The sequence below is a fragment of the Streptomyces sp. NPDC058195 genome (genome assembly GCF_042883525.1).
Classification (GTDB): domain Bacteria; phylum Actinomycetota; class Actinomycetes; order Streptomycetales; family Streptomycetaceae; genus Streptomyces.
In genome coordinates this window covers 225,877-283,304 of the sequence record NZ_JBHVVM010000003.1, presented here as the reverse complement: position 1 = coordinate 283,304, position 57,428 = coordinate 225,877, and the positions used below count along the sequence as shown (strand labels likewise).

Annotated in this window: 49 protein-coding genes and 1 pseudogene (2 of these 50 only partly in view); 30 read left to right on the top strand and 20 right to left on the bottom strand. The window is 72.5% G+C overall.

The features are described 5' to 3' along the window. The 4 genes and pseudogenes from ACFVWY_RS05380 to ACFVWY_RS05365 form a co-directional block, all read left to right on the top strand. Positions 1-1,205, top strand: the 3' portion of a protein-coding gene (locus tag ACFVWY_RS05380) for a beta-ketoacyl-[acyl-carrier-protein] synthase family protein (RefSeq protein WP_389867527.1). It extends 73 nt beyond the left edge of the window; 1,205 of the gene's 1,278 nt are visible here — the last part of the coding sequence; its start codon lies beyond the left edge, outside the window; its stop codon occupies positions 1,203-1,205. A gap of 13 nt (positions 1,206-1,218) precedes the next feature. Then, positions 1,219-3,269 (top strand): annotated as a pseudogene (locus tag ACFVWY_RS05375) (acyl-CoA dehydrogenase). 86 nt (positions 3,270-3,355) lie between these two features. After that, a complete protein-coding gene (locus ACFVWY_RS05370) occupies positions 3,356-3,631 on the top strand; it encodes an acyl carrier protein (protein ID WP_389867525.1) in 276 nt (91 codons plus the stop codon). Further along, entirely contained in the window at positions 3,628-4,851 is a 1,224-nt protein-coding gene (locus ACFVWY_RS05365; RefSeq protein ID WP_389867523.1) for a beta-ketoacyl-[acyl-carrier-protein] synthase family protein, read from the top strand. Before ACFVWY_RS05370 ends, ACFVWY_RS05365 begins: the two co-directional genes overlap by 4 nt. A gap of 87 nt (positions 4,852-4,938) precedes the next feature. Here ACFVWY_RS05365 and ACFVWY_RS05360 read toward each other — a convergent pair whose 3' ends face one another. Next, positions 4,939-5,922, bottom strand: coding sequence for a PRC and DUF2382 domain-containing protein (locus ACFVWY_RS05360; protein ID WP_389867521.1), 984 nt, complete (start codon positions 5,920-5,922; stop codon positions 4,939-4,941). A 348-nt stretch (positions 5,923-6,270) separates the two neighbouring features. Between ACFVWY_RS05360 and ACFVWY_RS05355 the strand changes: the two genes are divergently transcribed. Together ACFVWY_RS05355 and ACFVWY_RS05350 are read left to right on the top strand one after the other, a co-directional pair. Next, complete coding sequence (locus ACFVWY_RS05355; RefSeq protein ID WP_389867744.1) at positions 6,271-6,921, top strand: adenosylcobinamide amidohydrolase; 651 nt, start codon at positions 6,271-6,273, stop codon at positions 6,919-6,921. Positions 6,922-6,974: 53 nt separating this feature from the next. Further along, positions 6,975-7,883, top strand: coding sequence for an NAD(P)-dependent oxidoreductase (locus ACFVWY_RS05350; RefSeq protein WP_389867519.1), 909 nt, complete (start codon positions 6,975-6,977; stop codon positions 7,881-7,883). Between the two features lie 27 nt (positions 7,884-7,910). Here the strand turns inward: ACFVWY_RS05350 and ACFVWY_RS05345 are convergent, their stop codons facing one another. Next, positions 7,911-8,819 (bottom strand): SigB/SigF/SigG family RNA polymerase sigma factor, encoded by a 909-nt coding sequence (locus tag ACFVWY_RS05345; protein ID WP_389867517.1) that lies wholly within the window; start codon positions 8,817-8,819, stop codon positions 7,911-7,913. Between the two features lie 425 nt (positions 8,820-9,244). On the opposite strand from ACFVWY_RS05345, the gene ACFVWY_RS05340 reads away from it, so the two are divergent. From ACFVWY_RS05340 to ACFVWY_RS05315, 6 genes are all read left to right on the top strand, one after another. Further along, complete coding sequence (locus ACFVWY_RS05340; RefSeq protein ID WP_389867515.1) at positions 9,245-10,165, top strand: NADP-dependent oxidoreductase; 921 nt, start codon at positions 9,245-9,247, stop codon at positions 10,163-10,165. After that, entirely contained in the window at positions 10,162-10,950 is a 789-nt protein-coding gene (locus tag ACFVWY_RS05335; RefSeq protein WP_389867513.1) for a GNAT family N-acetyltransferase, read from the top strand. The genes ACFVWY_RS05340 and ACFVWY_RS05335 overlap by 4 nt, the downstream gene beginning before the upstream one ends. 209 nt (positions 10,951-11,159) lie before the next feature. After that, complete coding sequence (locus tag ACFVWY_RS05330; RefSeq protein ID WP_389867511.1) at positions 11,160-12,374, top strand: PP2C family protein-serine/threonine phosphatase; 1,215 nt, start codon at positions 11,160-11,162, stop codon at positions 12,372-12,374. 89 nt (positions 12,375-12,463) lie between these two features. Next, the gene (locus ACFVWY_RS05325; protein WP_389867510.1) at positions 12,464-13,135 is read left to right on the top strand and encodes a TetR family transcriptional regulator; all 672 of its coding nucleotides are present in this window, start codon (positions 12,464-12,466) and stop codon (positions 13,133-13,135) included. Beyond that, entirely contained in the window at positions 13,132-13,899 is a 768-nt protein-coding gene (locus tag ACFVWY_RS05320) for an SDR family NAD(P)-dependent oxidoreductase (protein ID WP_389867508.1), read from the top strand. Before ACFVWY_RS05325 ends, ACFVWY_RS05320 begins: the two co-directional genes overlap by 4 nt. Before the next feature lie 65 nt (positions 13,900-13,964). Continuing rightward, a complete protein-coding gene (locus tag ACFVWY_RS05315) occupies positions 13,965-15,005 on the top strand; it encodes an NAD(P)-dependent alcohol dehydrogenase (protein WP_389867506.1) in 1,041 nt (346 codons plus the stop codon). A gap of 38 nt (positions 15,006-15,043) precedes the next feature. Here the strand turns inward: ACFVWY_RS05315 and ACFVWY_RS05310 are convergent, their stop codons facing one another. Continuing rightward, entirely contained in the window at positions 15,044-15,646 is a 603-nt protein-coding gene (locus tag ACFVWY_RS05310) for a phosphatase PAP2 family protein (RefSeq protein ID WP_389867504.1), read from the bottom strand. Next, positions 15,646-16,320: a DedA family protein gene (locus tag ACFVWY_RS05305; protein WP_389867503.1), complete on the bottom strand. Its 675-nt coding sequence runs from the start codon at positions 16,318-16,320 to the stop codon at positions 15,646-15,648. Before ACFVWY_RS05305 ends, ACFVWY_RS05310 begins: the two co-directional genes overlap by 1 nt. 252 nt (positions 16,321-16,572) lie before the next feature. On the opposite strand from ACFVWY_RS05305, the gene ACFVWY_RS05300 reads away from it, so the two are divergent. Both ACFVWY_RS05300 and ACFVWY_RS05295 read left to right on the top strand, forming a co-directional pair. Then, the gene (locus ACFVWY_RS05300) at positions 16,573-16,905 is read left to right on the top strand and encodes a BlaI/MecI/CopY family transcriptional regulator (RefSeq protein ID WP_389867742.1); all 333 of its coding nucleotides are present in this window, start codon (positions 16,573-16,575) and stop codon (positions 16,903-16,905) included. Further along, entirely contained in the window at positions 16,902-17,840 is a 939-nt protein-coding gene (locus tag ACFVWY_RS05295) for a M48 family metalloprotease (RefSeq protein WP_389867501.1), read from the top strand. Before ACFVWY_RS05300 ends, ACFVWY_RS05295 begins: the two co-directional genes overlap by 4 nt. Before the next feature lie 23 nt (positions 17,841-17,863). On the opposite strand, the gene ACFVWY_RS05290 is transcribed toward ACFVWY_RS05295, so the two are convergent. After that, positions 17,864-18,361, bottom strand: coding sequence for an NUDIX domain-containing protein (locus ACFVWY_RS05290; RefSeq protein WP_389867499.1), 498 nt, complete (start codon positions 18,359-18,361; stop codon positions 17,864-17,866). Between the two features lie 256 nt (positions 18,362-18,617). Between ACFVWY_RS05290 and ACFVWY_RS05285 the strand changes: the two genes are divergently transcribed. Next, positions 18,618-22,106, top strand: coding sequence for a phosphodiester glycosidase family protein (locus tag ACFVWY_RS05285; RefSeq protein ID WP_389867497.1), 3,489 nt, complete (start codon positions 18,618-18,620; stop codon positions 22,104-22,106). 64 nt (positions 22,107-22,170) lie between these two features. Here ACFVWY_RS05285 and ACFVWY_RS05280 read toward each other — a convergent pair whose 3' ends face one another. From ACFVWY_RS05280 to ACFVWY_RS05265, 4 genes are all read right to left on the bottom strand, one after another. Continuing rightward, the gene (locus ACFVWY_RS05280; protein WP_389867495.1) at positions 22,171-22,581 is read right to left on the bottom strand and encodes a PTS-dependent dihydroxyacetone kinase phosphotransferase subunit DhaM; all 411 of its coding nucleotides are present in this window, start codon (positions 22,579-22,581) and stop codon (positions 22,171-22,173) included. Then, positions 22,578-23,183: a dihydroxyacetone kinase subunit DhaL gene (gene dhaL, locus ACFVWY_RS05275; RefSeq protein ID WP_389867494.1), complete on the bottom strand. Its 606-nt coding sequence runs from the start codon at positions 23,181-23,183 to the stop codon at positions 22,578-22,580. Before dhaL ends, ACFVWY_RS05280 begins: the two co-directional genes overlap by 4 nt. A 50-nt stretch (positions 23,184-23,233) precedes the next feature. Further along, on the bottom strand, positions 23,234-24,220 hold the full coding sequence (gene dhaK, locus ACFVWY_RS05270; RefSeq protein ID WP_389867740.1) for a dihydroxyacetone kinase subunit DhaK: 987 nt from the start codon (positions 24,218-24,220) through the stop codon (positions 23,234-23,236). Positions 24,221-24,296: 76 nt separating this feature from the next. Then, positions 24,297-25,226: an LLM class F420-dependent oxidoreductase gene (locus ACFVWY_RS05265; RefSeq protein WP_389867492.1), complete on the bottom strand. Its 930-nt coding sequence runs from the start codon at positions 25,224-25,226 to the stop codon at positions 24,297-24,299. 233 nt (positions 25,227-25,459) lie between these two features. Here ACFVWY_RS05265 and ACFVWY_RS05260 point away from each other — a divergent pair, with 233 nt between their 5' ends. From ACFVWY_RS05260 to ACFVWY_RS05250, 3 genes are all read left to right on the top strand, one after another. Then, entirely contained in the window at positions 25,460-27,682 is a 2,223-nt protein-coding gene (locus tag ACFVWY_RS05260) for an NADP-dependent isocitrate dehydrogenase (protein ID WP_389867490.1), read from the top strand. Positions 27,683-28,006: 324 nt separating this feature from the next. Further along, a complete protein-coding gene (gene ctaD, locus ACFVWY_RS05255) occupies positions 28,007-29,737 on the top strand; it encodes a cytochrome c oxidase subunit I (RefSeq protein WP_389867488.1) in 1,731 nt (576 codons plus the stop codon). Between the two features lie 150 nt (positions 29,738-29,887). After that, entirely contained in the window at positions 29,888-31,249 is a 1,362-nt protein-coding gene (locus tag ACFVWY_RS05250; RefSeq protein ID WP_389867487.1) for an NAD(P)/FAD-dependent oxidoreductase, read from the top strand. A 54-nt stretch (positions 31,250-31,303) separates the two neighbouring features. Here ACFVWY_RS05250 and ACFVWY_RS05245 read toward each other — a convergent pair whose 3' ends face one another. Together ACFVWY_RS05245 and rho are read right to left on the bottom strand one after the other, a co-directional pair. Then, entirely contained in the window at positions 31,304-32,290 is a 987-nt protein-coding gene (locus ACFVWY_RS05245) for an aldo/keto reductase family protein (protein WP_389867485.1), read from the bottom strand. A gap of 54 nt (positions 32,291-32,344) precedes the next feature. Then, the gene (gene rho, locus ACFVWY_RS05240) at positions 32,345-33,505 is read right to left on the bottom strand and encodes a transcription termination factor Rho (RefSeq protein WP_389867483.1); all 1,161 of its coding nucleotides are present in this window, start codon (positions 33,503-33,505) and stop codon (positions 32,345-32,347) included. 373 nt (positions 33,506-33,878) lie between these two features. Between rho and ACFVWY_RS05235 the strand changes: the two genes are divergently transcribed. Continuing rightward, the gene (locus tag ACFVWY_RS05235; protein ID WP_389867481.1) at positions 33,879-34,760 is read left to right on the top strand and encodes a GNAT family N-acetyltransferase; all 882 of its coding nucleotides are present in this window, start codon (positions 33,879-33,881) and stop codon (positions 34,758-34,760) included. Positions 34,761-35,046: 286 nt separating this feature from the next. On the opposite strand, the gene ACFVWY_RS05230 is transcribed toward ACFVWY_RS05235, so the two are convergent. Together ACFVWY_RS05230 and ACFVWY_RS05225 are read right to left on the bottom strand one after the other, a co-directional pair. Next, positions 35,047-35,946, bottom strand: coding sequence for an aminoglycoside phosphotransferase family protein (locus ACFVWY_RS05230; protein ID WP_389867479.1), 900 nt, complete (start codon positions 35,944-35,946; stop codon positions 35,047-35,049). Positions 35,947-36,324: 378 nt separating this feature from the next. Further along, positions 36,325-37,035: a tectonin domain-containing protein gene (locus ACFVWY_RS05225; protein WP_389867477.1), complete on the bottom strand. Its 711-nt coding sequence runs from the start codon at positions 37,033-37,035 to the stop codon at positions 36,325-36,327. Between the two features lie 896 nt (positions 37,036-37,931). On the opposite strand from ACFVWY_RS05225, the gene ACFVWY_RS05220 reads away from it, so the two are divergent. Further along, positions 37,932-38,321: a hypothetical protein gene (locus tag ACFVWY_RS05220; protein ID WP_389867475.1), complete on the top strand. Its 390-nt coding sequence runs from the start codon at positions 37,932-37,934 to the stop codon at positions 38,319-38,321. A 380-nt stretch (positions 38,322-38,701) separates the two neighbouring features. On the opposite strand, the gene ACFVWY_RS05215 is transcribed toward ACFVWY_RS05220, so the two are convergent. The 4 genes from ACFVWY_RS05215 to mutA all read right to left on the bottom strand — a co-directional run bounded on the left by ACFVWY_RS05215 (position 38,702) and on the right by mutA (position 45,046). Then, positions 38,702-39,481, bottom strand: a complete 780-nt coding sequence (locus ACFVWY_RS05215; RefSeq protein ID WP_389867473.1) for a hypothetical protein — start codon at positions 39,479-39,481, stop codon at positions 38,702-38,704. A gap of 502 nt (positions 39,482-39,983) precedes the next feature. Beyond that, positions 39,984-40,973 (bottom strand): methylmalonyl Co-A mutase-associated GTPase MeaB, encoded by a 990-nt coding sequence (meaB, locus tag ACFVWY_RS05210; protein WP_389867471.1) that lies wholly within the window; start codon positions 40,971-40,973, stop codon positions 39,984-39,986. A gap of 12 nt (positions 40,974-40,985) precedes the next feature. Beyond that, positions 40,986-43,187 carry a methylmalonyl-CoA mutase gene (gene scpA, locus ACFVWY_RS05205; protein ID WP_389867469.1) on the bottom strand — a complete coding sequence of 734 codons (2,202 nt, stop codon included), beginning with the start codon at positions 43,185-43,187 and terminating at the stop codon, positions 40,986-40,988. Beyond that, entirely contained in the window at positions 43,187-45,046 is a 1,860-nt protein-coding gene (mutA, locus tag ACFVWY_RS05200; protein WP_389867467.1) for a methylmalonyl-CoA mutase small subunit, read from the bottom strand. The genes scpA and mutA overlap by 1 nt, the downstream gene beginning before the upstream one ends. A gap of 486 nt (positions 45,047-45,532) precedes the next feature. On the opposite strand from mutA, the gene ACFVWY_RS05195 reads away from it, so the two are divergent. The 4 genes from ACFVWY_RS05195 (at position 45,533) to ACFVWY_RS05180 (ending at position 48,437) form a co-directional block, all read left to right on the top strand. After that, entirely contained in the window at positions 45,533-46,330 is a 798-nt protein-coding gene (locus tag ACFVWY_RS05195) for a tyrosine-protein phosphatase (RefSeq protein WP_389867465.1), read from the top strand. Positions 46,331-46,459: 129 nt separating this feature from the next. Next, entirely contained in the window at positions 46,460-47,419 is a 960-nt protein-coding gene (locus ACFVWY_RS05190) for a hypothetical protein (protein ID WP_389867463.1), read from the top strand. A 66-nt stretch (positions 47,420-47,485) separates the two neighbouring features. Further along, entirely contained in the window at positions 47,486-47,890 is a 405-nt protein-coding gene (locus ACFVWY_RS05185) for a DUF1992 domain-containing protein (RefSeq protein ID WP_389867462.1), read from the top strand. 55 nt (positions 47,891-47,945) lie between these two features. Then, positions 47,946-48,437 (top strand): GNAT family N-acetyltransferase, encoded by a 492-nt coding sequence (locus ACFVWY_RS05180; RefSeq protein WP_389867460.1) that lies wholly within the window; start codon positions 47,946-47,948, stop codon positions 48,435-48,437. Between the two features lie 105 nt (positions 48,438-48,542). Here the strand turns inward: ACFVWY_RS05180 and ACFVWY_RS05175 are convergent, their stop codons facing one another. From ACFVWY_RS05175 to ACFVWY_RS05165, 3 genes are all read right to left on the bottom strand, one after another. Beyond that, positions 48,543-48,932 carry a VOC family protein gene (locus ACFVWY_RS05175; protein WP_389867458.1) on the bottom strand — a complete coding sequence of 130 codons (390 nt, stop codon included), beginning with the start codon at positions 48,930-48,932 and terminating at the stop codon, positions 48,543-48,545. Positions 48,933-49,062: 130 nt separating this feature from the next. Then, positions 49,063-49,890: a VOC family protein gene (locus ACFVWY_RS05170; protein WP_389867456.1), complete on the bottom strand. Its 828-nt coding sequence runs from the start codon at positions 49,888-49,890 to the stop codon at positions 49,063-49,065. A 232-nt stretch (positions 49,891-50,122) separates the two neighbouring features. Further along, a complete protein-coding gene (locus tag ACFVWY_RS05165) occupies positions 50,123-50,452 on the bottom strand; it encodes a DUF6479 family protein (protein ID WP_389867454.1) in 330 nt (109 codons plus the stop codon). Between the two features lie 224 nt (positions 50,453-50,676). On the opposite strand from ACFVWY_RS05165, the gene ACFVWY_RS05160 reads away from it, so the two are divergent. The 6 genes from ACFVWY_RS05160 to ACFVWY_RS05135 all read left to right on the top strand — a co-directional run. Then, positions 50,677-51,078 carry a hypothetical protein gene (locus ACFVWY_RS05160; protein WP_389867452.1) on the top strand — a complete coding sequence of 134 codons (402 nt, stop codon included), beginning with the start codon at positions 50,677-50,679 and terminating at the stop codon, positions 51,076-51,078. Between the two features lie 314 nt (positions 51,079-51,392). After that, positions 51,393-52,379 (top strand): FAD binding domain-containing protein, encoded by a 987-nt coding sequence (locus tag ACFVWY_RS05155; RefSeq protein ID WP_389867451.1) that lies wholly within the window; start codon positions 51,393-51,395, stop codon positions 52,377-52,379. 36 nt (positions 52,380-52,415) lie between these two features. Next, the gene (locus ACFVWY_RS05150; RefSeq protein WP_389867449.1) at positions 52,416-54,515 is read left to right on the top strand and encodes a xanthine dehydrogenase family protein molybdopterin-binding subunit; all 2,100 of its coding nucleotides are present in this window, start codon (positions 52,416-52,418) and stop codon (positions 54,513-54,515) included. 148 nt (positions 54,516-54,663) lie between these two features. Beyond that, a complete protein-coding gene (locus ACFVWY_RS05145) occupies positions 54,664-55,164 on the top strand; it encodes an ATP-binding protein (RefSeq protein ID WP_389867448.1) in 501 nt (166 codons plus the stop codon). 112 nt (positions 55,165-55,276) lie between these two features. Next, positions 55,277-56,680, top strand: a complete 1,404-nt coding sequence (locus ACFVWY_RS05140; protein WP_389867447.1) for an NADP-dependent succinic semialdehyde dehydrogenase — start codon at positions 55,277-55,279, stop codon at positions 56,678-56,680. Positions 56,681-56,839: 159 nt separating this feature from the next. Further along, on the top strand, positions 56,840-57,428 hold the beginning of the coding sequence (locus ACFVWY_RS05135; protein ID WP_389867446.1) for a phosphoketolase. It continues 1,799 nt past the right edge of the window; the window shows 589 of its 2,388 coding nt (coding positions 1-589); its start codon is at positions 56,840-56,842; its stop codon lies off the right edge, out of view.

The window sequence follows — 57,428 nt, the reverse complement described above, 5'->3', positions numbered from 1 at the left end:
CCTTCTGGGAGGGGCTGTGCGCCGGGGTGTCCACGGCCCGCCGCTGTGAGGAACTGGCCGGTCTGCCGGTTGACTTCGGCTGTCCGGTGGACGGGCTCGACCTGGACGCGGCGGTCGGCGGGCGTGCGGTGTGGCGCATGGCGAGGTTCGTGAAGATGGCCCTGCTGGCCGCCCGCCAGGCGGTGGCGGACGCCGGTCTGTCGCCCCAGCGGTGGGACGGCGACCGGGTCGGGGTGGTGCTGGGTGTCGGTGTCGGCGGGGTGTCCGTGCTCGTCGACAACGTGCGCAGACTCGACAACGGCGGGGCGGAGGCGGTGTCGCCGCTCCTGGTCCCGATGATGATGCCCAACGCGGCGGCCGGGGAGGTGGCCATCGCGCTGCGGGCGCACGGGCCGAGCCTGGCCCCGGCGACCGCCTGCGCCTCCGGGGCGACCGCCCTCGCCCTCGCCCGCGACCTGCTGCTCGATGGCCGGTGCGACGTGGTGGTGGCGGGCGGCGCGGACGCCGTGCTCACCCCGCTGGTGGTGAGTGCCTTCGCCGGGATGGGCGCGCTCTCGCTGCGCACCGGCGATCCGGCGGGGGCCTCGCGGCCGTTCGCCGCGGACCGGGACGGCTTCGTGATCGGCGAGGGCGCCGCCGTGCTGGTGCTGGAGCGGGCGGCCGACGCGCTCGCCCGCGGCGGACGGCCGCGCGCCCTGCTGACCGGTGCGGGCTCCGCCACCGACGCCCACCACCCCACCGCCCCGGACCCGTCCGGCGGTGGTGCCCGCAAGGCCGTCGAGGCCGCGCTGCGCGAAGCCGGCTGGGGGCCCGGCCAGGTCGACCACATCAACGCGCACGGCACTTCCACCCCGCTGAACGACGCGATGGAGGCGGCGCTGATCACCACGCTCTTCCCGCACCGCCCCTCGGTGACCGCGCCGAAAGGGGTGCTCGGTCACACCCTCGCGGCGTCCGGGGCGATCGAGGCGGCCGCCTGCGTACTGACCCTGGAACACGGGACCGTTCCGCCGGTGGCCAACCTGGGCACGGAGTCCGAGGAGTTCGGTCTCGACTGCGTGGTCGGAAAGCCCCGGCCCCAGCGGGCCGAGCGGGTGCTCAGCCACTCCTTCGGCTTCGGCGGGCACAACGTGGTCCTCGCCCTCCAGCGCTTCGGTGAGGGCGGTCCGCGGCCCTCGGGCCGGGGTGTCCTCGTCAATGCTTGATCGTTATATTTTCATGACCGCAACGATCGATCACCCCTCCGCAGAACGGTCCAGGGACCTCCTCACGGGTGTGCTCCTCGGCGACGACTTCCGCCGGGAGCACGGTTTCTGGCAGCGGCTGATCCGTACGAAACCCTTCCGCCCGGAGCGCGGCGGAACCGAGGAAGAGCGCCGGGCCCGCGCGTACGAGCGGCTGCGGGTCCTCAACGACAGCCTGGACAGCGCCGCCCGGCTGGCCGCCGATCCCCGCGCCCTCGCCTCTCTGCACGAGTGGCTGGGCCCGGTGGACCCGGCGCTGACCACGGTGGCGGGCATCCACTACAACCTCTTTCTCGGCAGTCTCCTCGACCACGCGGACCAGCACCGCGACCTCTCGGACTTCCTGCGGCTGCGCCGGGTGGGCACCTTCCTGTGCACGGAGGTGGCGCACGGCAACGACGCGGCGGCCGTCGAGACCACGGCCGAGTACGACCGGGAGCGTGACGGCTTCGTCCTGAGCACCCCGCGCGCCGGGGCCCAGAAGTTCATGCCCAACACCAGCCCGTCCGGCGGCCCCAAGTCCGGGCTGGTGGCCGCTCGCCTGCTCATCGACGGCGCCGACCACGGCGTCTTCCTCTTCCTGGTGCCGCTCACCGACGCGGTCAGTACCCTGCCCGGCGTACGCGTGAGGCTGCTGCCCACCCGTACCGGCAGCCCGGTCGACCACTGCCTGACCTCCTTCGACCGGGTCTTCGTGGCACGTACCGCGCTGCTGGCCGGGGAGCACGGGCGGGTCGGCACGGACGGGGGGTTCACCAGCGCCGTCGCCAACCGCAGGCGCCGCTTCCTCGCGTCGATCGGACGCGTCACCTCAGGGAAGATCTCGATGACGGCCTGCGCGGTCGGCTGCGCGCGCGCGACGCTCGCCGTCGCCGTCCGCTACGGCGGCCACCGCCACATCTCCGGCCCCCGGGGCTCGGGCCGGGTGCCGGTGATCGCGCACCGCAGTCACCACGGACCGCTCGCCTCGGCGATGGCCACGGTCTTCGCGATGAGCCTGCTGCACCGCCGTGCCCTGGACCGCTGGGAGGCGGACGGGCCGGGGGAGGAGACGGAACGGCTCGTCGCCGTCGCCAAGGGGTGGATCACCTGGCAGGCCAGGTCGGTGATCGTGGAATGCCGGGAACGCTGCGGTGCCCAGGGGCTCCTGGAGCACAACGGCATGAGCGAACTGCTCACCGGCATCGAGGGCGCCATCACCGCCGAGGGGGACAACCTCGCCATCCACGCCAAGGCCGCCGCCGAGATGCTCTTCGGTGCCGCACCTGCCGAGCCCGACCCCTTCCCCGGCACCGGACCGGGCGAACTCGACGATCCCCGGTTCCTCGGGCTGCTGCTGGCCGGGCTGGAGCGGATCTGGTTCGACCGGGCCCGCAGGCGGATGAGCCTGGCACCGCCCGGTGACCCGCTGGTGCGCTGGAACGCGGGCTCCGGACCCGCCCTGCGCGGCGTCGAGGCGTATGCCCAGCGCCAGGCGGCCGAGGCGTACGCGCAGGCCGTGGCAGCGCTTCCCGAGGGGCCCGCCCGGGACCGGCTCGGCGAGCTGCAACGGCTCTTCGCGCTCGGCCGGATCGCCCGCTCCGCAGGCGATCTGCTGGTGGCGGGACTGCTGACCGCCGATCAGGTCGCGGGGCTGCCGGACCGGCTGGAGGAGCTGATCTCCGCCGTCGCCCCGCATCTGTCCGGGCTGGTCGAGTCCTTCGCGCTGCCGCCGGAAGTGCTCGCCGACTGGCCCATCACCCGCCCCGACTATGTGGACGCCTACGACGATCCGCAGGCCGCCTGGCAGCCGGACCCGGTCCCGGACCCTGATCCGGACCCGGACCGGTCGACGGTCCCCGAGGAGCGGTGAGCGCCATGAGGAGAAGGAGAACAGCAGTGTGCGGCAATCGGGTCAGAGAGCTGGCCGGGATCTTCGGCGTCCGCTTTGTCCTTCTGGCCTACTGGGGTACGACAGCCGTGCTGGCCCGCTGGTCCGGGGAGTGTGAGCGGAAAGGTGCCGAATCGGTTCGGCACAAGGCGTAACTGGACGCACTTCATCCAGTTGATCCGGCGTCGGGACGGTTTCACCGCCGTCCCGGCAGTCCGATCGAATGATGGAGAGAAAGAACATGAGCACGATTCACCCGAGGATCGCCGAGGTGCTGACGCAGACCTTCAAAGTGCCCGCCGCGGAGATCCACCCGAGTTCCACCATGGACAGCCTGGAGATGGACTCCCTCGCCGTCGCCGAGTTCGCCGTGCTGATCCGTGAGACGGCTGGCTGCGACCGTGAGTTCGAGCAGCTCCCCAAGGGCGCCACGCTGGCTGACATCACACGGTTCATGGACGCGGCGGCCGGCGGAGCCCGGCTGGGCGGCGGGGCAGCGATGAGCAAGGCCCGATGAACAGGCCGGACATCGCCGTCACCGGCCTGGGCATGATCACCCCGGTTGGCAACGACACCGAATCCACCTGGCAAGGGGTGTGCGCGGGTGTGTCACCGGCGCGTACCGTCGACGAGCTCAAGGGCTGCGCGATCGACTTCGCCTGTGTGGTCGACGGCATCGACCTGGACGCCGCGATCGGCGGCCGCGCCGCCTTCCGCATGGGGAGGTACGTGAAACTCGCCGTGCTCGCCGCGCGGGAGGCGGTCACCGACGCCGGGCTCGACCCGGCGCGGTGGGACGGCACCCGCGTCGCGGTGATCGTCGGCACCAGCAGCGGGGGCTCCACCTCGCTGACCGAGCAGGCTGTGGTGCTCGACCGGATGGGAGCCGGGGCCACCTCGCCCTCGGCCATCCTGCTCACCATTCCGAACATGCCCGCCGCCGAGATCGCGATCCAGCTGCGGGCCACCGGCCCCAGCATGGCCCCGTGCACCGCCTGTTCGTCCGGCGTCACCGCGCTGTCCGTCGCCCGCGACCTGCTGGTCAGCGGGCAGTGCGACATCGCGATCGCCGGGGCCACCGAGTCGATCGTCTACCCGGTCGCCATGGCGGGCTTCGCCCGGTCCGGTGCCGGAGCGCAGCGGGACGGTGACCCGGCCGGACTCTGCCGCCCCTTCGCGGCCGACCGGGCCGGGCTGGTCATGGGCGAGGGCGCGGCGGTCATGGTGCTGGAACGGGCGGACGACGCCCGAGCCCGGAGCGCGGTCCCGCGGGCCCTGCTTGTGGGAACCGGCGCCACCACCGACGCCCACCATCCCATCAGCCCGCACCCTTCCGGGCGGATCGCCCAGGCGGCGGTGCAGAACGCGCTGCGCGACGCGGGCTGGGCGGCCGAAGACGTCGACCACGTCAACGCACACGGCACGGCGACCCCGGCCAACGATGCCACCGAGGCCGCCCTGATCTCCCGCGTCTTCCCGCACCGGCCGCCCGTCACCGCCCCCAAGGGCGTCCTGGGGCACTGCATGGGGGCGGCCGGGGCGATCGAGGCCGGGCTCACCGTTCTCACGCTCCAGCGCGGCGTCGTTCCACCGATCGCCAACCTGGACGCCCCGGCGCCCGAGTTCGACATCGACTGCGTCACCGGGCAACCGCTGCGGCAGCCCATCCGGCGGGCCGTCAGCCACTCCTTCGGATTCGGCGGACACAACGCCGTGATCGCTCTTCAGCGTCCGTAGGCATCCGGCAGGTGGTGCGACGGGGGCAAACCACCCGGCGTACCACCGGCCACACCCCGTGCACCACCCGGGGACGTACGGAACGGATCAGCGGCGGCGTCCCTGACCGAAGTCGCCGCCCATGCCCTTGCCCGGGATGTCCGCGCCGTCCGCGTAGTCGATCCGCTCCTTGCGGAGTTCGGCGGAGACCTCCTTCTGCTCGGTCACCTTCTTGGTCTCCATCCGGACCCGCTCGACGGGCACGGTCTCCTTGCGCGTGGTCGCGCGCTCCGCGTGCAGGGTCACCTCGACGTCCTGCTCACGGATGGGGGGATGCTGCGCCGTCGTCTTCTCGTCGGCGCGGAGCGGCTCCCGGATCAGCCGCACCTCTTCGTGCGACACGGGCACGGTCCGGGTCACGTTCTCCGTCACGACGTACTTGTGCAGGCGTGCCTTGCCGCTCTCGTACTCCTCGGTGCCGACGAGCAGCTGTTCCTCGGAGCGGATCAGCTCGCTCTTCTCGCCCGGTTCGGCGGCGGACCGCATCGGGCCCGCCCCGGCACCCGCCAGGGGGCGGGAGGTCTGCGGCGTCCCCGTGGTCTCGCGGTGCCTGCCCTGGCCTGCGCCGGGCATGTTGGGGCCGGTCATGGCGGTCCTCCTGTCGGATCCGGTGGTGCGACCGGTACCGGCCGCGCCCATGGCGGCGGTGCCTGTTCCGGCGGCGGTCGTGGTGCCCGTGCCCATCCGGCCGCGGGGCGGGGCGGTGGTGTTCCTGGGAAGGCCGTAATGGTCGTACAGCTCCTCCTCCTCGGCCACGGACAGATGCGCGTCCGCGTCCACCCGGGGCGCGTCCTTGACGCGGGCCTTCGGATGCGAGATGTGCAGGTCGGAACCCACGTGGCGGGCCCCGGCCAGCGGAACGAAACTCTCCTTCATGCCGAACAGGCCGGTCTTGACCGTGATCCAGTCCGGCCGGCCGGTGTTGTCGTCGACGTACACCCGTCCCACGGTGCCGACCTTCTCGCCGTGGGTGTCGTACACCGTCAGGCCGTCGAGCTCTCCGGAATCCGTGAATCCGTCAGCTGCTGCCATGACCGATTCCTCCTCCTCCGGGCGCGTCCTGGGGCTGGGGCCGCCAGGGGAGGCGCGTCCGTGTTCCATCGCGCCTCACCCGGATGGACGCTGCAACCGCCCCAGCGGCGGCCCTTGCCGACCGCTGCCCGCGAGGTCCGTGCTCACTGCGCGCGACGGTCGTGGGCACTCCAGCGCCGTATTGCGCCATTCGGGTGAGTGCGGCGGTCGCCACCGGCCGGTGGGCGGCGGTTGCCCGGCTCTGCCAGGGGCGGGGTACGTTGGCCTCCCTCACTGATCCGGCGGCGGGGACCGCCGGCCGCAGTCCCGCCGAGCCACCGGGAGTACCCCATCCGTACCGTACGCAGCCTGCTGCCCGGACAGCGCGGTGAACTGCTCGCCCGGCACGAGGACGGGGCGGACCTGCACCATCTGGTGTGGCGGCTGGGCCCGGGGTGGCGCGTCTGCGGCAGCGCGGTGCTCGGCGGCGGCCTCGGCCCGCGGGAGTGGATCCTCAACGCCCAGGTCCCCGGCGGCTATCCGCGCATGGACCCCGACCGGCACCTCGCCGAGATCGCCGCCGCCGAACGCCTCACCGGCCCCGGCGCCGGGCTGATGACGGCAGCCGACGTGACCGCGTACACCGTCGCGAGCGACGGCGGGGTGACCGCGACCGCCACCTGCGGTCTCGGGGTGCGCGGCTGGGCCGCCGCTCCGGCGGAGGGCACCGGCGGCCCGCTGCCGCCGGGCACGGTCAACATCGTCGTCACCGTTCCCGCGCCGCTCTCCGACGCGGCGCTCGTCAACGCCGTCGCCACGGCCACCGAGGCGAAGGTGCAGGCACTCCTGGACGCGGGCCTCGACTGCTCGGGCACCCCCACGGACGCCGTCTGTGTCGCCGCCCCGTCCCCGGGAGCCGCGCCCGCCGAACCGTTCGCGGGGCCCCGCTCGCGCTGGGGCGCGCGACTCGCCAGGGCCGTGCACGCTGCCGTACGCGAAGGCGCGCTCCGGCAATCCTGAGAGGCCACAGCGCCGCGCGCCGCCCCCGGCCCGGCCGACGAAGGGAGCCCCTTATGCCACCGAGCGCCGCCGACACCACCCCGAAGCCGCCCGTCGTCGCCGTCCTTGGCACCGGGATCATGGGCGCGGCGATGGCCCGCAGCCTGCTGAGGGCCGGGATCGAGGTCCGGGCCTGGAACCGCACGGCGGCCAGGGCGGCCCCGCTCGCCGCCGACGGAGCCACCGTCACGGCCACGGCCGAGGAGGCCGTACGCGGCACGGACATCGTCCTCACCATGCTGAAAGACGGCCCCTCCGTCGCCGCCGCGCTCACCGCCGCGTCCGCCGGACTGCGCCCCGGCCAGATCCTGCTCCAGAGCTCCACGGTCGGGCTCGACGCGTCCGACGCCCTGGTCCGGTGCGCCGCCGACCTGGGCCTGGTCTACCTCGACGCACCGGTCTCCGGCACCCGGCAGCCCGCCGAAGAGGGCGCGCTGACCGTCTTCGTCGCCGGTCCCCGCGCCGTGCGCGGGCAGGTCGGTCCCGTACTGGACGCCATCGGCCGCCGGACGGTCTGGGTCGGCGAGGAACCGGGCGCCGCCTCGCGGCTGAAACTCGTGGTCAACACCTGGGTGATCAGCCTGGTCAACAACATCGCGGAATGCCTCGGCCTGGCCGAGGGACTGGGCGTGGACCCGCGGACCTTCCTCGACGTGATGAAGGGCGGCCCGATGGACTCCGCCTACCTCCAGGGCAAGTCGGCCGCGCTGCTCGCCGGGGACCTGACCCCGAGCTTCGCCCTGTCCAACGCTCTCAAGGACAGCCGCCTCATCCTGGACGCGGCGCGGGCCTCGGGGGTGCGGCTGGACCTGATCGAGGCGTCGGCCGAGCGCTTCGCCCGCGCGGAGGCGGCCGGTCACGGCGACGAGGACATGATCGCCACCTACTACGCGGGCCGCGCTTCGCGGCCGGACGCGGACTGATCACGGCGTACCGCTCCGCAGCCGGGATCACTCCTCCACGAGCATCCCGCTGCGGAGCTTGTGCAGGATCCTGCTGATCAGCCGGGAGACGTGCATCTGCGAGATGCCGAGCTCCGCGCCGATCCGGGACTGCGTCATCTCATGGCCGAAACGCATGTCGATGATGCGGCGCTCGCGTGCGTCCAGGCAGTCCAGCAGCGGTGCGAGCGTGTGCAGGTTCTCGACCGTCTCCAGGGCGGGATCGGGGGCGCCCAGCACTTCGGCGAAGGTGCGCGTCGGCGCGTGGAGCCGCCCCGCGTCCGACGGGTCGGCCGGTACGTCCAGCGAGCCCGCCGCGTATCCGTTGGCCGCGACGAGGCCCTCGGTGATCTCGTCCTCGGTCAGCCCCATCCGCTCGGCCAGTTCCTGGACCGTGGGCTCCCGGTCCAGCTCGGTCAGGAGCGACTCCTTGGCCCGCGCGAGGTCGACCCGCAGCTCCTGGAGGCGGCGCGGGACGTGCACGGCCCAGGTCGTGTCGCGGAAGAACCGTTTGATCTCCCCGGTGATGTAAGGGACCGCGAAGGAGGTGAACTCGACCTCGCGGGACAGCTCGAACCGGTCGATGGCCTTGATCAGTCCGATGGTGCCGACCTGGATGACGTCCTCCATGTCGCCGCCGCCCCGGTTGCGGTACCGCCCCGCGGCGAACCGTACGAGCGAGAGGTTCATCTCGATCAGGGTGTTGCGCGCGTACTGATGGGCGAAGGTGCCCTCCTCCAGGGTGTGGAGGCGGCCGAAGAACAGCCTGGACAGGGCGCGGGCGTCGGCGGGGGCGACCCGCCCCGCGTTCTCGATCCACGGCAGTCCGCCGATGTCCTCGGCCGGTGTGGCAGCCGGTCCCGGGCGGGCACGCTCCGCTCGCTCCGCACCGGCGGTCCGCGCAGTGTGCGCCCTCATCCCGTCACGCTCCCCTGGTCGTAGCCCGTGAGGTGTATGCACCTGCCCCCGGACGCGGAACCCATGCGGACGGATCGGGGACGAGCCGTGCCACGTGCCGCCGGATGGCCGGGAATCGCCGTGAGAGCCCGTCATCTCTCCGGACGGGCCCCGCAGACAGCGCAACCGCCCCACCGGTACGGGGGAGCCCGGTGGGGCGGTCGTCTCCCAGACTGCCACAGCCGAGGGGCCGTGGGGGCCGACCGGCGGATATGCGGCGGTAGTTGAGTCGAAATCGACGGTACCGGCCGACGGGGGAGCCGGTACCGAAGGGGCGGGCCGGGCTCCGCCCCGGGGAATACCCGGACGGCCGGGAGACTTGCCGCTTTCTGTGGTGATCGGCACGGCCGGGCGACCGGCGCCGTGCGGGAAGAGAGAGGAAGCCCATGCCCAAGGCGTATGTGTTCACCCGCTACGGCGGTCCCGAGGCGGAGGCCCTCGTCGAGCAGGACGTGCCGGTGCCGGGTCCGGGCCAACTGCTCGTCGCGGTCCGGGCGGCCGGAGTCAACCCGGTCGACTGGAAACTGCGTGCGGGTTACGTCAGGCCCGGCAGCGAGCCGCAGTCCCTCCCCGCGGTGCTCGGCAGCGAGGCCGCCGGAGTGGTCGAGGCGACAGGCCCGGACGTGTCGGGCTTCGCGATCGGCGACGAGGTCTTCGGCAATCCGGTGACCGGCGGCTACGCCGAGTACACCCTGATGCCCGTCGGCGTGGCCGCGCACAAGCCGGCCGGCCTGTCGTTCACCGACGCGGCGGCGCTGCCGGTCGCGGCCGCCACCGCGTACGACGGCATCCGCCAGCTCGGCCTCGCACCCGGCACGACCCTGGTGATCACCGGCGCCGGTGGTGGGGTGGGCACCGCGGCGGCCCAGCTCGCACGGCACGGCGGTGTGCGGGTCATCGGCGTCGCGAGCCCGGCCAAGAAGGACTTCGTCGAGTCTCTCGGCGCGGTGCACGTCGTGTCCGGCCCCGGATTCGCCGGGCGGGTGCGGGCGGCGGCCCCCGACGGGGTGGACGCGGTCTTCGACCTGGTCGGCGGCGACACCCTGCGCACGGCGGCCACCGTGCTCGACGACCCGGCCACGCTGATCAGCGTCGGGGACAAGGAGCTCGTGGTGGAGCTCGGCGGCGCGGCCGTCCGGCGGGCCCGCAACGCGGAGGTCCTCCAAGCGCTGGCACGGCTCACCGAGGAGGGAGTGCTGCGGACCCGTGTCGACCGGATCTACCCGCTCGCCGCGGCGGGCGACGCGCTGCGCGCCGTGGAGCAGGGGCACGCACGCGGCAAGACCGTGATCGACGTGGTGGCATGAGCGCGCCGGAGGCCGTGACGGACGGCACACACCCGTTGGACACCATGGACGGCACCCATCCGCTGGACAATCCGGTCCGCGCCGCGCTGAGCGGACCGCACGCCCGGTTCGCCGAGCGCCGCGGCCGGATCCTGCGCTACCCGGTGGACGTGGCGCCGTGGGTCGCGCTGCCGGACGTGCCGGAGGCCGGGGACTGGGCGGACGCGGCGGCACTGGCCGGACCCGGTGGCGCCATCAGCATCACCGCCTTCCGCGAGCCGCCGCCGGACGACTGGGAGACCTTCTTCCATGTCGACGGCGTCCAGCTCGTCGACGCCGGGGTCGTGACGGAGCCCTTCCCCGGGGCCGTACGCCTCGGACCCGCCGATGTGCCCGAGATGCTCGCCCTGGTCGAGCGGACCCGGCCGGGCCCGTTCCTGCCCCGCACCGTGGAGCTCGGCACCTACCTCGGGATACGGCGCGAGGGTGTGCTGGTCGCCATGGCCGGTGAACGGATGCTCCTGCCGGGGTGGTCCGAGATCAGCGCGGTCTGCACCGACGTGTCCGTCCGCGGACAGGGGCTCGGCACCGGACTCGTGCGCGCCGTCGCCCACGAGATCAAGGAACGCGGCGACACGCCCTTCCTGCACGCGGCCGCCGAGAACACCGGCGCCGTCCGGCTCTACGAGTCGATGGGATTCACGCTCCGCCGCCGGACATCCTTCCTCGGGGCGCTGGTTCCGAAGCGGCGGCCCTCCGGCTCGTCGGGCTCCGGCGGCGATGGCCCCGCGACGGCCGCGCGCTGATCCCCGGCAGCGGTCTCCGGCCCGCGGGCTCTTGGCCCGGGGTGTCCGCCCGGTCAGGGCCGGACACCCCCTCAAGCCCCGCCGGACCGCGGATCGGGACCTTCGGCGCGGCCTGAGAGGCCCTAGGACTCGTGTGCGGACCCCCGCCCGCCGGGTGCACTGGTACGGAGTGCCGGCACCGGGTCGGCGGTTCCCGGGAGGAGTCGGCCGTGACGATCGGGCTTCAGCGCCTGCTTGCCGCACGTGGAGCGCTGCTCCCGGGGGCGGACGCGGGGGAGGAGACCGTACGAGCGCCACGGGTCCGTAGCTCCGTTCTGTTCGGCGGCCTGGCCCTGCTGACGGCCATGGTCGTGCTGCTGGACATCCAGACCGGTGAGGAACTCCGTCTGGTGCCGCTGCTGGTGGTGGTGCCCGCCCTCGTCTCCGTCTTCGGGACGATCCGGCAGACCGCGGGCGTATCCGTACTGATCATGCTCGTGGTCACCGGATCGCATCTGTCGACCGGCGGCACGCGCGGGGACGTCCTCACCGGCATCTCCTTCACCGTGCTGGCCTGCTGCCTGGGGATCGGGGCCTGCGTCCTGCGCATCCGGCACGCCACACAGATCGCCCGGCTGCGCTCCGCCGCCGTGGCGCTCCAGCGCCAGATCCTGCGCCCGCTGCCCATCCTGACCGACCAGGTTCTCGCCCACGGCATCTACATCCCGATCGAGGAGGACCGCCTGGTCGGCGGTGACATCTACGAGGTCGTCCAGTCGCCGTACGGCACCCGGGTGATCATCGGGGACGTCCAGGGCAAGGGCGTCGCCGCGATCGGGGCCGGTTTCGCCGTGCTCGGGGCCTTCCGCGAGGCGGCGATCCGCGAGCCCGTTCTGACCGGGGTGGTCGACGCCCTGGAGGACGCGGTCGCCCGGCACAACGTGTTCTCCGCCCAGACCGGGGAGGCCGAACGCTTCGTCACCGCCCTGGTGCTCGGCTTCGACGGGAGCGACCGGGTCGAGACCGTCAATTGCGGCCATCTGCTGCCCCGGCTGCTGCACGAGGGGGCGGCCGGGCCCGCACCACTGCGCCACACCTCCGTGCCGCTGGGCCTGGCGGAGCTCAGCCACGAGGGCAGGGTCGCCGAACGCCTGGACTTCCCGCCCGGTGCCACGCTGCTGCTGTTCACCGACGGGGTCACCGAGGCCCGCGATGCCTCCGGAGCCTTCTACCCGCTCGACGCCCGTCTGGGCCGCTGGGCGCACCGGGCGCCGTACGACGTGCTGACGGCGCTCGACGCCGACCTGGACGCCTTCTCCGACGGGGTACGGCGCGACGACATCGCCGCGCTCGCCCTGCGCAGGGCGGTGGCCGACGATCCGGGCTGGCCCGGCCCGACCGGACACGGCGCCCGCCGGGCCGCCGAGGTCTTCGGCGGCCGGTAGCGCGCCGGGAGAAACGCACAGCCGCCCACTTGAATGTCCCATCGAGACGTATGTCGCGATGGGACATTTTTTGGGTGTACGGTGCACGTATGGATCCGGAACGGAAGAGCCCGCAACGGCGGAGCCGCAAGGCCCGCAGAACCCGGGACGCGCTGGCGCAGGCCGCCTTCGAGCTGGTGCTCGACCGTGGCCTGAGGAACGTGACGGTCGAGGAGATCGCGGAACGCGCGGATGTCGACCGGCGCACCTTCAGCCGGTACTTCACGAGCAAGGAGGCCGCGGTCCTGGACTCGATCCGGGGCGACGGCGACCGGATCAACGACGCCCTGCGGGCCCGCCCGGCCGGCGAGCCCCCGCTCACCGCCTACCGCAAGGCTGTGGAGGACTGGCTGGAGGACCCCGCCGCACCGGCCTGGCACCGGCGCGAGCGGATCTTCGAGCTGGTCGTCCTCGCCGAGCGGGAGCCCACCCTCTACGCGGCGTTCCACCACATCCGGGTGGACGCGCAGGGGGAATCGGTCACCATCCTCGCGGACCGGCTCGGTGTCGATCCGTGCCACGACCTCCGCCCCGCCGTCGCGGTCGCCGCGGGTGCCGGGGCACTGCTCGCGGCCCAGGTGGCCTGGGCCCGCGCCGGCCGGCCGGACGACCTGCCCCGACTGATCGGGCAGGCCTTCGACGCCCTGGCCGGGGAGCTGCTCACGCGGTCTCCCGGCGGGCGGGCGCCACACAGCACCACGGAAGAAAGCAGAGACTCATGAGCACCACCCCCACCGAGCAGGAGTTCACCGGCCGGACCGCCCTCATCACCGGCGGCGCCTCCGGAATCGGCCTGGCCCTGGCCCGCCGACTGGCCTCGGGCGGCGCCGCTGTCGTCCTCGCCGACTACGACGAGGCGGGCGCCCGCGAGGCCGCCGCCGAACTGGAGAAGGCCGGGGCCAGGGCCGCCGCCGTCGCGCTGGACGTGACCGATCCCGTCTCCGTCGAGGCGGGTGTGCGCTTCGCCGTCGACTCCTTCGGCGCCCTGCACCTCGCCGTCAACAACGCGGGCATCGGCGGCCCCAGCAACCCCACCGGCGCGTACGCGGTCGAGGACTGGGACCGGGTCGTGGCCACCAACCTCAGCGGCGTCTTCTACTCGATGCGCTACGAGCTCCCCGCCATCGTCGCGGCGGGCGGCGGTGCGATCGTCAACATGTCGTCGATCCTCGGCACCAACGGCTTCGCCGGTTCGCCCGCGTACGTGGCCGCCAAGCACGGCGTGGTCGGCCTGACCAAGACGGCGGCCCTCGAATACGCGGCGCAGAACGTCCGGATCAACGCCGTGGGCCCCGGCTTCATCGACACCCCGCTGCTCCGCCACACCGACAGCGCGGCCCGCGAGCACCTGGTCTCGCTGCACCCGGCCGGACGGCTCGGCACGGCCGAGGAGGTCGCCGAGCTGGCCGCCTTCCTGCTCTCCGACCGCGCCTCCTTCGTCCACGGCAGCTACCACCTGGTGGACGGCGGCTACTCCGCCTCCTGACCGGCGCACAGGGCAACGGGGCAACGGGGGCGATCCATGGAAACCAGGAACGTGAGGAGAATCCCATGAAGGCCGTCCAGTACCGCACCGTGGGCGCGGCGCCCGAGGTCGTCACCGTGCCCGACCCGGAGCCCGGCCCCGGCCAGGTGCTGCTGAAGGTCACCGCCGCGGGCGTCTGCCACTCCGACATCGCCGTGATGAGCTGGCCCGCGGAGCAGATCCCGTTCCCGCTGCCGCTCACGCTCGGGCACGAGGGCGTGGGCACCGTCGCCGCCCTCGGTGACGGGGTGGGCGGGCTCGCGGTCGGCGACGCCGTCGCGGTGTACGGCCCCTGGGGCTGCGGCACCTGCGTCAAGTGCGCCGAGGGCAAGGAGAACTACTGCCTGCGTGCCGCGGAACTCGGCATCGCCCCGCCCGGACTGGGCGCGCCCGGCGCCATGGCGGAGTACATGATCGTCGACGACCCGCGCCATCTGGTGCCGCTCGACGGCCTCGACCCGGTGCAGGCCGTGCCGCTCACGGACGCGGGCCTGACCCCGTATCACGCGATCAAGCGCTCGCTGCCCAAGCTGGTTCCCGGCGCCACCGCCGTGGTCATCGGCACCGGCGGACTGGGGCATGTGGCGATCCAGCTGCTGCGCGCCATGACGGCCGTACGGGTCATCGCCCTCGACGTCTCCGAGGACAAGCTCGCCCTCGCCCGCGAGGTCGGCGCCCACGAGACCGTCCTGTCCGACCGGGACGCGGCGGCGAGGATCCGGGAACTCACCGGCGGGACGGGCGCCCAGGTCGTCCTTGACTTCGTCGGGGCGCCGCCCACCGTCGCCACCGCCGGGGCCGCGGCCGCGATCGACTCCGACGTCACGATCGTCGGCCTCGGCGGCGGCGCGCTGCCGGTCGGCTTCGGCACGCTGCCCTACAACACCACGGTGACCTCCCCGTACTGGGGATCGCGCGCCGAACTCGCCGAGGTGCTCGACCTCGCCCGCGCCGGATCGGTCCGGGTCCACGTGGAGACGTACACCCTGGACGAGGCACCGCTCGCGTACGAGCGACTGCACCACGGCAAGATCAACGGCCGCGCGGTCATCCTTCCCCACGGCTGACCCCGCTCACCGGGGGCCCGTCCGTGCGGGCCCCCGGCTCACCGTGTGGCGACCAGCGGCCGCAGCGCGGTGCCGCGCAGCCGGAGCACCGCCGGAGCGCAGCGCCGCGCCACGGCCGTCAGCGGCCAGGCCACGAGCACCCCGGTCACCAGCGCGGCCAGCACGTCGTGCGGGTAATGCACACCGATCCACACCCGGGACGCCGCCATCAGCGCGGTGGCGGTCACCGCCGCCGCGCCGAGCCGGCGGTCGGCCAGCCAGACCGCCGTCGCCGCGGCTGCCGCGATGGCCGTGTGATTGCTGGGGAAGGACCAGTCGTTCAGCGCCGGGCAGGCTTTCACCGTCACGACGTGGAGGGTCTGGCAGGGGCGCTGCTCGTGGAAAGCCGACTTCACCACTTCGTTGGCGAGGAAGGCGGCCACCACGATCACCGGGGCGCTCAGCGCCATGGCGGTGCGCGCCGGGTCGCCGGAGCGCGAGCGCCACCACGAGAGGAGCATCAGCAGGGCGAACAGGGCCAGCCCGTACTCCGACCAGAGGCGGACGGCGGTGTCCAGGGCCGCGGGGGAGTGCCGCGCCAGCTCCGTGACCCAGGTGTAGAGGCCGCCGTCGACCGAGGCGGCGGTGGAGGCGAGCCGCATCAGCTGTGGTCCCCTTCTGCTCCCGCGGCGCGCCGGTTACGGGAACGGAGCAGTTCGGCGGCGAGCGGGATGAGGGAGACCACGACCACGAGCGCGACGATCGGCAGCAGATAGCGGTCGACGTCCGGCACCGAGGAACCCAGGGCGTAGCCCGCCAGGACCAGGCCGGCCGTCCAGAGCACCCCGCCCGCCACCTGCCAGAGCGTGAACACCCGGGCCGGCACGTTGAGCGCCCCGGCCAGGGGGTTGAGCACCGTGCGCACCACGGGGACGAAGCGGGCCAGCACGATCGCCCGCGCGTGCCCGTATCTGCCCAGCAGCTCCTCGGCGCGGGCGGCGCCCTCGTGCAGTCGCCTGGCGCGGCTGCGGGCGAGCAGGGCCCGCCCGCCCCGTCTGCCGATCCAGTACCCCGCCTGGGCGCCGAGCAGGGCACCGGCCACGGCGGCGATCAGGACCTGGGGCAGCGACAGATGCGCCGGGCCGTGGGTGCCGGAGACGCAGAGCAGGCCCGCGGTGAACAGCAGGGAGTCGCCGGGCAGGAAGAAGCCGACGAGCAGTCCCGTCTCGGCGAAGAGCACGACGGCGATGCCGAGCGCGCCGAACGCCCCGAGCAGCGACCCCGCGTCCAGCGGGTTCACCGCCAGCGGCACGGACGCCAGTGAGAATACGGACACGGTGGCGGGTCTCCCATAATGGTGAGCGGGCGGCCCGACGGAACGCCCGGACTGACTACAGTGACGTAGACGGTCTACATCACTGTAGACGCCCGATGGGGGAGGAGAGTTCCCATGTCCCAGGTGAAGGGGATATCGAGCGGAGAACCCGGCCCCCGCCCGCACGGCGAACGGTCCCTCCGACCGGCCCCGGACACCCCCCGGCAGGCCCCCGCGCCCGCCCCCGCGCCGGAACGCAGGCCCGCCGGAGAGCTGGAGTCCACGATCCTGGCGGCGCTGTGGGCCGCCGGAACCCCGCTCACCCCCGGCCAGGTCCAGAGCGCGATCGGCCCCTCCCTCGCCCGCACCACCGTGACCACGATCCTGTCGCGCCTGTACGAGAAGGGCACCGTCGCCCGCAGCCGTGCCGGCCGGGGCTTCGCCTACACGCCCACCGAGGACGAGCCCGGACTCACCGCCCGCCGCATGCACAGCGAGCTGCGCAAGCAGGAGGACCGCGGCACCGCCCTGGCCCGGTTCGTCTCGCAGCTCACCGACGAGGACGAACGGCTGCTCCGGGGGCTGCTCGACGGAGAGGCCCCATGATCTATGCCGTCTGGATTCCGCTGCTGATGCCGTTCCTGGCGGTGCCCGCGGCCCGTCGCCTGGCCGACGCGCTGACCCCCGTACGTGCCGTGCTGCTGCTCACCGTGACCGGCGTCGGCCTCGCGTTGTGCGGCCTGATCACCCTGGTCCTGCTCGTGGTGCCCGGCGCGACCCGGCTCTCCGTCGTCCATGCCCTCGCAGAGCTGGTCCGCCCGCTCGCCGGGGCCGCCCCGGCCGCCGCCGTACCCCTGTCAGCCGGGGCGCTGGCCCTGCTGCTCACCTGCGCCGTCGCCGTCACCCGCGCCGCCCGCCGCCACTGGAGGGAGCTGGGCGCGGCCCCGCCGTCTGACGGGCCGGTGGACGGTGAGCTGACCGTACTGCGCGACAGCCGCCCCGACGCGTACGCGCTCCCGGGCCGCCCCGGCACCCCCGGCCGGATCGTCGTCACCACCGGGATGCTGCGCGCCCTCGGCCCAGCCGAGCGCGAGGCGCTGCTGGCCCACGAACGCGCCCATCTCGTGGGCCGCCACCACCTCTTCGCCGCCGTCGCCGAGGCCGCCGCACTCTGCCACCCCGCGCTGCGCGCCCTGTGTGCCCCCATGCGGTACGCCCTGGAGCGCTGGGCCGACGAGGCGGCCGCCTCGGCCGTCGGCGACCGGCGGATCGCCGCCCGCGCCATCGGCCGGGCCGCGCTCGCCACCCGTGCCGCCGCAAGCGCCCCATCGCCCCGCCCGCCAGCCGCGCTCGCCGCCGTGGCCGGTCCCGTACCGCGCCGGGTCGCCGCGCTGCTCGGCCACGGCTCCGTACGTCCCCGCACGGGTCGTGCCGCGGCCGCCGTACTGCTGGTCTGCGTGGCCGTCTCCGGTGCCGCCGCGCTCGACGCGACGAGCGATCTGCACAGCGGCATCGAGGCGGCCCAGAGCGGCCACCGCTGACCTCGCGGGCCGGACGGTCCCGGTCAGCTCGCGGCCGGACCGTCCGCCAGCCGCTCCCGTAGCCGGTCGAGGAAGACCCGCTGCCCGGCCACCAGCCGCCGCGCCGCCTCCTCGGGCGTGCACCAGGCGAACCGGTCGATCTCCGGGAACTCCCGCAGCACCCCCGACCCCCGCGGCCACTCCATGGTGAACGTCCCCGGGACCGCCGATGCGGCGTCGGCCTCCGCCTCCAGCGCCCACACCGTCACGGTCTTGCCGCCGGACTGACGGCACTCGCCGAGCGCGATCCACGCCCCGTCCGGCGCCGGGTGCCCGAACTCCTCCCCGAACTCGCGGCGCGCGGCCGCCGCGGGCTCCTCGCCGGGGCCGTACTCCCCCTTGGGGACCGACCACGCCGCCTCGTCCCGGCGAGCCCAGAACGGGCCGCCCATGTGCCCGATGAGCACCTCGAAACCGGTCCCGCCCGTACGGCGGAACAGCAGCAGACCCGCACTGCGCCCGGTGCGCCCCGGTGATGGCATGCCGTCAAGTCTGCGCCCCGGCCACGGCGGACCGGCGCCGACGACACTCCCGGTCGTTGATCATTTCCGTCATCGGTCCGACGCCGCCTGTTCGCCGTGAGGTCCCCGATGCCCCCTGGTGCAGCGCCCCGGGCCCGGCCATGCTGTCCGCCGGACATGCCCGCCGCCCGCACCGGGCCGCGCAACCATCGGGATCCCAGGAGGACTTGTGGGCCTTGGCACAGTCGGCACACCGGCCGGACCGCGCGGGAGGGCGGTGAGACGGCCCCGGGCCGCCGCCCGTCCGCTGGTCCTCCTCGCTACGGCGTCCGCCCTGACGTTCGGCCTGATCTCGCCCGCACGCGCGGCCCCGGACGCTGATCCGCGTCCCGCCACCACCGCCGAGATCCTCCGGCCCGTCGCCCCGCCACCGGCGAGCAACGCGGCGGGCGCGGCGCCCCGGGCGGTCGCGGACGGCGACGGCATCGAGACCGCGCGTGCCTCGCGCCCCGTGGCCCCCGGGGTCCGGCTCGACTCCTACGACCGGCTCGAATCCGACAAGTGGCTGCGGATCGACCACCTCTCCGTCGACCTCGCGGGCAGTGGCGTACGCGCCGACTACCTCTCCTCCGGAAAGGTCTCCGAACGGCGCCCCGTCTCCGAACTCGCCGCCCGGCACGACGCCGGTCCCGGCCGCCGGACCATCGCCGCGATCAACGCCGACTTCTTCGACATCAACCAGACCGGCGCCCCGGAAGGGATCGGCATCAAGGACGGCGTTCCCGTCCAGTCGCCCGCACCCGGGGTGAAGCGGGCCGTCGGTATCGGCCCGGACAGCGCGGGCCGCATTCTCGACCTGTACTTCGAGGGAACACTCACTCTGCCCTCCGGGCAGCGGACGCTCGCCGCGTACAACGCCGCCAATGTGCCGTCCGGCGGCATCGGCGCGTACACCCCGGCCTGGGGCAGCGCCGACCGGGCCCTCACCGTGGACGGCGCGAAGCCGGTCGCCGAAGCGGTGGTACGGGAGGGCAGGATCGTCTCCGTGACGGACGCGCCCGGATCGGGGGCCGTCCCCGACGGCACCACCGTCCTGCTCGGCCGGGAGGCCGGGGCCGTCGCGCTCGGCGCCCTCGAACCGGGCGACCCGGTGTCCCTGGCCTACCGGGCCCGCACCGACTCCGGAGCCGTACCGCGTACCGCCGTCGGCGGCCGGGAACTCCTGGTCGTCGACGGCGCCGCACAGAACCACGACGGAGAGGGCAACAACACCGCCGCGCCCCGGACCGCCGTCGGCTTCTCCAAGGACGGCCGCACGATGCAGATCCTCACCGTCGACGGACGGCAGGCCGACAGCGGCGGCGTCACCCTCACCGAGCTCGGTCTGATGATGCGTGAGGCCGGTTCGTACAGCGCGCTCAACCTGGACGGCGGCGGCTCCTCCACCCTGGTCGCCCGCGTGCCCGGCAGCGACGCGCTCCAGGTGGAGAACAGCCCGTCCGACGGCAGCGAGCGCACCGTCCCCAACGGCCTCGCCCTCACCGCCCCCGACGGCAGCGGACGCCTCAAGGGCTACTGGGTCCAGCCCCGCACCCCCGCCGCCACCGCGCCGGGCACCGACCCCGTCAGGGGAGGTCACCCCGACCGGGTCTTCCCCGGCCTCACCCGGCGCCTCACCGCGACCGGCTACGACGAGACGTACGGCCCCGCCCAGGGCGCCCCGCGCTGGAACACCACGCGCGGCTCCGTCGGGACCGTCGACGGCGACGGGCTCTTCACCGCGCGCGACGCAGGCACCACCGAGGTGCGCGCCCAGCACGGACCGGCCCGCGGCGCCACCACTCTGACCGTTCTCGACAAGCTGGCCCGCCTCCAGCCCACCACCCGGCGCGTGGGCCTCGCCGACGCCGGGGCCACCGGCACCTTCGGCATCGTGGGGCTCGACGCCCACGGAACCAGCGCTCCCGTCGAGCCGCGCGACCTCGCGCTCGACTACGACCATGCGCTCTTCGACATCCGCGACGACGGACAGGGCGCGTTCACCGTCACCTCACGCACCGGCTCCGGCGCCGGACTGATCAGGGCGACCGCCGCCGGGACCACCACCACCCTCGCCGTCAGCGTCGGCCTCACCGAGCAGGCCGTCTCCTCCTTCGACGACGCCGCGTCCTGGAAGTTCAGCCAGGCACGGGCCGACGGATCGCTGACGGCCACCCCCGACGGCCGTACCGGCACGGGACTGGAGATCGACTACGACTTCACCCGCTCCACCGCCACCCGTGCCGCCTACGCGGCCCCGCCCCAGCCGGTCACCGTGCCCGGCCAGCCCCAGTCGTTCAAGCTGTGGATCAAGGGCGACGGCAACGGCGCCTGGCCGACCCTGCACCTCAAGGACGCGGCGGGCACCGACCAGTTGCTGCGCGGCCCGTACGTCACCTGGAGCGGCTGGCGCCAGGTCACCTTCGACGTGCCGCCGGGTGCCGCCATGCCCCTGTCCGTCTCCCGCTTCTACCTCGCGGAGACGGCCGCGGCCAAGCAGTACACGGGCGAGGTCGTGATCGACGAGCTCACCGCCCAGGTGCCACCCACCGTCGAGCTGCCCGAACAGGCGGCTCCCGCGGACCCGTTGATCGATCCGGCGGCCGTGACCGAGCGCCGGGACTGGCGGTTCGCGGTGATGTCCGACGCCCAGTTCGTCGCCCGCGACCCGGACAGCGCCATCGTCACCCAGGCACGGCGCACCCTGCGCGAGATCAAGGCGGCCGACCCGGACTTCCTGGTGATCGCCGGGGACCTCGTTGACGAGGGATCGCCCGCCGACCTGGCCTTCGCCCGCCGCGTCCTCACCGAGGAACTCGGCGACGCGCTGCCCTGGTACTACGTACCGGGGAACCACGAGGTGATGGGCGGCCGGATCGACAACTTCGTCGGGGAATTCGGGCCCGCCCAGCGCACCTTCGACCACAAGGGCACCCGCTTCGTCACGCTCGACACCTCCAGCCTCAGTCTGCGCGGCGGCGGCTTCGCCCAGATCCGGCAGCTCCGCGCCCAGCTGGACGCGGCGGCCAGGGACCGGAGTGTCGACTCGCTGATGCTGGTCGAGCACGTCCCCCCGCGCGATCCGACCGTGCAGAAGGGCAGCCAGCTCGGCGACCGCAAGGAGGCGGCCCTGGTCGAGCGCTGGCTCGCCGACTTCCGCCGTACGACGGGCAAGGGCGCGGCCTTCGTCGGCGGTCACGTGGGGGTCTTCCACGCCTCGCGCGTCGACGGAGTGCCCTATCTGATCAACGGGAACTCCGGCAAGGCCCCGGCAGGGCCCGCCGGTGACGGCGGCTTCACCGGCTGGTCACTGGTGGGCGTCGACCGCGTCGGACCGGGCGCGCAGGCAGCCGCGCGCCAGCGGCCGTGGCAGGGCGGGCCCGACTGGGTCTCCGTCCAGACCCGCGCGCACGTCGACGCGCTGCGTATCGACGCGCCGCCGGTGATCCGCGCCCACAGCCGGACGAAGGTCACCGCGACCCTCACCCAGGGCACCCGCGAAGTCCCGGTCGGCTTCCCGCTGGCCGCGGACTGGACCGGCTCCCCGAACGTCGTCATCGGCGACGCGAACGGGCCGGGACGCCACCGCACGGCGGTCCTCGACCCGGCCACCGGCATCCTCACCGCGCAGCGGCCGGGCACCATCACCCTCGCCGTGACGGTCAACGGCACGACCCGGCAGGTGCGGATCAGGATCGTCGCGGCCGAGGCCGCGAACGCCGCCTGACGGACCGCAGGGGCCCTACGGACGGGGCCGCCCACACCCTCACCCGGTGTGGGCGGCCTTTGGCCTACAGCTTGCGGTACGCGTACGCCTCCGACGCGGCGGCCGCCACCGCCTCGATGCCGCCGCCCGCCGACGCGGTGACCACGGCGGCCACGGCGCCCTCCACGAACGGCGCGTCCACCAGCCGGGAGCCGTCCGGCAACTCGTCTCCCTCGGCCAGCATCGACTTCACGGTGAGCACCGCACTGCCCAGATCGACCAGCAGCGCGACACCCGCGCCGGAGTCCACCGACCGGGCGGCCTCGGCGATCAGCTCCGCACTCGTCCCGAGCCCGCCCCCGGGAAGCCCGCCCGCGGCGGCCACCGGAGCCGTGGCACCGCCCGCCGCCAGCCCCCTGGCCAGCTCCGCCACGGACTCGGCCACCGGGCCGCTGTGCGAGACCAGCACGATCCCGACCTCACCACCGGCACTCATGCCGCACCCCCGGCCGTGTCGGCCAGCGCGGTGATCAGCAACGCCGCCGAGGTCGCCCCGGGGTCCTGGTGTCCGATGCTGCGCTCGCCCAGATAGCTCGCCCGGCCCTTGCGGGCCCGCATCGGCACCGTCGCCAGCGCCCCCGCGTCGGCCGCCTCCCGAGCAGCGCCGAACGAGGTGCCGAGCGCCTCGGCGGCGGGCAGCAGCGCGTCGAGCATCGTCTTGTCCCCGGCCTGCGCCCCACCGAGCTGTGCCACCGCCGCGACGCCCTCCCCCAGGGCCTGGGCCAGATCCTGTTCCGTCACGGCGGGGGCGTCGCCCAGGGCCTTGCCGGTACGCCGCAGCAGCGTTCCGTACAGCGGGCCGGAGGCGCCGCCGACGGTCGAGATCAGCTGGCGTCCGGCCCGCGTCAGTACCGCCCCGGGGGTCTTCGGCGGCTCCTCGGCCAGGGCGGTGGTCACCGCGGCGAATCCGCGCCGCATGTTGCTGCCGTGATCGGCGTCCCCGATCGCGGCGTCGAGGTCGGTGAGACGGTCCGCCTCACGGCTGACCAGGTCCGTGGCCCTGGTCATCCAACGGTGGAAGAAATCGGCGTCGAGCACATGATCTCCTTGTCGCTGCAGCAGAACGGCGCGGGGGCGGGACGGTCGGATCAGCGGCCCCAGCGCAGCGCGGGCGTCTCCACCGGCGCGTCCCAGAGCCGCAGCAGTTCCTCGTCCGCCTGGCAGAGCGTCACCGAACAGCCCGCCATGTCGAGCGAGGTCACATAGTTCCCCACGAGCGTACGAGCCACCGCCACGCCACGCTCGGACAGCACCCTGTGCACCTCCGCGCCGAACCCGTACAGCTCCAGCAGCGGTGTCGCGCCCATACCGTTGACCAGGACGAGCACCGGGCCGTCAGGCCGCAGATCGTCCAGCACCGCGCCCACCGCGACGTCCGCGATCTCCCGCGAGGTCATCATCGGCCGCCGCTCCCGCCCCGGCTCGCCGTGAATGCCGATGCCCAGCTCCAGCTCGTCCGGCGGCAGGTCGAAGGTGGGGGAGCCCTTGGCCGGGGTGGTGACCGCGGCCAGCGCCACCCCGAAGCTCCGTGACGATGCGTTGACCTGCCGGGCGACGGCCGCGACCCGGTCCAGCGGGGCGTCCTCCTCCGCCGCCGCTCCGGCGATCTTCTCGACGAACAGGGTGGCGCCGGTGCCCCGCCGCCCCGCGGTGAAGAGACTGTCCGTCACCGCTACGTCGTCATTGACCAGCACCTGCTCGACCCGTACGCCGTCCTCCTCGGCGAGCTCCGCGGCCATCTCGAAGTTCAGCACGTCGCCCGTGTAGTTCTTGACGACGAACAGCACCCCCGCGCCGCCGTCGACCGCTGCGGCGGCCCGCACCATCTGGTCCGGAACGGGCGACGTGAACACTTCCCCGGCGCAGGCGGCAGCGAGCATCCCGGGCCCGACGAATCCGGCGTGCAGGGGTTCGTGGCCGGAACCGCCGCCGGAGAGCAGCGCCACCTTCCCGGCCACGGGCGCGTCGCGCCGCACCACGAGCCGGTTCTCGACGTCCACGGCCAGCTCGGGGTGGGCGCCCGCCATACCGCGCAGCGCGTCCGCGACCACGGTCTCGGGGGTGTTGATCAGCATCCTCAACGCATTCTCCTGGGGTGTCGTGTCGATCGCGCCGACCTGGGCGGTTCGCGAACGGCGCGCCGGGTGCCGCTCAGACTCCGGCCGCGCGCGCCGCCCCGTACACCTCGGCGGCCACGTCGATCAGCTCCGTGGCGTCGCGCGCGGTGCCCTGGAGGTCCAGCAGGATCTCCGGGACGCCCGTGGCGGCATGGGCCACCAGATCCTCCACGATCTGCGCCGCATTGCCGTGGAAGGGCGCGCGGTCCGCCCCCGTAACCGCTTCGGTGCTGTAGCGGGCGTTGGCCCGCAGGCAGACGCCGAGCGGCCGTTCCCGGCCACGCTGGGCCGCCACCTCCTGGATCCTTTCCCACTGCTCGGCCAGCCGGGTGGCGCCCATGGACACCGGCAGCCACCCGTCCGCCCGGTCGACCAGGCGGCGGGTGGCCCGGGGGCTGTTCGCCGGAAGATAGACGGGGATGGGGCGCGCCGGCTTCGGGCCGACCACGGACGGGGCGATGGTGGTCAGCTCGCCGGTGTACGCGACCGGGTCGGGGCCCCAGACGGCCGCGCACACGTCGAGCAGTTCGTCCAGGACCGCGCCGCGCTTCTCGAAGGGGGCGACCGAGGCGGCCGCGTACTCGTCCAGGGACCAGCCGGTGCCGAGGCCCGCGACCACCCGGCCACCGCTCGCGGCATCGAGCGAGGCGAGCGCACGGGCCAGCTGGAAGGGGACGTGCAGCGGGGCGACCAGCACGCTGGTGCCGAGCCGCGCCCGGCTCGTCGCCCCGGCGGCCAGCGCCAGCGTGATCAGCGGGTCGGCGACACTGCGGTACTGGTCGGGCCAGGGCAGACCCGGAACGCCGTACAGCCCCTGCGTGGCAGGCTCGGGGAAGAGGATCCGCTCGAAGACCCAGAGGCTCTCGTAGCCGATGTCCTCCGAGGCACGGGCCACGGCGGCCACGTCGCGGCCGATGTCGTACTGCTTCATCTGCGGAAGACCGAGGCCCAGCGAGACCGGCATGTGCGCACTCCTTCTGAAGGCAGTCGGGCAACCACCGTATGCCACCTGCCTGTTGGCCGCCGTGCGGCCGGGGCGGAGCGTCCCGGGGCGGCCCCGTCCGCCCCGGCGGCGGCGCGCCGTGCGGCGGGGGCGGAGCGGTTCGCCGCGGGCGAAAGCAGGGCCCTGTCGAGTCCGGGGCGGTCACGAGATATCTTGATGTCAAGCAATGTTGCAGACGTGGAGCGGAGCACAGGGTGACTGACTCGACCATCATCTATACACACACCGACGAGGCCCCGGCCCTGGCGACGTATTCGTTCCTGCCGGTCATCCAGGCGTACGCCTCGACGGCGGGGGTCAACGTCGAGAGCCGCGACATCTCGCTGGCCGGGCGCATCATCGCGGGCTTCCCGGAGCGCCTGGAGGAGGGCCAGCGCATCGAGGACGCGCTGGCCGAGCTCGGTGAGCTGGCCAAGCGCCCCGAGGCCAACATCATCAAGCTGCCCAACATCTCGGCCTCGATCCCGCAGCTGAAGGCGGCCATCGCCGAGCTCCAGGCGCAGGGCTACGCGCTCCCGGACTACCCGGACGACCCGCGGACGGACGAGGACAAGGACGTCCGCGCGCGCTACGACAAGGTCAAGGGCAGCGCGGTCAACCCCGTCCTGCGCGAGGGCAACTCCGACCGCCGTGCCCCCGCCTCGGTCAAGAACTACGCCAAGGCGCACCCGCACCGCATGGGCAAGTGGTCGGCCGACTCGAAGACGAACGTCGCCACCATGGGCGTCGACGACTTCCGCTCCACCGAGAAGTCCGCGGTCATCGGCGAGGCCGGTTCGCTGCGCATCGAGCTCGCGGGCGACGACGGCAGCACCACCGTGCTGCGCGAGTCGGTCCCGGTGCTGGAGGGCGAGGTCGTCGACGCCGCGGTCATGCGCGTCGCCGCGCTGCGCGAGTTCCTCACCGCACAGGTCGCCCGTGCCAAGGCCGAGGGCGTGCTGTTCTCCGTGCACCTCAAGGCCACCATGATGAAGGTCTCCGACCCGATCATCTTCGGCCACGTGGTCCGCGCCTTCTTCCCGAACACTTTCGCGAAGTACGGTGATGTGCTCGTCGCGGCCGGTCTCTCCCCGAACGACGGCCTCGGCGCCATCCTCAAGGGCCTGGACGCGGTGCCGCACATCGGCGCCGAGATCAAGGCCGCCTTCGAGGCCGAGCTGGCCGAGGGCCCCGCGCTCGCCATGGTCGACTCGGACAAGGGCATCACCAACCTGCACGTGCCGAGCGACGTCATCGTCGACGCCTCCATGCCGGCCATGATCCGCACCTCCGGCCACATGTGGGGCCCGGACGGCCAGGAGGCCGACACCCTCGCGGTGCTGCCGGACAGCAGCTACGCGGGCGTCTACCAGGTCGTCCTCGACGACTGCCGCGCCCACGGCGCCTTCGACCCGTCGACCATGGGCTCGGTCCCCAACGTCGGCCTGATGGCGCAGAAGGCCGAGGAGTACGGCAGCCACGACAAGACCTTCGAGATCCCCGCCACCGGTACGGTGCGGGTCCTCGACGGCAACGGCGATGTCGTGCTGGAGCAGGTTGTGGGCGCCGGTGACATCTTCCGCATGTGCCAGGCCAAGGACCTGCCGATCCAGGACTGGGTGAAGCTCGCCGTCACCCGCGCCCGCGCCACCGGCGCCCCGGCCGTGTTCTGGCTCGACGAGGACCGCGCCCACGACGCGCAGCTGATCGCCAAGGTCAAGACGTACCTCGCCGACCACGACACCGACGGTCTGCAGATCGAGATCATGTCCCCGGAGAAGGCCACCGCCTTCTCGCTGGAGCGCATCCGCCGCGGCGCGGACACCATCTCCGTCACCGGCAACGTGCTCCGTGACTACCTGACCGACCTGTTCCCGATCCTTGAGCTGGGCACGAGCGCGAAGATGCTCTCGGTCGTCCCGCTCATGAACGGCGGCGGTCTGTTCGAGACGGGCGCGGGCGGCTCCGCGCCCAAGCACGTGCAGCAGCTGGTCAAGGAGAACTACCTGCGCTGGGACAGCCTGGGCGAGTTCTTCGCGCTCGCGGCCAGCTTCGAGCACCTCGCGACCACCACGGGCAACGCGCGCGCCAAGGTGCTCGCCGACACGCTCGACCGCGCGACCGGCACCTTCCTCAACGAGGACAAGTCGCCGAGCCGCAAGCTGGGCGGGATCGACAACCGCGGCAGCCACTTCTACCTGGCCCTGTACTGGGCCCAGGAGCTGGCGCGGCAGACCGAGGACCCGCAGCTCGCGCAGTCGTTCGCCGATCTCGCCAAGACGCTGGGCGAGCAGGAGCAGACCATCATCGACGAGCTGATCGCGGTGCAGGGCTCGCCCGCCGACATCGGTGGCTACTACCAGCCCGACCCGGAGAAGGCCGCCGCGGTCATGCGCCCGTCGGAGACCTTCGTCCGGGCCATCGCCTCCATCGGCTGACCGAACGCCTGACGAAGCACCCCCGGAGAGGGGGCACCTCCAGGTGCCCCCATCCCTACCGCCCCGGCCGGCATCACGCCCGGCCGGGGCGGCTGCGTGTGCGCGGGAGGCCGGGCCCGCGCGACACCCGTTCACGGTCCCGCACCGCCCCCTGTCGGGTGAATGTCGCGCGGCGGCGGGCGGGCGGGGCCCGCTCGGCGGGCCCACGGCTGATTTGCTGCACCTGTAATCCGGCGTGACGCGCGCGGGGGGAGCCCGTCGGCCGTCGCGGCGGCGGAAGCGCCCCACGGGTCACCCGCGAGCGACGACCGAAGGAGCGTCCCGGTGACGACGACGGGCACAGCAGGTGCGGCCGAGGAAGAAGCGGAGCACGCCGACGAGCCGCCGGTCCGCGTCAGGGAACCCGGCAACGCCGTCGTCACCTGGCTGACCACCACCGACCACAAGACCATCGGCAGCCTCTACCTCATCACCTCCTTCGTCTTCTTCCTCGTCGGCGGCGTGCTGGCCCTGGTCATGCGGGCCGAGCTGGCGCGCCCCGGACTGCAGTTCCTCTCCAGCGAACAGTTCAACCAGGCGTTCACCATCCACGGCACGATCATGCTGCTGATGTTCGCGACGCCGCTGTTCGCCGGATTCACCAACTGGATCATGCCGCTCCAGATCGGTGCGCCCGATGTGGCGTTCCCGCGGCTGAACGCGTTCGCGTACTGGCTCTACCTCTTCGGCTCGCTCATCGTCGTCGCGGGCTTCCTCACCCCGCAGGGCGCGGCGGACTTCGGCTGGTTCGCCTACTCCCCGCTGACCGACTCGGTCCGCTCGCCCGGCATCGGCAGCGACATGTGGATCATGGGGCTGGCCTTCTCCGGGTTCGGCACGATCCTCGGTTCGGTCAACTTCATCACCACGATCATCTGCCTGCGCGCCCCGGGCATGACGATGTTCCGGATGCCGATCTTCGTCTGGAACGTCCTGCTGACCGCGGTGCTGGTCCTGCTGGCCTTCCCGGTTCTCGCGGCGGCCCTGCTGGTGCTGGAGGCGGACCGCAAGTTCGGCGCGCACGTCTTCGACCCCGCCAACGGCGGCGCACTGCTGTGGCAGCACCTCTTCTGGTTCTTCGGCCATCCGGAGGTGTACATCATCGCCCTGCCGTTCTTCGGCATCGTCAGCGAGGTCATCCCGGTCTTCAGCCGGAAACCGGTCTTCGGCTACATCGGCCTGGTCAGCGCGACGATTGCCATCGCCGGTCTCTCCGCGACCGTCTGGGCGCACCACATGTTCGTCACCGGCGCGGTGCTCCTGCCGTTCTTCTCGTTCATGACCTTCCTCATCGCGGTGCCGACCGGAGTGAAGTTCTTCAACTGGATCGGCACGATGTGGGGCGGCTCGCTCTCCTTCGAGACCCCGATGCTCTGGTCGATCGGCTTTCTGGTCACCTTCCTCTTCGGCGGCCTGACCGGCGTGATCCTGGCCTCGCCGCCGATGGACTTCCACGTCTCGGACTCGTACTTCGTCGTCGCCCACTTCCACTACGTCGTCTTCGGCACCGTGGTGTTCGCGATGTTCGCCGGATTCCACTTCTGGTGGCCGAAGTTCACCGGCAAGATGCTCGACGAGCGGCTCGGCAAGATCACGTTCTGGACGCTGTTCACGGGCTTCCACGGCACGTTCCTGGTGCAGCACTGGCTGGGTGCCGAGGGCATGCCGCGCCGCTACGCCGACTACCTCGCCGCCGACGGCTTCACCGCGCTGAACACGGTCTCCACGATCTCCTCGTTCCTGCTCGGCCTGTCGGTCCTGCCGTTCCTCTACAACGTGTGGAAGACCGCCGCATACGGCGAGAAGGTCGAGACCGACGACCCGTGGGGCTACGGCCGCTCGCTGGAGTGGGCGACCTCCTGCCCGCCGCCCCGCCACAACTTCACCACCCTGCCACGCATCCGCTCCGAATCCCCGGCCTTCGACCTGCACCACCCCGCGGTCCGCGCGCTCGACGAATCCCGCAACCGCCCGCACCCCGAGATCCCCGGCCTCCCGGGGGACGGACCGGCCTGAACGCCCGGACGGCCCCGGCCGCCGTCGTCCGTCCGCCGTCCCCAGCAGGCGAACTCCTGGCCGACTCGTCAGGATGAGTGACGACGGGCGCGTGCGAGGGGAGGGGCAGGCGAACGGACGACCGTACAGGCCCGAGAAGGGACGAACACCGTGGCACGACCCAGGATCCTCGTTGTCGGCGCCGGATTCGCCGGAGTGGAGTGCGTGCGCCGCCTGGAACGCGGGCTCGCCCCGGGCGAGGCGGACATCGCGCTCGTCGCCCCGTTCTCGTACCAGCTCTACCTCCCGCTGCTGCCGCAGGTGGCGGCGGGCGTGCTCACCCCGCAGTCGGTCGCCATCTCACTGCGCCGCAGCCGCAAGCACCGCACCCGGATCATTCCCGGCGGGGCCATCGGAGTGGACCCCCAGGCGAAGGTCTGCGTCATCCGCAAGATCACTGACGAGATCGTCTACGAGCGCTACGACTCCATCGTGCTCAGCGCCGGAAGCGTCACCCGCACCTTCGACATCCCCGGCCTGCTGGACCACGCGCGGGGCATGAAGACCCTGGCCGAGGCCGCCTACGTACGCGACCACGTGATCGCCCAGCTCGACCTCGCCGACGCCAGCAACGACGAGGCGGAACGGGCCTCCCGGCTGCAGTTCGTGGTGGTCGGCGGCGGCTACGCGGGCACCGAGACCGCCGCCTGCCTGCAACGCCTCACCACCAACGCGCTCCAGCAGTACCCCCGGCTCGACCCGAAGCTCATCAAATGGCACCTCATCGACATCGCCCCGAAGCTGATGCCCGAGCTCGGCGACAAACTGGGGCAGAGCGCCATGGAGATGCTGCGCGCCCGGGGCATCGAGATCTCGCTCGGCGTCTCGATCGCCGAGGCGGGCCCGGAACAGGTGACCTTCACCGACGGACGCGTGCTGCCCTGCCGCACCCTGATCTGGACGGCGGGCGTCGCCGCGAGCCCACTGGTCACCACGTTCGACGCGGAGACCGTACGCGGGCGGCTGGCCGTCACCTCCGAGATGAGCCTGCCCGGCTTCGACGGCGTCTTCGCCCTCGGCGACTGCGCGGCCGTCCCGGATCTGAGCAAGGGCGACGGAGCGGTCTGCCCGCCCACCGCGCAGCACGCCATGCGCCAGGGCCGCAGGCTCGCCGACAACCTCATCGCCACCCTGCGCCACCAGCCGATGAAGCCGTACATCCACAAGGACCTCGGGCTCGTCGTCGACCTCGGAGGCAAGGACGCGGTCTCCAAGCCGCTCGGCGTCGAGATGCACGGCGTCCTCGCCCAGGCCGTCGCCCGCGGCTACCACTGGTCCGCGCTGCGCACCAACGTCGCCAAGGCGAGGGTCATGACCAACTGGGTGCTCAACGCCGTCGCGGGCGACGACTTCGTCCGCACCGGCTTCCAGTCCCGCAAACCGGCCACGCTGCGCGACTTCGAGTACACCGGCTCCTACCTCACCCCCGCGCAGGTCCGCGAGCACGTCGCCACGCTGCACACCCGCGCCTGACCTCGTGCCGCTCCGTCCCGCGCACCACGGCGCGCGGGACGGAGCACGGCAGGATCAGCCCTTGGCCGTCTGCGCGGGATCCCGCTCGACCACCGGGTCCAGGACGGCGTCGATCTCCTTCAGCAGCTCCGCGTCGAGCGTCACTCCGGCCGCACCGACGTTCTCATCGACCTGCTCGGGCCGGGAAGCGCCGATGATCGCGGCCGATACGTTCGGATTCTGCAGCACCCAGGCGACCGCGAGCTGCGCCATGCTGAGCCCGGCGGCGTCGGCGAGCGGCCGCAGCCGCTGCACCCGCTCCAGCACCTCGGTGCGGAGCCAGTCGGCCACCATGCCCGCGCCGCCCTTGTCGTCCGTGGCCCGCGTGCCGGCCGGAAGCGGCGCACCGGGCCGGTACTTGCCCGTCAGCACGCCCTGGGCGATCGGCGACCAGACGATCTGACCGATGCCCAGCTCCTCGGAGGCGGGCACCACCTCGCTCTCGATCACCCGCCACAGCGCCGAGTACTGCGGCTGGTTGGAGATCAGCGGCACCCGCAGCTCACGGGCCAGGGCGTGCCCGGCGCGGAGCTGGTCGGCGTTCCACTCCGACACCCCGATGTACAGCGCCTTGCCGGACCGGACGACATCGGCGAACGCCTCCATCGTCTCCTCCAGCGGAGTCGACTGGTCGTAGCGGTGCGCCTGGTACAGGTCCACGTAGTCGGTCTGCAGGCGGCGCAGCGAGTTGTCGATGGACTCCATGATGTGCTTGCGGCCGAGCCCCCGGTCGTTGTGCCCGGTACCGGTCGGGAAGTAGACCTTGGTGAACACCTCAAGCCCCTCGCGGCGCTCACCCTTCAGCGCCCGCCCCAGTACGGCCTCGGCGCGGGTCTCGGCGTACACGTCCGCGGTGTCGAAGGTGGTGATCCCGGCGTCCAGCGCGGCCCGGATGCAGGCGACGGCCGCCTCCTCCTCGACCTGGGAACCGTGCGTGAGCCAGTTCCCGTAGGCGATCTCACTGATGGTCAGGCCGCTGCGGCCGAGTCGGCGGAACTCCATGTGGCTGCTCTCCCTGTACGCGTGAGGTGCGGATCATGTGGTGGCCCGGCCATGCTAGTGCGCCGGGCCGGTTCCCGCCCCGGGGACGGTGCGCCGGACGGCGCGGAGGAAGGCCGCGTTGCCGGGGGTGCGGCGGAGCCGGTCGAGGAGTGTCTCCAGCGCGTGGTGCGGATCCCTGCCGTGCAGGGCCCGGCGCAGTCCCCGCACTGCGCTCAACTCGCCTTCCGGGATGAGGAGTTCCTCGCGCCGGGTGCCGGACGCCGGGATGTCGACGGCCGGGTGGACACGCCGGGCCGCGAGATGACGGTCGAGCCGCAGCTCCATGTTGCCGGTGCCCTTCAGCTCCTCGAAGAAGTAGTCGTCGGCGCGGGATCCGGTCTCCACCAGAGCGGTGGCCAGGATGGTCAGGGAGCCGCCCTCCTCGGCCTGCCGCGCGGCACCGAAGAGCCGCTTGGGACCGGACAGGGCCAGCGCGTCGACGCCGCCGCTGAGGGTACGGCCGCCCGCCGCGCAGGCGGTGTTGTGGGCGCGGCACAGCCGGGTGAGGGAGTCGAGCAGGACGACGACGTCCCGGCCCTGCTCGACCAGCCGCTCGGCACGGGCCACCGCGAGTTCGGCGAGCGCGACGTGCTCCTTCGCGGGCCGGTCGAACGTCGAGGCGAACACCTCGCCCCGCACCGAACGGCGCATGTCGGTGACCTCCTCGGGGCGTTCGTCGACCAGCACCACCATCAGATGGCACTCGGGGTGGTTGGCGGCGACGGCGGCCGCGATCTGCTGGAGCAGCACCGTCTTGCCGGTCCTGGGCGGTGCGACGACGAGCCCGCGCTGCCCCTTGCCGATCGGCGCGACCAGATCGACCAGACGCATCGCGACGCCGCCGGACGGGGACTCCAGCCGCAGCCGCCGGTTCGGATGCAGCGGGGTGAGGTCGCGGAAGCGGGGACGGTCACCAAGGGCCTGCGGCGGAAGGCCGTTGACCCGCTCCACGGCGGACAGGGCGCGCGGCTGCTCGCAGCGCCCTGTGACGGCGTCGCCCCGGCGCAGTCCATGGCGGCGGATCAGGGCAGCGGGGACCGCCACGTCGCCGGAGGAGGGGAGGCCGCCCCGGACGCGCAGCGCGCCGTCCCCCCGAGGGGTGAGGTCGAGCAGGCCCGTGATCTCCTCGGTCGCCGACTCGGCGGTCAGGAGAGGGAGTTCGATCGTGCTGGTCATGGTGGGTGGTCCTTTCGCGGACAGGGCGAAGCGGAGGGCCGGACGGCATGGGCGGAAGAGAGCACGCCCCGCGCGACGGGCGGGAGAAGCCCGGACGGAAAACCGGTCCGAACTGGGGGAGGTGGTACGCGGAGCCGGATCGTCGGCCGGAAAAGGACGGCGCGGCGGCTTCGACAAGAGATGAATCAGCACCGGCGCCTCCGAAAGAGGCGGACACAGGTGCTGCTCGCACCGTACCACAGCCTTCAGGCGGTGGGTACGGGACCGGGGCCCCCGATATCCGGTTGCCGTGGTGTGCGCCGGGTGATGTGGTTCTCCGGGCCACCGGCCCGCTGGCCCGTCCCGAGCTGCGCCCCGGCGCGGAGGAGTCACCTTGTCGCTACGCCTCACCGCACTGACCGACCCGGACCCGTCCCCGGGCAGCCGCCGCCTGGCCTGGCTCGCCGCCGACTCCTCGGGTGTTCCGCTCGGCTCGGCGTTCCTGCGCGTCCACACCCGCGAGGGGCAGGACCACCTCGCCGAACTGGAGGTCCAGGTGCATCCGGCGGAGCGCCGCGCGGGCATCGGCTCACGGCTCTTCGACACCGCCGTCGCCGCCGCCCGCGCAGCGGGCCGACGCAGCGTCCTCGCGCAGGTCCGGGCCGGGTCGCCGGGCGACGGCTTCCTGCGGGCCAGGGGAATGCGCACGGTGCTGACACTGACCTACGTACGGCTCGCTCTGGCGAAGGCCGACACCGAGGCCCTGCGCCGGGCCGTCGGGCGGCCGCATCCCGGCTACCGGCTCCTCTCCTGGGACGGCACCGTTCCCGGCGAACTCGCCGACACCTTCGCCCGGTCCCGCCGCGCCATGGACGACATGCCCATGGACGACACCGACTTCGGCACGGTCGTCTGGGACGTGGACCGGGTCCGTTCCGCCGCGGCGGCCGTCGCGGCCCGCGGTGATCTGCTCCACACGGTCGTGGCGGTCGACGCATCGGACGGCACGATCGTGGGCTTCACGGAACTGGTCGTCCCCGGCGGCGGAACGGGCGACGCCCAGCACTACGGCACCGGAGTCCTCCCCGAGCACCGGGGGCACGGTCTCGGCGCGTGGATGAAGGCGTGCTCCATCCTTCAGGCCAGGGAGAACCACCCCGCCCTCGAAGGGCTGCTGACGGACACCGCGGACAGCAACACCCACATGCGGCGCATCAACGACGCGCTCGGCTACGAGCCGACCCATCAATCGCTCGAGTACCAGCTCGACCTCTAAGGGCTGTCGCCGCACGCCCGCCAGGGATGACGGGACAGCCCGTAGCGTGACGTGCCGGAGAACCCGGTCGTGAGGGACCGCGCAGTCAGGTGCGGGGCGGGCGGGCGGGACCGGCGCGGGCTTCGTGATCGTGGAGTTGCCGCGCTCGGTGAGCACCAGAGGCGTGTGCCTGTGCTGCCAGCAGGGCTGACCGCCTCCGCTCCGACTGCGTGACGCGGCGCCCGGCACCGCCACGCACCTGCGACCCGCGAGACGGCCGAACGCCCAGGGTACGAAGGCGAGTTCGTCAAACGCCCTTCAGAACACGATCGAGTGCCGCCCGGCCCGCAGGTCCCCAGTTCGGCTTGCCGCCGGGAAGGCCCCGGTCCCCGTTCTGTCCCATGAGCATCAGGAAGAGGCTCTTCAGGGCGGCCAGCCCGCGGGCGCGCCGGATCGCCGCCTCGTCCGCATGCGCGTACACGTCGAAGAACCGTGAGGCCGTGCCCGCCGGTAGCAGCACCCATGCGGCGGCGAGGTCCCACGCCGGGTCGCCGGCGAACAGGCAGCCGAAGTCGACGATGCCCGAGAGCGTTCCGTCCGAGACGACGACGTTCGCGGGATGGAGGTCGCCGTGCACCCACACCGGCGGGCCCTGCCACGCGGGGGCCGCTACGGCGTCGTCCCAGACGGCCCGGACGTCAGCGGCGCCGGAGCCGATCGCGTCGGCGTCGACGGAGTTGAAGAACTGGTCGAAGTCGTCCGCGCAGTCCCTGGGGTGAGCGCCGCGCTCCGTACCGGCCGGTGCGTCGGCGGGCGCTTCCACGTGGAGCGCCTGGAGGAAGCCCGCCAGCGTGTCGGCCGCGTGGGCGCCGCGGCTGATCGTGCCGTGGTCCAGCGGCTCGCCGGAAACCCACGTCATCACGGTCCAGTGCTTGGGAAAGCGCTCGGACGGCTCCCCGAGCCGTACCGGAGTCGGAATCGGCAGCGGCAGCCGCGGAGCCAGCACGGGCAGCCACCGCCGCTCGTTGAGCTGGAGCTCCGGGGTGGGGTCCTTCCGCTGCATGCGCACGGCCAACTCGTCCCCGAGGCGCCACATCTGATTGCCCCAGCCACCCGCCACCTCGCGGAGGGCCAGCCCCGCAAGGTCCGGATGCTGCTCCCGCAGGAGGTCGCGGACCAGGTCTGCGGTGATCTCGAATTCGGTCATGCGAAGCCACAGTACCGAGTCGGCGGTCGGAGCACCTCTCGCTCACCGGATCGCCTCGCGGCGAACGCCCCTCACTGACGCGGCTTCGGAGAGCCGCAGGCCAGAAGCATGGGGGCGGACCAGGCGTACAGCACGACGGGGTTGTCGGTGCGGTGCGGCACCCCGCGGTGCCCGTCCTTCTGAGGACTTTGGTGTGCCTCATGAGACACACCAGGCATCAGGCCGTGGCAGTCGCGGCGCTTCTTGCGCTGTGGTGACTTTCCGCGAGCCTGAGCAGGGGATCCGCTTCGAATGGGGCGGCTGACGGCCGGGGTCTGGACGCCGACGCGGGTCCTGGCCTGTACCGGCCGAGGACCCGCGCGGGCCGTGGGGCGGGGGTCAGCTCGGCTGGTCGCCGGTGTACCGGTAGATGTCGCCCGCGCTGTTGACGTGCCACGCGGTGCCGTCGGCGCCGGCGGCGATGTCGGTGGCGGTGCCGGGGATCTTGATCCACGGGTTGGTGCCACTGGCGTCGTTGTTGGTGTACCGGTAAATGCTGCCGGCTGGGTCAACGCCCCACACGTTCGTCCGGGAGCCCACCGCGATGCGCTTCAGGCTGCCGGGGACGTTCTTCCACGGGTTCGCGCTGTCCTGGTCTCCGGTGTACCGGTAGACCTGGTTGCCGCTGTTGACACCCCACACGGTGCCGTCGGCGCCCGCGCCGATGTCGCTCAGCGCTCCGGGGATCTTGATCCACGGGTTGGCGTCGTGGTTCGTGTACCGGTAGATGGCGTTGGCGGAGTCCACCCCCCACACGTTCGTCCGGGAGCCCGCGTCGATGCGGACCAGGCTCCCGCTGATGCCGACCCAGTTCGTCGTGCCCTGGTCCCCGGTGTACCGGTAGATCTGGTTCCCTGCGTTGACACCCCATACCGTGCCGTCCGATGCGGCGCCGATGTCTCGCAGCGCCCCCGGGATGTTGATCCACGGGCTGCCGTCGTAGTTGGTGTACCGGTAGATGGCGTCTGCCGAGTTCGTACCCCACACCGTCGTCCTGGACCCTGCCGAGATGGCCGAGAGACTGCCCGCGACCTTCACCCAATCCGCCATGCCACATCACCTTTCGCGAACGGATACCGACCCGGCCATCTTCGGGAGAGGAGCGGTCTTCCAGAATCCGCGAATACCTGTCCTAAAACTGAACAGGCCAGTAAATCGATGTTTCCATCGCTGCCGCCGTGCGGGACGGGCGCAAGTGGGGCTTGGCCGGAGGCGTTTCGGCTGAAAGTGCTGTCCCACCCGCGAGGGTCGACACGCGCGCCGGTTTGTGCTTCCTGCCGGGACGTTGCCGTAGTCGGAGGCAGGTCCGGCAGGCCACTGCGTGCCAGTGGCCTGCCGGACAAGCGCCATGCCCGTGAGTGAATGTGCGCTTACTGTTGGTCATGGGAGGGTTTGATGCGTCGGCAGTGAGCCGTCCGGTGAGGGGGCACCATGTCCGAGATCAAGCCCAACGCCAAGGGCCAGGGCGAACAGGCCGATTGCCTCGGGACCAGTGGGCCGGAGCGCAGGCGCTCTTCCGGCATCCTCGGGTGCCAGGCCGGTGCGGACGCGGTGTATCCGGACGGGATGACGCCACCGGCCCGAGGGGTCGGCGGAGGCGTCCGCCGCCACTTCCACCACGACGTCCGGCCGTGTCGGGATGACACCGGGCAGTTCCGAACTGCCCCACCGCGCCGAGGACGTCCGTCCCTGTGACGGACGGGGCTGTCGGCTGGTGCGCGTACGGCCTGCACCGTGGCGAGGGTGACCAGTTCGGCATCGCTCGGGCGGGGCGTTGTGCCGAGCGGCGGGTGCCACGGCGCCAGGTCGGGATGATCCTCCAGCATGTCGTCGGTGGCCGCATAGAGTGCCGTAGCGAGGGTGTCCACGGCGTCACAGAACGGTCTTGGGCACCCTCGTCCCCGTCTCCTCAGGCACTTCTTGGACCACACCACCAGGAGGAACCAGTGTCAGACCCGCAACTGCTCACCCCCGAGGAGAAGCTCGCCGACGCGAAGAAGCAGCTGAGCCTCCCGCTTATCGTCGCGATCTGCGGCTCCACCCGCTTCATGACCCAGATGAACGAGGCCGATCTGCGGGAGACCAGAGCCGGAAACATTGTCGTCAAACCAGGCATTGACATGAAGTCGCCGCACCAGCTTTGGTCCGACCCTGTCGAGGCCGAAGCGCTGAAGGTCCGACTCGACGATCTGCACCGGGCGAAGATCCGGCTCGCTGATGAGGTGCTCGTAGTCGGTGACTACATCGGAGACAGCACCCGAGCCGAAATCGCCTACGCCCGGTCTCTGGGCAAGCCCGTGCGGTTCACGCACCCCGAAGTCGCCCCCGCTGCCTGACCGCCCGCTGCCACCTCGGCAACCAGGGCCGACGGCCCGCCGCCTGACCGTCTCGCGGTGGCTTCGGGAGCCGCCACCCCATGCCCTGCGCAGGCATCCCTTCGAGATTGCCCCCGTCGCGGATCCAGCCGCCCCGGTCGTGTGTCTGAGCGCGCTGCTCGGGCAGGTGGCCCGAGCAGCGCGCTCAGGGTTCCGCGCCGCGCACACGCTCACAGGGAGCTGATCCCGGAGCGGCGCCGGGTCGGCTGGCCCGGGGAACGGGCGTACGTGAGCACAGGGAGTTCCGGCTTCCGTGAAGGCGGCCGTGTGCCGACGGGGTGCCCGGTCCGGCTGGTCCGGAAGACGACGCTTCCGGAGGGGAGACGGCCCGAGCCCGTCACCTACCGCACGGCGACATAATCCCCGGTCGACGACTTCGCCCCTGAGGTGGAGTTCCCGTAGTACGTCCACCGCCATGTCCCCGGACCGGTGGCCTTCACCGTGGTCTTGAGCGCCCCCGTCCTGCTCGACGTCGCCTTCTTGACCGTTGTGTACGAGGAGGCGCCCGCCGCCTTGAACTGCAGGCTGACCGTTCGGCCCGCGTACCCCTGGTAGGTGTGGGTGTCCCAGTTCGCCCGTGTCACCCGCCCGGTCACGGTGATGGTCTTCCCCTTCACGGCCGGCTCCGGCGAGGCGTTGGCCGTGACGCGGGTGGCCCGCCTGATCTGCAACGGGAGGCCCTTGTCGTCGGTGTCGTGGGCGTCACCGGCGAGAAAGACCCGGGCGGCGGTCTGCCAGGTGCCGGCGTCCTCGTTGCCGAAGTCATGGCTCCGCGGATCGATGTACAGCCATTCCTCGAAGTCGCAGATTCCCTTCGCCCGGTCCACGACCTTGCAGTCGCTGGTGATGATGGCGCTGTGCACGGTGTCCCCGGTGTCGGGCTTCCCCCGGTAGGGGAACACCGTCGGCCCGAAGTCGTATCTGAGTCTGGTCGTCATCCGGAATCCCGCATGCACCTCGACCTCCTCCTTGACTCCGACCACGATCGGCTTCCCGCCGTTCACCGAGACCCGGGAGAAGGAGACGCCTCCCTCCACCGCCCCGGCCGGCACCGCCGCCACCCCGGTGAACACGACCGCCGCTCCACCGGCGACCACCGCTTTCCACATCGTCTTCCCCATCTTCGGACTCGTCCTTTCCCCCCGCAGCCCGGACCGAGCGCGTAGGCGTACCGGCCGGAGGTTCGTCCTCGCGGCTGACTGTGGGACAGGAGAGAGCCGTACGTGGTTGTACGCGGGTGCGGCAACGATTTGATCACCACGGCATCGCCCGGGTCCGTGTCCCGGGAGCGCCCCGACGGCTCCGCGGGAGGACCCGGTGATCAGCCTTGGCTCTCCTGCCCCAGCAGGGGGCCGGTCGCGCCCGGAATCGGAGCCTTCACCGAGCCGGGACTGTGCTCTGCCTCCACGCAAAACCCAGCGCGCCGAAACGTGTGTGCGAGACGCTCACGGGCGATACGGGCGATACGGGCGATACGGGTGACGCGGGTGAACTGGCGGGAAGCCGTCCGAGCCCCGGCAGGGACATCGGCATCCTCGGTGGGGGAACGCTCGGCCCCGTGCCTGGTTGCCACCGGGCACCGGTGGCCAGGACCCTGCCCCGGCCACCGGCGCTCCTCAGGGATCAGACGGTGCCCCGGAACGCGGCCAGGATATGTTCGGCCGCCGTCGTGGGCGTCAACTCGCCTTCACGTACCCGCTGTTCCAGCCCCGGAGTCAGGGAGCGTACCTCCGGGTGGGCGCGCAGGCTCTCCAGCAGTTCGTCCCGCACCATCGTCCACGTCCAGTCGACCTGCTGGTCCCGGCGTCTCGCGGTCAGCCGCCCGCTCGCGTCCAGGTGCGCGCGATGCTGTTCCAGCCGCTCCCACAGGGTGTCCAGACCGGTTGACTCGCGGGCGCTGCACGTGAGGACCGGCGGGGTCCACGCCGCGTCCGCCGGGTGCATCAGCCGCAGCGCACCCGCCAGTTCACGCGCGGCGGCGCGGGCGTCGCGCTCGTGCGGGCCGTCCGCCTTGTTGACCGCGATCACGTCCGCCAGCTCCAGGACGCCCTTCTTGATGCCCTGGAGCTGATCGCCGGTGCGGGCCAGTGTCAGCAGCAGAAACGTGTCGACCATATTGGCCACCGCCGTCTCCGACTGCCCGACCCCGACCGTCTCCACCAGCACCACGTCGTACCCCGCGGCTTCCATCACCACGATCGACTCCCGGGTCGCCTTCGCCACCCCGCCGAGCGTTCCGGCGGTCGGCGACGGGCGGACGAACGCCGCCGGGTCCACCGCGAGCCGCTCCATCCTGGTCTTGTCACCCAGGATGGAACCGCCGGTACGGCTGGAGGACGGGTCGACGGCCAGCACCGCGACCCGGTGCCCGAGCCCGGTGAGCATCGTGCCCAGCGCGTCGATGAAGGTGGACTTCCCCACCCCAGGCACTCCGCTGATGCCGATCCGCCGCGCGTTGCCCGCGTGCGGCAGCAGCTCGCGCAGCAGACGCTGGGCCAGCTCCCGGTGATCGGGGCGGAGGGACTCGACGAGCGTGATGGCGCGCGCGATGTACGCCCGCTTCCCGTCGAGTACCCCCTTCGCGTAACTGTCGATGTCGATCTTCACTGGCATCCGATCAGCCGCTCACGACGTGTGGCCGAGCGCGGCACCGAGCCGCGCCACCAGGTCGTACGCGGCATCGGGGATGACCGTGCCCGGCGGGAACACGGCCGTCGCACCCGCCTCGTGCAGTGCCTCGATGTCCTGTGGCGGGATGACGCCGCCCACCACGATCATGATGTCCTCGCGCCCCTCGGCCGCCAGCTCCTCACGGAGCGCCGGGACCAGCGTGAGGTGCCCGGCCGCCAGCGAGGAGACGCCCACGATGTGCACGTCCGCCTCCACCGCCTGTCGCGCCACCTCGGCCGGGGTCTGGAACAGCGGGCCGACGTCGACGTCGAAGCCCAGGTCGGCGAAGGCGGTCGAGATCACCTTCTGGCCGCGGTCGTGGCCGTCCTGGCCCATCTTGGCGACCAGGATGCGCGGTCGGCGCCCCTCGGCCTCCTCGAACCTGTCCACCAGTGCCCGGGTCCGGTCCACGGAAGGGGATTCACCTGCCTCGTTGCGGTACACACCGGAGATCGTACGGATCTGGCCGGCGTGCCGTCCGTACACCTTCTCCAGGGCGTCGGAGATTTCGCCCACGGTCGCCTTCGCGCGTGCCGCGTCGACCGCGAGCGCCAGCAGGTTGCCCTCCAGGCCCGGTCCAGGACCCCGCTCCGCCGCCGCCGTGAGCGCGCCGAGCGCGGCCCGGCAGGCCGGCTCGTCGCGCTCCGCGCGCAGCCGGCGCAGCTTCTCGATCTGCTGGGCGCGCACCGAGGAGTTGTCGACCTTGAGCACCTCGATCTGCTCGTCGCTCTCCACCCGGTACTTGTTCACCCCGATCACCGGCTGCCGTCCGGAGTCGATCCGCGCCTGGGTACGGGCCGCGGCCTCCTCCACCCGGAGCTTCGGAATGCCCGCGTCGATGGCCTGCGCCATGCCGCCCGCCGCCTCGACCTCCTCGATGTGCTTCCAGGCCCGGCGCGCCAGGTCGTACGTCAGCTTCTCCACGTACGCGCTGCCGCCCCACGGGTCGATCACCCGGCAGGTGCCCGACTCCTGCTGGAGCAGCAGCTGGGTGTTGCGGGCGATCCGGGCGGAGAAGTCCGTCGGCAGGGCGAGCGCCTCGTCCAGCGCGTTGGTGTGCAGCGACTGGGTGTGCCCCTGGGTGGCGGCCATCGCCTCCACACAGGTCCGGGTGACGTTGTTGAACACGTCCTGCGCCGTCAGCGACCAGCCCGAGGTCTGCGAATGGGTGCGCAGCGAGAGCGACTTGGCGTTCTTCGGCCCGAACTCCTTGACCAGCTTGGCCCAGAGCAGCCGGGCCGCCCGCAGCTTCGCGATCTCCATGAAGAAGTTCATGCCGATCGCCCAGAAGAACGACAGCCGGGGCGCGAAGGCATCCACGTCGAGCCCCGCGTCCCGCCCGGCCCGCAGGTACTCCACCCCGTCGGCCAGGGTGTACGCCAGTTCCAGATCGGCCGTCGCTCCGGCCTCCTGGATGTGATAGCCGGAGATGGAGATCGAGTTGTAGCGCGGCATCTTCTGCGAGGTGAACGCGAAGATGTCCGAGATGATCCGCATCGACGGCTTCGGCGGATAGATATAGGTGTTGCGGACCATGAACTCCTTCAGAATGTCGTTCTGAATGGTCCCGGCCAGTTTCTCGGGCCCGACGCCCTGTTCCTCCGCCGCCACGATGTACAGGGCCAGCACGGGAAGGACCGCGCCGTTCATCGTCATCGACACCGACATCCGGTCCAGCGGGATGCCGTCGAAGAGCTGCCGCATGTCGTAGATCGAGTCGATCGCCACGCCCGCCATGCCGACGTCGCCGGTCACCCGCGGGTGGTCGCTGTCGTATCCGCGGTGCGTGGGCAGGTCGAACGCGACGGAGAGTCCCTTCTGCCCGGCCGCGAGGTTGCGGCGGTAGAAGGCGTTGGACTCCTCGGCCGTGGAGAACCCGGCGTACTGCCGGATCGTCCAGGGCTGGTTGACGTACATCGTCGGGTACGGGCCCCGCAGATACGGGGCGATGCCCGGGTACGTGCCGAGGAAGTCGAGCCCTTCCAGGTCGCGCCCGGTGTACAGCGGCTTGACGGCGATGCCTTCCGGGGTCTCCCACAGCAGATCGCTGTCGGAACCACCGGTGGACTCCTTCACCGAAGTGCGCCACCGGTCCTCGGAGACCTCGGCGGCGCCGCCCGGACCGAGCTCGATGCCGGAGAAGTCGGGGATACGCATTACGCCACATCCATACGGTCGAGAAGGGAGGAGAGCACGGCCACCACATCGGAGCCCGCGAAGACGTACGCGTCGACACCGGCGTACTCGCCGGGCCGTCCGGCCAGGAACACCCGGCGGGCCCCCGCCGCGCCCAGCGCCCCGGCGACCTCCGCGGCCTGCTCGGCGTAGAGGGCGTCGCTGGAGCACAGGCACGCCACGGTGGCCCCGCTCGCCCGGAACGCCTCGGCGGCCGTCGCCGCGTCGACCGTGACCGGGTCGTGCACCGGCTCGATGCCGCCCGCCTGGAAGAGGTTGGCGGCGAAGGAGGCCCGCGCGGTGTGCGCCGCGGCGGGGCCCAGTGCGGCGAGGAACACCCTCGGCCGCTGTCCGGTCGCCGCGAGGTGCGCGTCGGACCGGGCGCGCAGCGCTTCGAACGCCTCGTCCCGCCGGACGCGGGGCAGACCGCCCGGACCGTCCGTCTCCACAGGCGCGGACTCGCGCTCCACCGGGCGCTCCGCCAGGTGCGGGAACTCACTGACCCCGGTGACCGGCTCCTTGCGGCGGGCCAGATCCTTGCTCCGCGCCGCCCACGTCGCCGCCAGGCGCTCCCCGATCATTCCGGAACGCAGGGCGGCAGCCTGGCCCCCGGACCGCTCGATCTCCTGGAAGAACGTCCACGCGGCCTCGGCCAGTTCGGCGGTGAGCCGCTCCACGTACCAGGATCCGCCCGCCGGATCGATCACCCGGGCCAGATGCGACTCCTCCAGCAGGATCGTCGAGGTGTTGCGGGCGATACGGCGGGCGAACGCGTCCGGCAGGCCCAGGGCGTGATCGAACGGCAGCACGGTCACGGAGTCGGCGCCGCCGACCCCCGCGCCCAGGCAGGCCAGCGTGGTGCGCAGCATGTTCACCCAGGGATCGCGCCGCGTCATCATCACCGACGACGTCACCGCGTGCTGGCGCTGGGCACCGGCTCCGGGCGCCCCGCAGACCTCCGTCACCCGGGACCAGAGCCGCCGGGCGGCCCGCAGCTTCGCGATGGTCAGGAACTGGTCCGCGGTCGCCGCGTACCGGAACTCCAGCTGCCCGCAGGCCTCCTCGACCGGCATCCCGGCGTCCGTCAGCGTCCGCAGCAGGGCGACACCGCTCGCCAGCGAGGCACCCAGCTCCTCGGCGGCCGAACCGCCCGCCTCGTGGTACGCAAGCGCGTCGACGGCCAGTGCGCGCAGCCCGGGAAACTCCCGCGCGCACCGCTGGGCCCAGTGGACCGCGGCCGTGTGGTCGGGTTCCGCACCGGTGCGAGCGGCCCGCCCCAGCGGGTCGGCGCCCAGATTGCCGCGCACGTCGGGCGCTTCGACGCCGCGCGCCGCGCAGATCCGCAGCAGTTCCGTGGCCGCGGCATCGGTCTGTTCACCGGCGTCCAGCACCACGGGGGCCAGATCGAGGTACACGCCGTCCAGCGCCGCCGCCAGCGCGGACACCGGGATACCGGCACCGCCGCCGACGGTCAGCCACAGCGAGGTGACACCGTTCTCCAGATCGGCCAGGACCGCCTCGTTGAGGCGGGCGACATCCGGGAGGGCGTGCCGTTGCCGTACGTCCCAGCCGCCCGCCGCGTTGCCCGCGGCCTTGCCGCCTCGGGTGAAGGGGGCGAAGCCCGGGTATCCGGCATCGGGCGCGCTGTCGCGCGAGGTGTAGAGGGGGCGGGTGATGAGCCCGTCCTCCACTGTGGTGGACAGCGCTTCCTCGGCGGCCGGACCCCCGACTTCCTTGCCCGACTTACGCAGTACGCCTTCGACGAGGCGTTGCCAGTGCTCATGGGCGGGAGCGGGGAATTCGGCGGCCAACGAAAGCCCGTCGGCAGGCAGGACCGTCATGCCCAGATGCTAGGTCAGGGCGCTTGGGGGCAGCTTCCGTTCCTCTTGTGACTTTGCCCTCTCCGGAGTGCGCTTGATCCTTCACCCACGGTGGCCTACGGGCGCCGCGGGGGCTGGGGCGGGCCGGGCGCGGGCCGCCGTCCGGACGGGGCGAGGGACACGGTTCCACAGGCCGGGCTCCGGTGGTGACGGGATAAGCCGGGGCGGAAATTCCCGGAATCCGGATCTCAGGCGGACCCTGGGGCGGAAATCCCCTTCCAGGAGAATTCAGGAAATCACACCGCTATTGGTGTGGTGTTCGGCCCGCTCGATGGAGAACACCCCGCGTGGGGTTCCGCTTTCCCGTTCTTAATGCCTTCCGTCCGTGCCTCCGATGGGCACTGACCGGCGTTTTACTTTGTCGATCCACGAGCCGCGTGCGACGTTTGTGAAAGTCGGATCGAATGATTTCGGATATCCGTCGGGAAATCAAAGGGGAAGTGCAACGTGCAGACCGCCAAGGCCGTCCCGGCATCCACCATCCTCAATCTGCGTGACCTGGGCGGCATCGCCCTCGGTCCGGGCCGCCGGGTCCGGGCGGGCGCCGTCCTGCGGTCCGGACAGCTCAGCGGGCTCGACGAGGAGCAGGGCGCGCAGGTGGCCGCGCTCGGTATCCGTACCGTCGTCGACCTGCGGACCGCCGACGAGCGGGCGGCGGCCCCCGACCGGCTGCCGCCCGGGGCGAGGCTCTTCGTCGCCGATGTGCTCGGGGGCAATCCGGGCGTGCCGCCCGCCCGGCTGCGCGCGCTGCTCGCCGACCCCGTCGAGGCCGGACAACTGCTGGGCGGCGGCAGGGCGGAAGAGATGTTCGCGGACACCTACCGGCAGATGGTGCTCTCGCCCGGCGCGTCCGCCGCGTACCGGGCCTTCATCGAGACGGCCGCCGACGAGAACGCCCGGCCGGTGCTCTTCCACTGCACGGCGGGCAAGGACCGCACCGGCTGGGGGGCCGCCGTACTGCTGATGATGCTCGGCGCGTCCCGCGAGGCCGTGCGCGCGGAGTTCCTCGCGGTGAACCCGGTGGTGCGGGACGCCTTCGCGGACCGCGTCCGGCATTTCCTCGACGCGGGCGGCGACCCGCGCATCGCGTCCGCCATCACCGAGGTGCGGCCCCGCTACCTGGACACCGCGCTGGACGCCATGGACGAGCGCTGGGGCGGTCTTGACGGGTACGTACGCGACGGCCTGCGCATCGCGGACGCGGTGCTGGAGCGGCTGCGGGGCGCCCTGGTGGTGTCCGCCTGAGCGGCCGCCGAAGCGGACGCCACTCACGAGGGAAGAGGTGGACCCCGGGGTTGACTTGATACCCCCAGGGGGTATCTTGTGGTGCATCGGGGGGCGCCGTCTCCCGGTCCACCGCTGGAGGGAACCGCCATGAACAACGCACTGAAGATCACCGCCTTCGCCGCCGCCCTCGCCGCGACCTTCGGGACCGCGTACGGCGTGGGCAGGGGCGTCGACCCGCTGGTCGGTGCCGAGGACCGCCCCGCGGGCCAGCACGGCGGCCACGGCGGGGGAGAGGAGGGCGGTGCGGTGCGGGCGGCGGACGGCACGCCCGGCGGGCTCCAGGTCTCCGAAGGCGGCTACACCCTGGACCTGGAGACGCCGACGGTCGAGGCCGGGGCCCGGTCGCGGATACGCTTCGCGGTCAAGGACGGAAGCGGGCGCAAGGTCACCGCCTACCAGCGTGAACACGGCAAGGAACTGCACTTCATCCTCGCCTCGACCGACCTCACCCAATACCGGCACCTGCACCCCGTCCGCGCGGCCGACGGCACCTGGTCGACCCCGGTCGATCTGCCCGAAGCCGGTGGCTACCGGGTGTTCGCCGACTTCACCCCGGCGGGAGCGGACGCCGAGAACCTCACCCTGGGGGCCGACCTCGCCGTCTCCGGCACCTATCGCCCGGCCGCCCTCCCGGCCCCCCGCGCGGTCGCCGAGGTCGACGGCTACCGCGTCACGCTCGACGGCGGGCTCCGTGCCGGGCGGGCGGGCGAGCTGAAGCCCTCGATCAGCCGTGACGGCCGCCCCGTCACGGACCTGGAGCCGTATCTCGGCGCGTACGGACATCTGGTCGCGCTGCGCTCGGGCGACCTCGCCTACCTGCACGTCCACCCGAACGAGGGCGGTCCCGGACCGGTGGTCTCCTTCACCGCGACGGCGCCCACCGCTGGTGCGTACCGGCTCTTCCTCGACTTCAAGCACGAGGGCAAGGTGCGCACGGCGGCCTTCACCGTTCAGGTGGGGCAGGCGTCCCAGGACGGCGGGGAACACAAGGAGAGCGGGGAGCGCAAGGAGAGCGGCGCCGGGGAGGCCGCCGGGCACGCCCACTGACGCGGGCCCGCACGGGCCGCGGGTAGGGTGAAAGGGCCGGGTCCGAATCTCCGGGAGGAGCGTACGTTGACCGAACGCAAACCTGCGGGTATGAGCTTCGAATCGTGGGTGGACAAGCAGGTCCGGGAGTCCGAACAGCGAGGCGACTTCGCGAAGTTGGAGGGGTTCGGCAAGCCTCTCCCCAGCCTTGAGGCTCCCTACGACGAGAACTGGTGGATCAAGCAGAAGCTCCAGCGCGAGGGCGTGTCGGTGCTGCCGCCGACCCTGGCCCTGCGCAAGGAGGCGGAGGACGTGATCGCGGCGCTGCCCGGGATGCGGACGGAGCGTGAGGTACGGAGCGTGCTGGCCGGCCTCAACGAGAAGATCCGGGCGAACCTCCGGCAGCCTCCCCCCGGGCCGCCGCTGAACCTGAAGCCGTTCGATGCGGACGCCGTGGTCGCCGAGTGGCGCGAGGCCAGCGCGTCGGCGTAGGTGCCTGCGCCGCCCCGGCGGACCGCCCGGAAGCCGGGTGCGTCATACTCGGCTCGTGAAATCGGGCGTTACGCGACGGGGTGGCGGGGTGCGAGCGGAGACCGTGCGCATCAGGCGGGCCACCGCACGGGACGCGAAGGCGCTCACCCGCCTGGTCCGGGCGTCCCGCGCCTACGAGGGGCGGTACGCCGCCATGGTCGCCGGATACCGGGTGGGCCCCGACTACATCGAGGCGCACCGGGTCTTCGTGGCCGAGCAGCCCGGCACCGCCCGGGTGCTCGGCTTCTACGCGCTGGTGCTGCTGCCGCCGGAGCTCGACCTCATGTTCGTCGCCGACGATGCGCAGGGGCTCGGGATCGGGCGGCTGCTCATCGGTCATCTGCGCGGCGAGGCGGGGCGTGCGGGTCTCACCGGCGTCCGCGTCGTCTCGCATCCGCCCGCCGAGGGCTTCTACCGGAGTGTGGGGGCCCGGCGGACCGGAACCCTCGTGGCCGACCCGCCCGTCGTGATGTGGGACCGGCCCGAAATGCTGCTGCCGATCGGCTGAGCGCGCAGAGAACGCGCAGCGCGCGTGGCACGGGGGCCGGCCGGAATCCTCGCGGACTCCGGCCGGCCCCCGTTCAGCGCACGAGGTCCGCTTCAGCGGCTCACGTCACGCGGGAAAGCCCCCGTACGGGCGCGTGATGATCTCCATGGCGTGACCGGCGGGATCGAGGAAGTACACGCCCCGGCCGCCGTCGTTGTGGTTGATCTCGCCCGGATGCTTCTGGTGCGGATCCGCGTAGTACGTGATCCCGAGCTCCTTGATCCTGGCGTACGCCGTGTCGAACTCGGCCTCCGAGACGAGGAAGGCGTAGTGCTGCATGACGATCGAGGACTCGGGGATGGCGGCGAAGTCCAGAGTGACTCCGTTCGCGGTTTCGACGGGGATGAAGGGGCCCCATTCCTCGCCGACTTCCAGGCCCAGAATGCCCGCGAGGAACTCGGCGGACTCCCGGTTGTCCCGGGCGTGAATGATGGTGTGATTCAACGAAACTGACACGGTGGAATGCCTCCAGCAGGCACTCACGGGCACCTCCACGCCTCACCCAGCCGGTGACCGACGCGCGATGCCGTACTCGAAACCCTAGAGGAATTCGAACTGACCGTCGAGCGAGTTCGAGAAGGTCCAGTCAGGCGGAATCGCCTGCTCCGGACCGCTGGGCTTCGATGACCGTGAAGAGGCCGCCGTCCGGATCCAGCAGCGTCGCCTCGCCGCCCCCGGCCGAGGCGGGCCGTTCGGCGAGTTCGCCGCCGTTCGCTGTCGCCGCCGCGACCGCGGCCGCCACGTCGGCGACGGGAAAGTGCACCTGCCAGTGCGGGCGGACCAGCGGATCGGGCGCGGCCTCCACCGCCCCGGAGCTGATCCGGGCGAGACGGTGCCCGTCGCAGTCGACGACGACCTCGTCCTCCTCGTACGACACCTCGCAGCACCCCGGGTGTCCGCTCTCCCAGCCGAGCACCTCGCCGTAGAAGATCGCCGCGTCGAAGGCGTTCCGGGTGAGCAGCCGCAGCCGGGCGTGCGAGTAGCTGTCCGGCGCGGGCGGTGAGGTCGAGGGGGCGGGCCGCTGCCAGATGCCGAACACCGCGCCGTCCCGGTCCGCCACCAGCGCCCCGCGCCCCCTGCCCAGCGCCATGGGGCCCACGGCGACGGTGCCGCTGCGCTCGCGGATGCGGGCGGCCGTCGCATCGGCGTCGGCCACCGCGAAATAGGGCGTCCACGCCACGGCCACCCGGAACGCGGCCGCCGTCGCACCGAGCCCCGCGACCGGCACGCCGTCCCGGAGCGCGACCGCGAACCCCTGCCCCAGCCCGCCCCTGCGGAAGGTCCACCCCAGCACCTTGCCGTAGAACGCCTGCGCCGAGTCCAGATCACGGGTCATGAGGTTGACCCAGCAGGGCGCGGCGGATCCGGTCAGCGGCGCCGGTGCGGGAGCCTTCCCCGAGGGGTTTGCGGTCATGGTGCTACTGCCTTCATCGGTCGTGGGCCCGGTGTGATCCGAACGAAAGCGCTGGGTGGTGCCGACCCCCCTCTAGGGTCTTTCGTTTGGATCAGGCTGTCAGGGAGCGGGGGCTGGTGCGTGCAGCTGCAAGGCGGAGGAAGGAGCCGACGCGGAGCGTCGGTGACTGACGACAACGCGGCAGATGTGCGTGCCGGCCCCCGCGAGCCCGGCATGATCCAAACGAGAGGCCCTAGGGCCTGTCGTCCGGCTCGCGGGGGATGGGCTCGTTGCCGTGGTCGCCGAGCTCGTAGGGAGAAAGGCCCCGGCCGTCGGGCGGGAAGTGGTCGTCCCCGTGCACGTCGCGTTCCTCCACGTGGCTGCGGTGGTCCGGCCGCAGCGGCTGCTCGTCGGGTCTGGGCGGTGGCAGTTCCTGGGCCCGTCGCCGCCGCCCCAGCCAGACCGCGCCGATGAGTACGGCCACCAGCACCACGCCGACGATGCCCATCACCGACCCGGTCGCGCCGCGGTCGTCGGCGAGCACGAAGGCCAGCGAACTCAGATCTGCGTTGGAAATGTCCATATGTGCCGGATACCCCATGCTGAAGCTCACACTCGAAAATTCACATGAATTCATGTTTTAAGTTGATATGTCCTTCTAGGTGTTTCGTGCGGGGGGAAGCCGTGGGCGCCCGGTATCCGGGGCCGTGCCCGCGGCCTCCTGTCGCCGTCGTCCGGGCCAGGGGCCAGGCTGGAGGCATCCCCGAATCGCCGCGAGCGGCGGCACAGCGAGCGGAAGGAACCGCCGTGAACACCATCAAGGAACAGGAAGCGGCGCGCAGCGGATACGGCAGGGAGGTGTCCGTCGTCGTCAGCGGGTGCGGGACGGCCGACGCGCGGACGGTCTTCGACGTGCTGCGGGCGGCGTTCACCACCGACCGCGCCTCAGCCGACGTCCCCCAGGACCTCGAAGGGCGGCGCCCCACCGCGTGGGTGGTGACCGTCGACGTCACCGAGGAGCGGGTGGTCTCGGGGTCCATCGCGCTCGGCGCGCCGGTGAGCGTCGACGTGCAGGGCGGCTACTGGGCGGTGGAGCGGCTGCGCCGGAGCCTGGCGCACGCCTTCGACGTGACGGTGGTGGGCACGGTCTCCGGTGACCAGGAGGAAGAGGTGCGGCTCCGCCTGGCGAACCGCGAGGCCGGGGCCTGAACGGAGGCCGGGGCCTGAACGGGGCTGAGGGGATGCGGGGCCTGGGCCGTACGCCTGGACGCATGGTGCGGGCGGCCGCCGCCCGGCGGTGGAGCAATGGCGGGGAGGACGGCGGGCCGTCTGGTAGAAACGGGCCGTCTGCAAGAAAGCGGACAAAAGGTCGCCTCTGAAAGGTGCGAGCGCGTGGACCCCTCCTGCGGACGGCACGACAGCGCGCGACGGCCGGGAACGGCGGGTGACCGCCCCGGTCCGCTTCGCGCGGTCCCCGGGACATCCGCCGGGGCATCCACCGGCGCGGTCGAGGGTGTGGCGCCGTGAAGCCCTTCGCCTATCTCCGGGTCCGCTCCGCCGAGGAAGCCGTCCGTGAGAGCACCGCCCGCCCTGGCGCGGTCTTCCTCGGCGGTGGCACCAACCTGGTGGATCTGATGAAGCTCGGTGTCACCTCCCCCGAACTGCTGATCGACATCACCCGGCTGCCACTGGACCACGTGTCCGACACCCCGGACGGCGGCCTGCGGATCGGAGCGACCGTACGCAACAGCGACCTGGCCGCCCACCCCGCCGTACGCGCCCGCTACCCCGCGCTGTCCCGGGCCCTGCTGTCCGGCGCCTCCGGCCAGCTCCGCAACACCGCCACCACCGGCGGCAACCTGCTCCAGCGCACCCGCTGCCCGTACTTCCAGGACACCTCCAAGCCGTGCAACAAACGGGAACCCGGCAGCGGCTGTCCCGCCCGCGACAGCGCGCTGCGCGACCTCGCCGTGCTCGGCCACTCCGCACAGTGCGTCGCCACCCACCCCTCCGACCTGGCCGTAGCGCTCTGCGCCCTCGACGCCACTGTCCACCTGAGCGGGCCGGACGGGGCACGGACCGTGCCCGCCGCCGGATTCCACCGGCTGCCCGGCGACACCCCCGACCGGGACACCGAGATCCGGCCCGGCGAACTGATCACCGAGGTGGTGCTGGGGCCGCCCCCGCACGGTGCCGCCTCCCTCTACCGCAAGGCCCGCGACCGCGCCTCCTTCGCCTTCGCCCTCGCGTCCGTGGCCGCCGTACTGAGCGTCCGCGACGGCCGGATCGACCATGCCGCGCTGGCCTTCGGCGGACTCGCCCACCGGCCCTGGCGGGCGCGCACCGCCGAGGACCTGCTCCGCGGCGCACCGGCCACCGCGCAGTCCTTCGCCCAGGCCGTGGACGCCGAACTGGCCGCGGCCCGGCCGCTGCGGGAGAACGCGTTCAAGGTGACACTCGCCCGCAACCTGGCCGTCGACGCGCTCGCCGAACTCGCCACCGCCCGCTGACCGCCGCACCGCCGACCCCGCCGGGAGGACCCCGTCATGAGCCAGGCCCCGTCGCCCCTGGGCACTCCCGCCGTCCGCCGCGAGGGCCGGGACAAGGTCACCGGAGCCGCCCGCTACGCCGCCGAGTACACCCCGCCGGGCTGCCTGTACGGCCGGATCGTCCCCGCCACCGTCTCCCGCGGCCGCGTCCTGGCCGTCAGCGCGGACGATGCCCTGGCCCTGCCCGGTGTGCGCGCCGTCCTCACCCACCACAACGCACCCCGGCTGAAGGAACCCGACGACCCGATCCTCGCCGTCCTCCAGGACGACCGGGTTCCGCACCGGGGCTGGCCGGTCGCGCTGGTGGTGGCCGACACCCCGGAAACCGCCGAGGCCGGGGCCGAGGCGCTGCGGATCGGTTACGCGGCCGAGCGGCACGACGTGCGGCTGACCGCGAACCATCCCGGCCTGTACACCCCGGACACGGTCAACGGCGACTACCCCGCCGTACGCGAACGCGGCGACACCGTCCGGGCCCTCGCCGAGGCGCCCGTACAGATCGACGCCACCTACACCCTCGGAGCCCTGCACAACCACCCCATGGAGCCGCACGCCACCACGGCGTGGTGGGACGGTGACGGGCACCTCACCGTCCACGACTCCAGCCAGGGCTCCACCCGGGTCCGCGACAGCCTCGCCGCCGCGTTCGGCATCCCGCCCGAGCGGATCACCGCCCGCTCCGCACACGTCGGCGGCGGCTTCGGCTGCAAGGGCACCCCGCGCCCGCAGTCCGTCCTCGCCGTCATGGCCTCCCAGCACACCGGGCACCCCGTCAAGATCGTGCTGCCCCGCCGCGAGATGGCCGCCCTGGTCGGCCACCGGGCCCCCACCGTCCAGCGCGTCCGGCTCGGTGCCGAACTCGACGGCACCCTCACCGCCGTCGACCACGAGATCGTCACCCACACCTCCACCCTCAAGGAATTCGTGGAACAGGCGGCCGTCCCCGCCCGGATCATGTACGGCTCCGCCACCAGCCGCACCGCCCACCAGGTCGTCGCCCTCGATGTGCCGAGCCCCTCCTGGATGCGGGCCCCGGGCGAGACCCCCGGCATGTACGCCCTCGAATCCGCCATGGACGAACTCGCCTCGGCCCTCGGCCTGGACCCCGTCGAACTGCGCATCCGCAACGACCCGGCCTTCGAACCGGACTCCGGTCGCCCTTTCAGCAGCCGCGGCCTGACCGCCTGCCTGGAGACGGGTGCGGCCCGCTTCGGCTGGTACGGCCGTGACCCGAGCCCCGCGGTCCGGGAGGAGGGGGAGTGGCTCACCGGCACCGGCGTCGCCGCCGCCACCTACCCCGTCTACATCACCGCCTCCGGTGCCCTCGCGCACGCGGCCCCCGACGGCTCCTACCGCGTCGGAGTCAACGCCACCGACATCGGCACCGGCGCCCGCACCGTGCTCGCGCAGATCGCGGCCGACGCGCTGGCCACCTCCCTGGACCGCGTCCGGATCGAGATCGGCGACAGCGGACTGCCCGAAGCCCCGGTGGCCGGCGGCTCGACCGGCACCGCCTCCTGGGGCTGGGCCGTGCACAAGGCCTGCGTCCTGCTGCGCCACCGGCTGCGCGAGCACACCGGTCCGCTCCCCGCCGAGGGGCTCACCGTCACCACCGACACCCGCGCGGAGGCCGGGCGGGAATCCCCCTACGCGCGCCACGCGTTCGGCGCGCACTTCGCCGAAGCCGCCGTGCACGCCCGGACCGGAGAGGTGCGGCTGCGCCGGATGCTCGGCGTCTTCGCCGCCGGACGCATCCTCAACTCCCGTACCGCACGCGCCCAGTTCATCGGCGGCATGACCATGGGCATCGGCATGGCACTGACCGAGGCCAGCACCATGGACCCCGTCTTCGGTGACTTCACCGAGTGCGACCTCGCCTCCTACCACGTGCCGGCCTGTGCCGATGTGCCCCGGATCGAGGCACACTGGATCGAGGAGGAGGACCCGCACCTCAACCCGATGGGCAGCAAGGGCATCGGGGAGATCGGCATCGTCGGAGCCGCGGCGGCGGTCGGCAATGCCGTGCGGCACGCCACCGGCGTACGGCTGCGCGCCCTGCCGATCACCCCGGACACCCTGCTGCCGTACCTGCTCTGACCCGGGCGGCGGCCCCCTGTTGCGGGACCGGGCGCGCCGGGTCACGCTGTGAAGTGACCCAGAAGAGACATCTGCTCACTCTTCGTGTTCGGGGGTCGTTGTTCAACGGGGCGAAAGCCAGTGGGCCTCGATGTGAGGAGCCTCGACGATGACCGTTCCACTCGACCGGCACTTCCTGGTCGAACTCCAGATCTCGGCGGAGCGTGTGTCCCAGCTGCAGCGCATAGTCGCCGCACATCTTCGTCACTGGAATCTTGAACTCCACGTCCGGCCGGTGTGCCGGGGCGTGGCGGAACTGCTGACCAACGTCCACCGCCATGTCGGTGACGGCAACAAGTGCACCGTCGAGCTCCGCTGGTCCGGGCGGCACCTCACGGTCTCCGTCGCCGACGAGGGGGCCGGCATGCCGCGGCTGCTGGGCACCGGCGGCGGTGGCCTCAGCCGGGTGATGGCGCTCAGCGACAGCTGGGGCACCTGCCGCACCGACGAGGGCAAGGTCGTCTGGTTCACCCGGTACGCCGAGGAGCCGCGCAGCCTCGACCGGGTGCCGCTCGCCCCGCTGTCCGGCGGACCCGAGTTCCGCCGCCCGCCCGCGGTGACGCTCGCCCCCGCCGACCCCGTGACGGTGGCCGACCCCGCTCTCGTCTGATCCGGGACGGCTGACGGGACCGCCGGCCGGATGTCCGCCCGGCGGGACCGGCGAGTGCGGCACGGCGCACGGCGGGGCGGGGGCGAAGAACCGAGTCAAGGAGGCCACGGCCATGCCCATCGCGACGGTCAACCCCGCGAACGGCGAAACCCTCAGGACGTTCGAGGCGCTGGGCGCGGAGGGCATCGAGCAACGGCTCGCCACCGCCCGCGCCGCGTTCGGCGCGTACCGGACCACCGGTTTCACCGAACGGGCCCGTCTGCTGAACCAGGCCGCCGCGCTGCTCGACGAGGACCGGCAGGACATCGCGCGCACCATGACCACCGAGATGGGCAAACCCGTCAAAGCGGCCCGCGCGGAGGCCGCCAAGTGCGCCAAGGCCATGCGCTGGTACGCGGCCCACGCGGAGGAACTCCTCGCCGACGAGCAGCCGTCCGCCGAGGACGTACGGGACTCCGGGGCCTCCCGGGCCCACGTCCACTACCGGCCGCTCGGCCCCGTGCTCGCCGTGATGCCGTGGAACTTCCCGCTCTGGCAGGTCGTACGCTTCGCCGCCCCGGCGCTCATGGCCGGCAACGTCGGCCTGCTCAAACACGCCTCCAACGTCCCGCAGACCGCGATGTACCTGGAGGGGCTGTTCCGCCGCGCCGGATACCCGGCGGGCTGCTTCCAGTCCCTGCTGGTGGGCTCGGGGGCGGTCGAGGCGATCCTGCGCGACCCCAGGGTCGCCGCGGCCACACTCACCGGCAGCGAACCGGCGGGCCGCTCGGTCGCGTCGATCGCCGGGGACGAGGTGAAGCCCACCGTCCTGGAACTCGGCGGCAGCGACCCGTACCTCGTCATGCCCTCGGCGGACGTCGCCAGGGCCGCCCGTACCGCCGTGACCGCGCGGGTGCAGAACAACGGGCAGTCCTGCATCGCCGCCAAACGGTTCATCGTGCACACCGACGTGTACGACGAGTTCGCCGAACGGTTCACCGTCGGCATGAGCGATCTGACGGTCGGCGATCCGATGCTGGAGTCCACCGACGTCGGCCCGCTCGCCAGCGAACAGGGCCGCACCGACCTGGCGGAACTGGTGGACGACGCGGTACGGCAGGGCGCCGGTGTGCTGTGCGGCGGCGGCAGACCCGAGGGCCTCGCCCCGGAGCTGGAGCGCGGCTGGTTCTACGCCCCCACCGTCCTCGCCGGGATCACCCCGGCCATGCGCATCCACCACGAGGAGTCCTTCGGGCCCGTCGCCTCGCTCTACCGGGTCGACGGAATCGCGGAAGCGGTGGAGCTCGCCAACGACAGCCCCTTCGGCCTCAGCTCCAATGTGTGGACCCGGGACACGGAGGAGGCACGCCGCTGCGTACGCGACCTCCAGGCGGGCGGCGTCTTCTTCAACGGCATGACCGCCTCCCACCCCGCGCTGCCCTTCGGCGGCGTCAAACGCTCCGGCTACGGACGCGAACTCGCTGGGCAGGGCATCCGCGCCTTCTGCAACACGACCACGGTCTGGTACGGCCCTTAGGAGGCGGAGGGCACAGGCCTGCGGCGCCGCGGTGTCCGGCGCGCCCGCGCGGCGCTGCCGAAACGCCCGCGTGGCCCCCGCCACGAGGACGCTTCCCGTGCCCTGCGGCCACACGCTCCTTCCCCCCGCACCCCCGTGCCAGACACCCTAGGGAGCCCCATGAGCGACACCCCCGGTCCGGCGACCCCGTCCGGCCCGACCGACGAGGAGATCGCGGCACTCGACGCGCACTGGCGAGCCGCCAACTACCTGTCCGTCGGCCAGATCTACCTGATGGCCAACCCGCTCCTGACCCGGCCGCTCGTACGGACGGACATCAAACCGCGGCTGCTCGGCCACTGGGGCACCTCACCGGGGCTCAACCTGGTCCACACCCACCTCAACCGCGTCATCAAGTCCCGCGGCGTGCGCGGCCTGTGCGTCTGGGGCCCCGGCCACGGCGGACCCGCGGTCCTCGCCAACTCCTGGCTGGAGGGCAGCTACACGCAGACCTACCCTGACGTCCCCCGCGACGCCGAGGGCATGGGGCAGCTGTTCAGGCAGTTCTCCTTCCCCGGCGGGGTACCCAGCCACGTGGCGCCGCAGACCCCCGGATCCATCCACGAGGGCGGGGAACTCGGCTACGCCCTCACCCACGCCTACGGAGCCGCCTTCGACCACCCCGAACTGCTCGTCACCTGCGTGGTCGGCGACGGTGAGGCCGAGACCGGGCCGCTCGCGGCGTCCTGGCACTCCAACAAATTCCTCG

Bases quoted from the DNA above. Each gene is read 5' to 3' on its own strand.
- ACFVWY_RS05245 (WP_389867485.1), bottom strand. From the start codon at position 32,290: ATGGAGTTCCGCCGACTCGGCCGCAGCGGCCTGACCATCAGTGAGATC.
- dhaK (WP_389867740.1), bottom strand. From the start codon at position 24,220: ATGCTGATCAACACCCCCGAGACCGTGGTCGCGGACGCGCTGCGCGGT.
- ACFVWY_RS05140 (WP_389867447.1), top strand. From the start codon at position 55,277: ATGCCCATCGCGACGGTCAACCCCGCGAACGGCGAAACCCTCAGGACG.
- ACFVWY_RS05170 (WP_389867456.1), bottom strand. From the start codon at position 49,890: ATGACCGCAAACCCCTCGGGGAAGGCTCCCGCACCGGCGCCGCTGACC.
- ACFVWY_RS05265 (WP_389867492.1), bottom strand. From the start codon at position 25,226: ATGCCGGTCTCGCTGGGCCTCGGTCTTCCGCAGATGAAGCAGTACGAC.
- ACFVWY_RS05165 (WP_389867454.1), bottom strand. From the start codon at position 50,452: ATGGACATTTCCAACGCAGATCTGAGTTCGCTGGCCTTCGTGCTCGCC.
- ACFVWY_RS05145 (WP_389867448.1), top strand. From the start codon at position 54,664: ATGACCGTTCCACTCGACCGGCACTTCCTGGTCGAACTCCAGATCTCG.
- ACFVWY_RS05215 (WP_389867473.1), bottom strand. From the start codon at position 39,481: ATGGGGAAGACGATGTGGAAAGCGGTGGTCGCCGGTGGAGCGGCGGTC.
- ACFVWY_RS05360 (WP_389867521.1), bottom strand. From the start codon at position 5,922: ATGGCAGCAGCTGACGGATTCACGGATTCCGGAGAGCTCGACGGCCTG.
- ACFVWY_RS05230 (WP_389867479.1), bottom strand. From the start codon at position 35,946: ATGACCGAATTCGAGATCACCGCAGACCTGGTCCGCGACCTCCTGCGG.
- scpA (WP_389867469.1), bottom strand. From the start codon at position 43,187: ATGCGTATCCCCGACTTCTCCGGCATCGAGCTCGGTCCGGGCGGCGCC.
- ACFVWY_RS05370 (WP_389867525.1), top strand. From the start codon at position 3,356: ATGAGCACGATTCACCCGAGGATCGCCGAGGTGCTGACGCAGACCTTC.
- ACFVWY_RS05365 (WP_389867523.1), top strand. From the start codon at position 3,628: ATGAACAGGCCGGACATCGCCGTCACCGGCCTGGGCATGATCACCCCG.
- ACFVWY_RS05280 (WP_389867495.1), bottom strand. From the start codon at position 22,581: ATGAGTGCCGGTGGTGAGGTCGGGATCGTGCTGGTCTCGCACAGCGGC.
- mutA (WP_389867467.1), bottom strand. From the start codon at position 45,046: ATGACGGTCCTGCCTGCCGACGGGCTTTCGTTGGCCGCCGAATTCCCC.
- ACFVWY_RS05310 (WP_389867504.1), bottom strand. From the start codon at position 15,646: ATGCGGCTCGCCTCCACCGCCGCCTCGGTCGACGGCGGCCTCTACACC.
- ACFVWY_RS05345 (WP_389867517.1), bottom strand. From the start codon at position 8,819: ATGAGGGCGCACACTGCGCGGACCGCCGGTGCGGAGCGAGCGGAGCGT.
- ACFVWY_RS05335 (WP_389867513.1), top strand. From the start codon at position 10,162: ATGAGCGCGCCGGAGGCCGTGACGGACGGCACACACCCGTTGGACACC.
- ACFVWY_RS05295 (WP_389867501.1), top strand. From the start codon at position 16,902: ATGATCTATGCCGTCTGGATTCCGCTGCTGATGCCGTTCCTGGCGGTG.
- ACFVWY_RS05350 (WP_389867519.1), top strand. From the start codon at position 6,975: ATGCCACCGAGCGCCGCCGACACCACCCCGAAGCCGCCCGTCGTCGCC.
- meaB (WP_389867471.1), bottom strand. From the start codon at position 40,973: ATGCCAGTGAAGATCGACATCGACAGTTACGCGAAGGGGGTACTCGAC.
- ACFVWY_RS05325 (WP_389867510.1), top strand. From the start codon at position 12,464: ATGGATCCGGAACGGAAGAGCCCGCAACGGCGGAGCCGCAAGGCCCGC.
- ACFVWY_RS05290 (WP_389867499.1), bottom strand. From the start codon at position 18,361: ATGCCATCACCGGGGCGCACCGGGCGCAGTGCGGGTCTGCTGCTGTTC.
- ACFVWY_RS05320 (WP_389867508.1), top strand. From the start codon at position 13,132: ATGAGCACCACCCCCACCGAGCAGGAGTTCACCGGCCGGACCGCCCTC.
- ACFVWY_RS05340 (WP_389867515.1), top strand. From the start codon at position 9,245: ATGCCCAAGGCGTATGTGTTCACCCGCTACGGCGGTCCCGAGGCGGAG.
- ACFVWY_RS05150 (WP_389867449.1), top strand. From the start codon at position 52,416: ATGAGCCAGGCCCCGTCGCCCCTGGGCACTCCCGCCGTCCGCCGCGAG.
- ACFVWY_RS05190 (WP_389867463.1), top strand. From the start codon at position 46,460: ATGAACAACGCACTGAAGATCACCGCCTTCGCCGCCGCCCTCGCCGCG.
- rho (WP_389867483.1), bottom strand. From the start codon at position 33,505: ATGACCAGCACGATCGAACTCCCTCTCCTGACCGCCGAGTCGGCGACC.
- ACFVWY_RS05315 (WP_389867506.1), top strand. From the start codon at position 13,965: ATGAAGGCCGTCCAGTACCGCACCGTGGGCGCGGCGCCCGAGGTCGTC.
- ACFVWY_RS05225 (WP_389867477.1), bottom strand. From the start codon at position 37,035: ATGGCGGATTGGGTGAAGGTCGCGGGCAGTCTCTCGGCCATCTCGGCA.